Origin of the sequence: Aquimarina discodermiae, from assembly GCF_040786235.1 — a bacterium.
Lineage (GTDB): Bacteria > Bacteroidota > Bacteroidia > Flavobacteriales > Flavobacteriaceae > Aquimarina.
This window is the reverse complement of the sequence record NZ_JBFMKP010000042.1, coordinates 1-41,632: the sequence shown is the minus strand read 5'-3', so window position 1 is coordinate 41,632 and position 41,632 is coordinate 1. Positions and strand designations below refer to the sequence as shown.

General features: G+C 33.3%; 40 protein-coding genes. 21 read left to right on the top strand and 19 right to left on the bottom strand.

Annotated elements, in window-relative coordinates; all coding sequences use genetic code 11:
• Positions 1-175: 175 nt before the first annotated feature.
• The gene (tyrS, locus tag ABW636_RS20640; RefSeq protein WP_367591988.1) at positions 176-1,471 is read right to left on the bottom strand and encodes a tyrosine--tRNA ligase; all 1,296 of its coding nucleotides are present in this window, start codon (positions 1,469-1,471) and stop codon (positions 176-178) included.
• A 142-nt stretch (positions 1,472-1,613) separates the two neighbouring features.
• Positions 1,614-2,054 (bottom strand): hypothetical protein, encoded by a 441-nt coding sequence (locus ABW636_RS20635; protein ID WP_367591987.1) that lies wholly within the window; start codon positions 2,052-2,054, stop codon positions 1,614-1,616.
• 176 nt (positions 2,055-2,230) lie between these two features.
• Here ABW636_RS20635 and greA point away from each other — a divergent pair, with 176 nt between their 5' ends.
• The 3 genes from greA to ABW636_RS20620 all read left to right on the top strand — a co-directional run bounded on the left by greA (position 2,231) and on the right by ABW636_RS20620 (position 4,513).
• The gene (greA, locus tag ABW636_RS20630) at positions 2,231-2,707 is read left to right on the top strand and encodes a transcription elongation factor GreA (protein WP_367591986.1); all 477 of its coding nucleotides are present in this window, start codon (positions 2,231-2,233) and stop codon (positions 2,705-2,707) included.
• A 179-nt stretch (positions 2,708-2,886) separates the two neighbouring features.
• Positions 2,887-3,336 carry a cytochrome c oxidase assembly factor Coa1 family protein gene (locus ABW636_RS20625; RefSeq protein WP_367591985.1) on the top strand — a complete coding sequence of 150 codons (450 nt, stop codon included), beginning with the start codon at positions 2,887-2,889 and terminating at the stop codon, positions 3,334-3,336.
• Between the two features lie 280 nt (positions 3,337-3,616).
• Positions 3,617-4,513: a serine/threonine protein phosphatase gene (locus ABW636_RS20620; protein WP_367591984.1), complete on the top strand. Its 897-nt coding sequence runs from the start codon at positions 3,617-3,619 to the stop codon at positions 4,511-4,513.
• 4 nt (positions 4,514-4,517) lie between these two features.
• Here the strand turns inward: ABW636_RS20620 and ABW636_RS20615 are convergent, their stop codons facing one another.
• A complete protein-coding gene (locus tag ABW636_RS20615) occupies positions 4,518-4,757 on the bottom strand; it encodes a NifU family protein (protein WP_367591983.1) in 240 nt (79 codons plus the stop codon).
• Between the two features lie 3 nt (positions 4,758-4,760).
• Complete coding sequence (locus ABW636_RS20610; RefSeq protein WP_367591982.1) at positions 4,761-5,903, bottom strand: Mrp/NBP35 family ATP-binding protein; 1,143 nt, start codon at positions 5,901-5,903, stop codon at positions 4,761-4,763.
• A gap of 174 nt (positions 5,904-6,077) precedes the next feature.
• Here ABW636_RS20610 and ABW636_RS20605 point away from each other — a divergent pair, with 174 nt between their 5' ends.
• Positions 6,078-6,917, top strand: a complete 840-nt coding sequence (locus ABW636_RS20605) for a hypothetical protein (RefSeq protein WP_367591981.1) — start codon at positions 6,078-6,080, stop codon at positions 6,915-6,917.
• 224 nt (positions 6,918-7,141) lie between these two features.
• On the opposite strand, the gene ABW636_RS20600 is transcribed toward ABW636_RS20605, so the two are convergent.
• Genes ABW636_RS20600 through trmB form a run of 3 tightly spaced genes read right to left on the bottom strand, consistent with a single transcriptional unit; the run spans position 7,142 to position 8,785 of the window.
• Positions 7,142-7,477, bottom strand: coding sequence for an MGMT family protein (locus ABW636_RS20600; protein ID WP_367591980.1), 336 nt, complete (start codon positions 7,475-7,477; stop codon positions 7,142-7,144).
• Positions 7,468-8,097: a LysE family translocator gene (locus ABW636_RS20595; protein WP_367591979.1), complete on the bottom strand. Its 630-nt coding sequence runs from the start codon at positions 8,095-8,097 to the stop codon at positions 7,468-7,470. Before ABW636_RS20595 ends, ABW636_RS20600 begins: the two co-directional genes overlap by 10 nt.
• Positions 8,098-8,110: 13 nt before the next feature.
• Entirely contained in the window at positions 8,111-8,785 is a 675-nt protein-coding gene (gene trmB / locus ABW636_RS20590; protein ID WP_367591978.1) for a tRNA (guanosine(46)-N7)-methyltransferase TrmB, read from the bottom strand.
• A 286-nt stretch (positions 8,786-9,071) separates the two neighbouring features.
• Here trmB and ABW636_RS20585 point away from each other — a divergent pair, with 286 nt between their 5' ends.
• Positions 9,072-10,127 (top strand): glycosyltransferase, encoded by a 1,056-nt coding sequence (locus tag ABW636_RS20585; protein ID WP_367591977.1) that lies wholly within the window; start codon positions 9,072-9,074, stop codon positions 10,125-10,127.
• On the opposite strand, the gene ABW636_RS20580 is transcribed toward ABW636_RS20585, so the two are convergent.
• The 3 genes from ABW636_RS20580 to ABW636_RS20570 all read right to left on the bottom strand — a co-directional run bounded on the left by ABW636_RS20580 (position 10,065) and on the right by ABW636_RS20570 (position 14,355).
• Positions 10,065-11,144 (bottom strand): sensor histidine kinase, encoded by a 1,080-nt coding sequence (locus ABW636_RS20580; RefSeq protein WP_367591976.1) that lies wholly within the window; start codon positions 11,142-11,144, stop codon positions 10,065-10,067. The two genes, ABW636_RS20585 and ABW636_RS20580, sit on opposite strands and share 63 nt — an antisense overlap.
• Complete coding sequence (locus tag ABW636_RS20575; protein ID WP_367591975.1) at positions 11,145-11,828, bottom strand: response regulator transcription factor; 684 nt, start codon at positions 11,826-11,828, stop codon at positions 11,145-11,147.
• Between the two features lie 136 nt (positions 11,829-11,964).
• Positions 11,965-14,355 (bottom strand): inorganic phosphate transporter, encoded by a 2,391-nt coding sequence (locus ABW636_RS20570; RefSeq protein WP_367591974.1) that lies wholly within the window; start codon positions 14,353-14,355, stop codon positions 11,965-11,967.
• A 461-nt stretch (positions 14,356-14,816) separates the two neighbouring features.
• On the opposite strand from ABW636_RS20570, the gene ABW636_RS20565 reads away from it, so the two are divergent.
• The 8 genes from ABW636_RS20565 (at position 14,817) to ABW636_RS20530 (ending at position 24,466) form a co-directional block, all read left to right on the top strand.
• Entirely contained in the window at positions 14,817-15,176 is a 360-nt protein-coding gene (locus tag ABW636_RS20565; RefSeq protein WP_367591973.1) for a toxin-antitoxin system YwqK family antitoxin, read from the top strand.
• A 389-nt stretch (positions 15,177-15,565) separates the two neighbouring features.
• Positions 15,566-18,370 (top strand): TonB-dependent receptor, encoded by a 2,805-nt coding sequence (locus tag ABW636_RS20560; protein ID WP_367591972.1) that lies wholly within the window; start codon positions 15,566-15,568, stop codon positions 18,368-18,370.
• 32 nt (positions 18,371-18,402) lie between these two features.
• Entirely contained in the window at positions 18,403-19,710 is a 1,308-nt protein-coding gene (locus tag ABW636_RS20555; RefSeq protein ID WP_367591971.1) for a beta-helix domain-containing protein, read from the top strand.
• A 330-nt stretch (positions 19,711-20,040) separates the two neighbouring features.
• Complete coding sequence (locus ABW636_RS20550; protein ID WP_367591970.1) at positions 20,041-20,298, top strand: AAA family ATPase; 258 nt, start codon at positions 20,041-20,043, stop codon at positions 20,296-20,298.
• Between the two features lie 82 nt (positions 20,299-20,380).
• A complete protein-coding gene (locus ABW636_RS20545; protein ID WP_367591969.1) occupies positions 20,381-21,946 on the top strand; it encodes a DUF4301 family protein in 1,566 nt (521 codons plus the stop codon).
• Complete coding sequence (gene arfB, locus ABW636_RS20540) at positions 21,943-22,344, top strand: alternative ribosome rescue aminoacyl-tRNA hydrolase ArfB (protein ID WP_367591968.1); 402 nt, start codon at positions 21,943-21,945, stop codon at positions 22,342-22,344. The genes ABW636_RS20545 and arfB overlap by 4 nt, the downstream gene beginning before the upstream one ends.
• 196 nt (positions 22,345-22,540) lie before the next feature.
• Positions 22,541-22,879 (top strand): hypothetical protein, encoded by a 339-nt coding sequence (locus ABW636_RS20535; protein ID WP_367591967.1) that lies wholly within the window; start codon positions 22,541-22,543, stop codon positions 22,877-22,879.
• Between the two features lie 228 nt (positions 22,880-23,107).
• The gene (locus tag ABW636_RS20530; RefSeq protein WP_367591966.1) at positions 23,108-24,466 is read left to right on the top strand and encodes a sigma-54-dependent transcriptional regulator; all 1,359 of its coding nucleotides are present in this window, start codon (positions 23,108-23,110) and stop codon (positions 24,464-24,466) included.
• Here ABW636_RS20530 and ABW636_RS20525 read toward each other — a convergent pair.
• Entirely contained in the window at positions 24,463-26,889 is a 2,427-nt protein-coding gene (locus ABW636_RS20525; protein WP_367591965.1) for a hybrid sensor histidine kinase/response regulator, read from the bottom strand. The two genes, ABW636_RS20530 and ABW636_RS20525, sit on opposite strands and share 4 nt — an antisense overlap.
• A gap of 305 nt (positions 26,890-27,194) precedes the next feature.
• Between ABW636_RS20525 and ABW636_RS20520 the strand changes: the two genes are divergently transcribed.
• Entirely contained in the window at positions 27,195-28,127 is a 933-nt protein-coding gene (locus tag ABW636_RS20520) for an alpha/beta fold hydrolase (protein ID WP_367591964.1), read from the top strand.
• A 30-nt stretch (positions 28,128-28,157) separates the two neighbouring features.
• Here the strand turns inward: ABW636_RS20520 and ABW636_RS20515 are convergent, their stop codons facing one another.
• The 5 genes from ABW636_RS20515 to ABW636_RS20495 form a co-directional block, all read right to left on the bottom strand.
• Positions 28,158-29,027 (bottom strand): thiopeptide-type bacteriocin biosynthesis protein, encoded by an 870-nt coding sequence (locus tag ABW636_RS20515; protein ID WP_367591963.1) that lies wholly within the window; start codon positions 29,025-29,027, stop codon positions 28,158-28,160.
• Positions 29,028-29,081: 54 nt separating this feature from the next.
• Positions 29,082-31,367 (bottom strand): lantibiotic dehydratase family protein, encoded by a 2,286-nt coding sequence (locus tag ABW636_RS20510; protein WP_367591962.1) that lies wholly within the window; start codon positions 31,365-31,367, stop codon positions 29,082-29,084.
• 214 nt (positions 31,368-31,581) lie between these two features.
• Entirely contained in the window at positions 31,582-31,767 is a 186-nt protein-coding gene (locus ABW636_RS20505) for a hypothetical protein (protein WP_367591961.1), read from the bottom strand.
• Positions 31,768-31,868: 101 nt separating this feature from the next.
• On the bottom strand, positions 31,869-33,638 hold the full coding sequence (locus tag ABW636_RS20500) for a helix-turn-helix domain-containing protein (RefSeq protein WP_367591960.1): 1,770 nt from the start codon (positions 33,636-33,638) through the stop codon (positions 31,869-31,871).
• A gap of 384 nt (positions 33,639-34,022) precedes the next feature.
• Positions 34,023-34,154 carry a hypothetical protein gene (locus tag ABW636_RS20495; RefSeq protein ID WP_367591959.1) on the bottom strand — a complete coding sequence of 44 codons (132 nt, stop codon included), beginning with the start codon at positions 34,152-34,154 and terminating at the stop codon, positions 34,023-34,025.
• On the opposite strand from ABW636_RS20495, the gene ABW636_RS20490 reads away from it, so the two are divergent.
• The 3 genes from ABW636_RS20490 to ABW636_RS20480 all read left to right on the top strand — a co-directional run bounded on the left by ABW636_RS20490 (position 34,153) and on the right by ABW636_RS20480 (position 35,634).
• On the top strand, positions 34,153-34,467 hold the full coding sequence (locus ABW636_RS20490; protein ID WP_367591958.1) for a hypothetical protein: 315 nt from the start codon (positions 34,153-34,155) through the stop codon (positions 34,465-34,467). The two genes, ABW636_RS20495 and ABW636_RS20490, sit on opposite strands and share 2 nt — an antisense overlap.
• Positions 34,468-34,578: 111 nt before the next feature.
• Positions 34,579-34,752, top strand: a complete 174-nt coding sequence (locus ABW636_RS20485; protein WP_367591957.1) for a hypothetical protein — start codon at positions 34,579-34,581, stop codon at positions 34,750-34,752.
• 294 nt (positions 34,753-35,046) lie between these two features.
• The gene (locus ABW636_RS20480; RefSeq protein WP_367591956.1) at positions 35,047-35,634 is read left to right on the top strand and encodes a hypothetical protein; all 588 of its coding nucleotides are present in this window, start codon (positions 35,047-35,049) and stop codon (positions 35,632-35,634) included.
• A gap of 280 nt (positions 35,635-35,914) precedes the next feature.
• Here ABW636_RS20480 and ABW636_RS20475 read toward each other — a convergent pair whose 3' ends face one another.
• From ABW636_RS20475 to ABW636_RS20465, 3 genes are all read right to left on the bottom strand, one after another.
• Entirely contained in the window at positions 35,915-36,082 is a 168-nt protein-coding gene (locus ABW636_RS20475) for a hypothetical protein (protein WP_367591955.1), read from the bottom strand.
• Between the two features lie 69 nt (positions 36,083-36,151).
• A complete protein-coding gene (locus ABW636_RS20470) occupies positions 36,152-37,201 on the bottom strand; it encodes an IS4 family transposase (RefSeq protein WP_367591989.1) in 1,050 nt (349 codons plus the stop codon).
• Positions 37,202-37,469: 268 nt separating this feature from the next.
• On the bottom strand, positions 37,470-37,688 hold the full coding sequence (locus ABW636_RS20465; RefSeq protein WP_367591954.1) for a hypothetical protein: 219 nt from the start codon (positions 37,686-37,688) through the stop codon (positions 37,470-37,472).
• Between the two features lie 111 nt (positions 37,689-37,799).
• Between ABW636_RS20465 and ABW636_RS20460 the strand changes: the two genes are divergently transcribed.
• The 4 genes from ABW636_RS20460 (at position 37,800) to ABW636_RS20445 (ending at position 41,394) form a co-directional block, all read left to right on the top strand.
• Positions 37,800-38,204 carry a hypothetical protein gene (locus ABW636_RS20460; protein WP_367591953.1) on the top strand — a complete coding sequence of 135 codons (405 nt, stop codon included), beginning with the start codon at positions 37,800-37,802 and terminating at the stop codon, positions 38,202-38,204.
• Positions 38,205-38,256: 52 nt separating this feature from the next.
• Entirely contained in the window at positions 38,257-39,915 is a 1,659-nt protein-coding gene (locus ABW636_RS20455; RefSeq protein ID WP_367591952.1) for a S41 family peptidase, read from the top strand.
• A gap of 209 nt (positions 39,916-40,124) precedes the next feature.
• On the top strand, positions 40,125-40,712 hold the full coding sequence (locus ABW636_RS20450; protein ID WP_367591951.1) for a 2OG-Fe(II) oxygenase family protein: 588 nt from the start codon (positions 40,125-40,127) through the stop codon (positions 40,710-40,712).
• A 142-nt stretch (positions 40,713-40,854) separates the two neighbouring features.
• Positions 40,855-41,394: a TPM domain-containing protein gene (locus ABW636_RS20445; protein ID WP_367591950.1), complete on the top strand. Its 540-nt coding sequence runs from the start codon at positions 40,855-40,857 to the stop codon at positions 41,392-41,394.
• The last annotated feature ends 238 nt before the right edge of the window (positions 41,395-41,632 follow it).

Sequence of the window (41,632 nt, the reverse complement as noted above, 5' to 3'; positions counted from 1 at the left end):
GGATTGCGTGTGCCTTTTTAAAACACATCTTTTAATCCTAAAATTGAAAAAAATCAACAAAAACCATAATGGATGAAAAAGAAAATCGCCTAAAAATAACTTTTTAGACGACCTCTTTTATTTTTATACATATTGCAGAGCTTAATTCTCTCTGGCTTGCTCATAAATAGCTTTGCTATACTGCACGAATTACAAAATAATTCTTTTTACCACGCTGCAATAAAACAAATTGATTGTTGATTAAATCTTCTTTTGATATCGAATAACTATCTGTAACCTTTTCTTTATTTACTGCAATAGAGTTCTCTTTCAAAGCTCTTCTAGCTTCTCCATTAGATTTAAGAAAACCTGTTTGCTCTGCCAAGGCACCAATAATGTCCAACCCATTACCTATTGTCTCTTTAGAAACTTCGGCTTGTGGTACACCCTCAAAAACATCTAAAAAAGTAGCTTCGTCCAAATCCTTAAGATCAGCAGATGTTGATTTTCCAAAAAGTATTGCCGAAGCCTTAATGGCATTCTCCAGATCTTCTTTAGAATGAACAATCACCGTCACTTCGTCTGCTAGTCTTTTCTGTAAAATCCTTTGATGTGGAGCTTCTTTATGTGCTTCGACCAAACTTTTTATTTCATCCTCTGTTAGAAAAGTAAAAATCTTAATATACTTTTCTGCATCCTCATCACTAGTATTTAACCAATATTGATAAAACTTATAAGGTGATGTTCTATTAGCATCTAACCAAACATTACCTCCTTCAGATTTACCAAATTTAGAACCGTCTGATTTTGTAATCAGAGGGCAAGTAAGTGCATATCCTTTTCCACCAGCAATTCTCCTGATTAACTCTGTTCCTGTAGTAATATTACCCCATTGATCACTTCCTCCCATTTGTAAAGTACAATCATTGGCTCTATATAAGTGCAAAAAGTCATATCCCTGTACCAATTGATAAGTAAACTCTGTAAAAGACATTCCTTCTGATGATTCTGAAGAAATCCTATTCTTTACAGAATCCTTCGCCATCATATAATTTACTGTAATATGTTTTCCTACATCTCTGATAAATTCTAAGAAAGAAAACTCTTTCATCCAATCATAATTATTCACCAAAACAGCGGCATTAGCAGCATCACTTTCAAAATCAAGAAATCTGCTTAACTGTGATTTTATAGCTTCTTGATTATGACGAAGTGTATCTTCATCTAGCAAATTACGCTCTGCTGATTTACCAGAAGGATCACCAATCATACCTGTAGCTCCTCCTACTAATGCAAAAGGCTTATGACCCGCTCTTTGATAATGCGCTAATAACATAATAGGAACCAAGTTACCGATATGTAATGAGTCTGCTGTTGGATCAAACCCAACATAAGCCGATCTCATTTGTTCTAATAAGTATTCTTCGGTCCCGGGCATTGCATCATGCAACATCCCTCTCCAACGCAATTCTTCTATAAAATTTTTGGTCATGGTACTAGTATTCGATTAAGAGCGACAAAGATAAAAATATGGTCAAAAATGAACTATCATTCTAAAAGAAATCCTATAACATTAATAAAAAACACAAATTTGATATTTTTTAACATTATAAAAACAACTTTTTATAAGCTGTTTAATCTGTTATGATTAGTACATTCCCTTCTCTACGTATATTATAGAATCTTAATCCATATTGCCCTCCTCCTTTAGTAGGTTGACCTGTTAAAATATCGTATTCATTATCGCAACCGTCACAGTTACAGCTTGCGATAAACCCTTCAACAGACAATCTCGAACAAGCACTAGGAGTAAGGTTCGGATCACTCAATTCGAAAGCAATATATTGTGTATCATTTGCATTAAAAATACCTATACCTCTTATACTTCCATTATCCGATGTATCCTCTACGAAACCCGAAGGAAATTTTAAAGGATTAAACTGAGGAAGGTTAAGGTTTATTTGATAACTACCTATTGCCGAAGGTGGAAGAAAAGGATTTTGATCTCGATTGTCATCATCATTCTTACAAGAGATCATCAAGAGTGTTACCATCAAAAATACAATCTTATTCATCTATTTTATTATTTTGAAATACGTTTACTATCTGGCCTAATTATATGAATAAATAAAAGACTTAAATAGCAATGGCAAATTACGTAAAATTGCGGTCTTCCGTAATTTTTTTGTTATCTTTGAATAACGAATCCCATTCTTATGGGATTTTTTGTATTTATATAAACGATGAAGTTATGAGCAAAGTATCTTATTATTCTGCAGAGGGGCTAAAAAAGTTAAGAGACGAACTAGATCAACTTAAAGACATAGAACGTCCTAAAGCTTCTCAAGCAATAGCAGAGGCACGTGATAAAGGGGATTTAAGTGAAAATGCCGAATATGATGCCGCAAAAGAAGCACAGGGGTTGTTGGAGATGAGAATTTCTAAACTCGAAGAGACTCTTTCCAATGCACGATTGATAGATGAATCTCAATTAGATACATCTAAAGCACTTATACATTCTACTGTAAAGATCAAAAATCAAACTAATGGTGCAGAGATGACCTATAAATTGGTAGCACAAAGTGAAGCCGATCTTAAAACGGGAAAAATATCTGTAGATTCGCCCATAGGCAAAGGCCTTTTAGGAAAAAGTATCGGTGAAATAGCAGAAATACAAGTTCCTAATGGTATTATGAAATTTGATGTTGTAGATATTACCAGAGAATAGTCACTACAAAACGTATAAAAAAAAGCCTTTTTTAATTTTTAAAAAAGGCTTTTTTTATTGATGTGTTTCACCCCAAAATAAGTTGAAAGCTACCATTTTTGTAACACATAGTTTTGTATAATGTTATATTACTATAGATCATCAACCCAAATATTTTTATCACTATATTAATAGATAGTATGAGTAACAAAACATCTGAGACTAAAAGTCGGTTTAACAAAAATTGGAAATGGTTACTACTTCTATTTAGTTTTATGCTAATCGCTATAGTTTCTATTTTGCCGTCTAACTTAGGCAATCAGATAGTTCAAATCACCCAGACCTATGGAGATACCGAGCTTTATGAGCATCCTTTTGAAATGGCGCAAAATGACAAAAGGGTAATTGATGTATTAGGTCAATTAAAGCCTATTGATAAACTAGCTATTTTAGAAGGTGAGGTTCATTATTCAAATAATTATAAATCTGTTGATTTATCTTTTAGAATAAAAGGAGGAAAAAGAAACGCTAGATTAGATATTTCTGCAGATCGGATAAACGGGAAATGGAATTATAAAAAAGTAAATGTTCGAATAAAAAAACCTGTTGAAGAGAAACAAATTATTGAAATTATTGAACCATCAAAGTAGAAACCTATATAATATTTTTTTGTGTAGAAAAGGCTTTTTTTATACATTAGGTACCTTATCAACCAATATATTTATGTTTGATAAAAAGTAACCATTTACTATAGCTAAATGGATATAAAATGACATAAAAGATTTTGATGATAAAAAGCAAAGTTCAACGCAAAAATTTGAGGCATAGTAGTAGCTATGGGGATGATTTTTAAGGATGAAATTTAGTTTTTTGCACAAAAGATTCATGTTATTTTATGTTGATTTAGCTATATATACCCAAACCTAGTGTATGTCTTCACAATATAGACTTGATCGTGCTTATAAAAATGCCAAAATCATCCCGTTTGATGATCATTCTAAATTCGTGCTCTTTAGCGATTGTCATCGCGGAGATAATAGTTTTGCAGATGAATTTGCTAATAATAGAAATATTTATTTTCACGCGTTAAAACATTATTACGATCAAGGGTTTACCTATTGCGAGCTGGGAGATGGAGATGAACTTTGGGAAAATCGTAGTTTCCAGATGATTTTTAGAGCTCATAAAAATGTCTATGAATTACTTTCAAAATTTTATGTAGAAAACAGACTCGAAATGATTTGGGGAAATCATGATATGGTGTATAGAAAGCCTAAGTATGTAGAAAAACACTTAAGCACTTATTTTGATCATAAAACTGACAAGGATATTCCCCTTTTTCCTGGTATAGCCTATGAAGAAGCTATTATTTTACAACATAAAAAAACAAAACAAGAAATTTTTATGTTACACGGTCATCAGGCTGATTTTATGAATTATACTGCCTGGAAAATTAATCGTTTTTTGGTTCGTGTATTATGGAAACCCTTACAGGTCATTGGGATATCTGACCCAACAAGTCCCGCAAAAAACTATAGAGAAACTATACGTGTAGAACGAAGGATTAAAAAATGGATTGCTTCTAAAAATAACCTATTTACAATCATCGGTCATACTCATCGTCCAAGGTTTCCTGAAGCGGGAGAGTTAGCATTATTTAATGATGGAAGCTGTGTACACCCCAGATCAATTACTGGTATAGAAATCGAAAACGGGACTATTACTTTAATAAAATGGCAAATTTCTACAGCAGAAAACGGTATTCTTAAGATTATTAGGGTACCCCTAGAAGGACCCCAAAAACTTATAGAATTTATTACAAAATAATATATTAAGAAATATTAACTACCTCTTCTATCTGAGGAGCATATTTTTTGATAGTCATCTCTACTCCAGATTTAAGAGTCATTTGATTTACACTACAACCTACGCACGCTCCTTCTAACTGAACCTTTACTTTTTTATCATCTTCAATAGAAACCAAAGAAATATTTCCACCATCACTTTCTAAAAAAGGTCTAATCTCTTCTAACGCCTTTTCTACATTAATTCTTAATTCTTCAGAAGTCATTTTCTATTTTTTTACGGCAGAACATCCCGCCATTGTTGTTATTTTTATTGCTTCAGTCGGAGGTAGATCATCATTTCTACGTACTACTTCCTGCACTACATTTCTGGTCAATGCCTCGAATGCTTTTTCTATAGGAGTTGCCACCTGTAAAGCAGCAGGTCTTCCTACATCTCCCGCTTCTCGTATACTTTGTACTAAAGGAATTTCTCCCAAAAACGGAATTTCTAAATCTTCTGCCAGATGTTTAGCTCCTTCTTTACCAAAGATATAATATTTATTGTTAGGAAGTTCTTCTGGAGTAAAATAAGCCATATTTTCTATAACTCCCAAAACCGGTACATTAATACTCTCTTGCTGAAACATCGCTACCCCTTTACGTGCATCTGCCAAAGCTACATTTTGCGGCGTACTTACCACTACCGCTCCTGTAATAGGTAAGGATTGCATAATCGATAAATGAATATCTCCTGTTCCTGGTGGTAAATCAATCAACATAAAATCAAGTTCTCCCCACGCCGCATCAAAAATCATTTGGTTTAATGCCTTTGCTGCCATAGGTCCTCGCCAAACGACTGCTTGATTGGGTTGCGTAAAAAATCCTATTGATAAGATTTTAACTCCATAATTTTCTATGGGTTTCATTTTGGATTTACCTCCTTCATTAACCGAAAGTGGTCGTTCTCGCTCTACATCAAACATAATGGGTGCCGATGGGCCGTAAATATCTGCATCTAATAAACCAACCTTAAATCCCATTTTGGCCAGTGATACTGCAAGATTAGAGGTTACGGTAGACTTACCTACTCCTCCTTTACCAGAAGCTACAGCTATAATATTTTTGATCCCAGGAATTGCCTTTCCTTTAATCTCATTTTTTTGTGTTGCTGCCGGGGCAGGAGCTTCTACCTTTATATTTACTTTTATTTTTGCCTTCTCATATACTTCGTCATGTATTGCTTTCATTACATCTACTTCGGCACGTTTACGAATATGTAGTGCTGGAGTAGTTAATACCAAATCCACAACAACTTCATCTCCAAAAGTGATTACATTCTTTACCGCACCGCTCTCTACCATATTCTTTCCTTCTCCGGCAACAGTAATTGTTTCTAAAGCTTTTAGGATTGCTGACTTCTCTAATTTCATCTATTCTTTTCTTTTTCTTATAAATCCATCTATTCGAATGAATTCTAACTGCAAAGATAAGTTGAATTGTTAAGATTATAAAACCTATAAATCGAAATACTCTATAACCATATTAGCGTTGATAATAGAATGGTATGATTTGTGTTAACACTCCCATAATTTTTAACCATACTTATGAAAAATATTTTCTTACTCCTTATATTTTCACTTTTAGTTTGTAATTCGGGGATTGGTCAGAGTACACTCGAAAAAGCAGAAAAAAGTCTCTCTAAAAAGAAAGAAAAAAATAACTCAAGAGGTGATTCAAGATCATATACTTATAGTGATTCCTCTGATTCTGAAAACAACTTTATAGCAGATACTTTTGGAGCACTTTTCCTAGATATTTTTTTAGCAGTTACTTATGGGATTATTATCGAAACCCCTTTTGAACAAGAATATACTGCTAGCCAAGCTTCATTAACGAAATATCCTTATCATTCTGGCGCCAAAGGAAACTTTTCTTATGAACATGGAGACGATACCACCATATTCAAAACCACTATTGCTGATCGATATATCGTAGAAAACGGAAAAATCTACGGAAATCAACTGATGGCTGAGTTTTGGTTTGTCAAAAGAATAAGTTTAAAAGCCAATTATCTTCAGTTATGGGAAGATAATATTCATTTTGAAAACAACTCTTTAGCTATGTATCAAGGGTTGGCTAAATACCATCGTATCAGAACCGAACGCTTTAATGCTTGGTGGGGGCTTGGCGCTACCTATGTAGATGGAGAAGTAGACGAAACAGGATTTACTTACGGATTGGGAGCAGCACTATTTTTGGCAAAACCCATAAGCATTGAAGCTGATTTTATGCAAACTTTTATCAATAATGAAACTGTCAATCAGTTTAGCACACTTATGAACTATCACATAAAAAGATATAAAGTGTCTGGAGGATATGAACATCTTAAACTTGGCATTGAAGATTTTTCTATGTTTTCGATAGGTGTAGGTGTTTCTTTTTAATCCTAATTTGTCATTTTAGGATTTTTAAAACATCCATCCCAACCTTCCTTCAAAGGAAAGAGTTTCAAGTCTCCCTTTGGAAGGGCGATTTAGAAGAATGTAGTTACTAGTCTTTGGTGCAAGCACAATATTTATTTTACAATACTTATAAATTTTTCAAAAATCAGGAAATATAAATCGTATACTTTTAAAATACATCTATTATAGAGAATAGTAAAGATACCTTATAACTCGGTCATTGGATCCCAAAACAATTTATCTAAGTTTTGGATTTGATTATCAATCACTTCTATTCCTTCGCTCTCCAAAAGTTGCTGCATCAGGTTAGTACCATCAAAATGGTGCTTGCCGGTAAGTACGCCTTTTCTATTTACAACCCTATGGGCAGGCACATCATCTCTACCATTACAAGCATTCATCGCCCAGCCTACCATACGTGCACTGCGCGCAGCACCAAGAGTTTTGGCGATAGCTCCATACGAAGTAACTCTGCCATAAGGAATGAGTCGAGCTACCTCATATACGCGTTCAAAAAAGTTGTCGTTATTTTTTACTCCCATGTGTAAACAATTCTTGCCAAGGTAATCATTACCAATACCAACATTAATACTCCCATAAAATAATTAGAATATTTGGTAATCGATGCTGTTTTCTTTTCGATTTTCAAAAAGGAATAAACATACAGGTATAAGGTCACAAATGTACCTGATCCTGCAGCTACTATAAATAGTGTTATATGATAAATACCATACTCTATTTTACCGCTCACACTCATTGCAGCTCCAATTGCACAAAAATAAGGAATGGGTAATATATTAATAGCCGATATCATCATTCCCTTAAAAAAACTGCGGGTTTCTGTATGCTTGTACACTTTAATTTTGTTATTCGAATATTTTGCCTTGATAAAAAAGTAAATTGCCATTAAGAAAAAGATAACGGCTCCTGTTCGCAACAATATATTTTTGATATACGGATTAAAAAAAATATACTTTGCCAAAAGAATGGCAATCAAAGCCTGAAGCACCACAATTACAGAAGCGCCTATAGCTACCAGAACTCCATTCTTTTTACCTCTTTCGAGGCATGTTCTGGCAACGGTCATATTTACCAATCCAGGTGGGATTACACCGATCAATGATGCAAAAAATGTGACTAAAAACAGCTTGGTAGTTTCCAAAATACGGTTATAGTTACTTAATTTTAAAACGAATGTAAGTTATAGGTTTATTTTGTTCCAGATATTGTTTTTCGTAAAAAGTTTGGATGGTTGTTACAATTTCTGGAGATCCCTCATTATGATATACATTATGATTGGCATACAACACCTCATGACCTTCTCCATGTAGCAATCCCAATGTATAACCATGCATAAATTCGCTGTCGGTTTTAAGATGCACTATCCCATCTGATTTTAGTACTTTTTTATAACTCTGTAAAAAATCATGATTGGTCAATCTATGTTTGGTTCGTTTATATTTAATTTGAGGATCGGGAAAAGTAATCCATATTTCATCTATTTCCCCTTCATCAAATATATGTTCTATCAATTCGATTTGAGTTCTTATAAAGCCGACATTAGTCATTTCGCTCTCTATGGCTGTTTTTGCTCCTCGCCAAAAACGCGCTCCTTTTATATCGATCCCTATAAAGTTTTTATCTGGATATTGGGTTGCAAGGCCTATCGTATACTCACCTTTACCACAACCTAACTCCAAAACAATAGGGTTTTGATTTTTGAAAAAATTATCTTTCCATTTTCCTTTATACCCTAATGTATTGTCAAGTACCTCCTCACGCGTTGGTTCTACCACATTATGAAAGGTTTTATTCTCATTAAATCTTTTTAATTTATTCTTACTTCCCACAGATCTTTAAATTTCTTTAGTTATATACATTATTTATACCTACATAAGGGATAGCAGCTAGCCTACCCTGTAACGCATATAGCCCAGCCACATTGATTTATCGATGTGATTACGCCAATATAACATCTATTAACAATTTGTAAACCTTTGCTTTGATTAATCTTAGCAAAAGTTTCACTTTAGATAATTTTTTGGTAAAATTAAGGAAATATATGCATAAGAAAATAGGATTACTTTTATAATTATTATCAATGGTATTGACATAATTAATTAAAAACTGGAACGTTTGAGTAAAAAGGTACTTATAGCACCTCTTAATTGGGGGTTAGGTCACGCAACACGATGTATTCCTATTATAAATGCATTAATAGAAGAAGGCTTAGAGCCTGTAATTGCTTCTGATGGTGTTGCATTATCGCTTTTAAGAAAGGAGTTTCCAAAACTACAGTCTAGAGAGCTTCCTTCTTACAATATAGAATATGCAAAAAAGGGAAGTAATTTTAAGCTAAAAATGCTACTTAACAGCCCTAAAATTGCTCATGCCATTACAGCAGAAAAAAAGGCAGTCAAAAAACTAATTAAAGAAGAGGATTTCTGTGGTATTATATCTGACAACAGAATGGGAGTACGTCACAAAAGTGTTCCTTCTGTATTTATCACCCATCAACTTACAGTATTAAGTGGCAACACTACTTCTATTAGTACCAAGCTACACAATAAATACATCAAAAAGTTTCATGTATGTTGGGTACCAGACATGGCAGATGATCCTAATTTAAGCGGAGAACTAGGTCATCCAAAAAAAGCCAACATCCCTGTTACTTATTTAGGTCCTTTAAGTAGATTTGAGTACCGTGCAATTCCAAAAAAATATGATATCATGGTACTTCTTTCTGGTCCAGAACCACAAAGAACACTTCTAGAACAAAAATTATTTAAAGAATTTGAGCAAAGTGATAAAAAAATAGTTTTTGTTCGTGGTCTTATAGAAGAGACTCAGCAAACCTATGTAAAAAACAATATCACAGTACATAATTATCTTGCGGGAAAACACCTCGAAGACACTATCAATAGTGCCAATATTATCATTTCGAGATCGGGTTATACCACTGTAATGGATCTTGCCAAGCTAAAGAAAAAAGCATTTTTCATTCCAACACCCGGACAATTTGAACAAGAGTACCTGGCCGAGCGATTAACACTCAACAAATTAGTACCTAGTTGCAATCAAAATGATTTTACACTTACAAAACTAAGAGACCTTAATGGATACAAAGGGCTAAGTAGTTTTAGCACTGATATCGACTACGGGGAACTTTTTCACTTTTTCAAGAGTAAATGAAAATTCACTTCCTACCCGATAGTCACTTTCTACATAAATGCGTTCGTGATGCGCTTCTATAATATGCTTCACGATTGCTAAGCCCAAACCAGATCCCCCTTCTCTTCTAGAGCCGCTTTTATCAACTCGATAAAAGCGCTCAAAAAGGCGTGGGATATGCGCCTGCGCAATCCCCTCTCCGTTGTCGGTCACCCTGATTATGGTTTTATTACGAATCAAATCCTCTATGCTTACCTCTGTAGTACCATCTTCTTTACCATATTTTATAGAGTTTACCACAAGATTAGACAAGACCTGCTGTATACGCTCTTTATCTGCATGTACTAGTATAGGCTCGCTATAATTCATATCAAAAGTAAGAGCGATATTCTTTTTTGCAGCTTTCATTTCATATAGATCAAAAACGCTTTGTACCAGTTCTACAATATCAAAATTTGTATAATTAAGGTTAAGATCACCAACTTCTAACTTGGTAATCATATCTAGATCATTCACTATATAAATTAAACGTTCTACTCCTTTATTAGCTCTATTTAAATACTTATCAAGAATCTCTGGATTATCCATAGCTCCATCTAATAGTGTAAGAATATACCCTTGTACTGTAAACAATGGCGTTTTAAGCTCATGAGAAACATTTCCCATAAACTCTTTTCGATAGTTTTCTCGAACCTTAAGTTTTTCTATTTCTGATTTTCTTTTTTGTGCAAACTTCTCAACCTCTTTAATAAGCGTTCTCATATCTGTAGTCACCGGGTTGCCTCCCAAGGTATCCACCTCTAGCATTTCTATATCATCATAGATCTTACGCACTCTACGATAAATGAATTTTTCTACGCGATATTGTATAATAAGAAAACATACTGCATAGCAAACCAATATAAATATGATTATGAGTATGATATCAAAAATTGATTGAGAATACAAAAAAACGCTCATTACGAGCGTTAATAATACGGTAATATATAAAGACGATAGATATGCAAACCTATACGACTTTTTAAAATTTTCTGCCATTTAAACTACAAACTTATATCCCACTCCTTTGATAGTTTTAAAACTATCATCACCTATTTTTTCTCTTAGCTTTCTAATATGTACATCAATGGTACGTCCTCCTACAATCACCTCATTACCCCAAACCTTATCCAAAATATCTTCTCGTTTAAATACTTTACCTGGTCTTGAGGCTAATAAAGATAGTAATTCAAATTCTTTTCTAGGTAGAATAATCTCACTTTTGTCCTTTATGATCTTATATTCATCTCTATTGATTACCAGATTCCCTATTTTAATTTCGCTATTGGTGCTTTCTTCTTCTTTAAGCCTTCTTAATAGCGCTTTTACCTTGCTCACCAAAACTTTGGGTCGTATTGGCTTTGTGATATAATCATCGGCACCAGCATCAAAACCAGCTACCTGGGAGTAATCTTCTCCACGAGCAGTAAGAAAAGTTATGATAATATTTTGCAAGTCAGGTAATTTTCTGATTTGCTCACAAGCTTCTATCCCGTCCATTTCTGGCATCATTACATCTAATATTACAAGATGTGGTTTTTTCTTTTTTGCGACTTTTACAGCTTCTACACCATTCTCTGCAGTAATAACATTGTACCCTTCTGCGGAAAGGTTATATCCCACAATTTCCAAAATATCTGGCTCATCGTCTACTAGTAAAATTGTAATGTCTTTTGTATTCATCTTTCTAAAGTTATATCCCGAAGGGTAAATATACTATCTAAAAACGAAGTTTTCACCATCATGACAGCATGAAACAATAAACTAACATAAAAATCTCACAACCGTAACATTAGCTTAACTTAGTGGCATTTACACACTAGTTCTGGTGATCTCTGTAAACACTTAGCAAATTCATAGTTGCCGAAATCAAATCTTTTGTTTCCATCAAAAGTCCAAAATACAAGGTTGTATTTTTAGGACTACTCTCTTCTGTTCTTGTCCTGGCGACTTGCTTATTTATTTTATCATTTACAATCGTAAACAACTCTTGCTTTTCTTTGATAACTCCATTAAGACTTCCGAACTCCCTACTATCAAAAACCTTTTTTATATGACTAAAAAACTCAGTTAAATGTTCTTCTATCTCTTTAAGATCTTTTATTTGATTAAATCGAAGTTTCTTATGATTGTTATTAACATGTTTATGACTTGCTTTAGCAATATATTCTAAAGATTGCGTAATATCTTCTAAGTATCCTAAAATAGAGATATAAAAATTACTTGCTCCTACACTGGCGTCGTCCAGATTTTTAATAAAATAAAAGATACTATCTCTTAATTCTTCTACCTCTGCCTCCAGTTTAGCAATTCCTTTTCTACTTTTCTTTAAGGCTGCCAAGTCATATTTGGCCAGGCTTTCTATAGTATTTCCATAAATCTTACTTCCTCTACTAACATAAGATTTGATATTATCTGCACTTTCTTCTATTACTCCTTGTATAGAACTACTTTCAGATTTTTTAAGACGATCCTCTGCTCTCTCTGCTTTTGCCTTGTTTCGATACTTTACAGTATTTCTCACCAATAAGAATATAGCTATCAACAGCAATACACCTACCATAACGGGCGGATTGAAACTTATCAAAAATGCGATGGTTGCCGCTGCAACAAAAGCACTTATTGCTGTAAAAAACCATCCACCAATTACATTAAGCACCCCGGCAACACGATACACAGCACTTTCACTGCCCCATGCCCTATCTGCTAATGAAGTACCCATAGCTACCATAAAAGTAACATAGGTCGTTGACAAAGGTAGTTTCATCGAAGTAGCAATAGAAATAAGGATACCTGCAACCATAAGATTTACAGCAGCCCTTACCATATCGAAAGCAGGCAAATCTTCTTTTTTTGCAAAACTATTTGTATCCACCACCTGTTGATCAAATTGTTTTTCTGCAGTATCTTTAAGAGATTTTGGAGTAATTGCTGTAAGCATTTGAGAAAAGAATATCGATCCTCTAACAATTCCTCTTGATAAAAAATTAGGATTAAATCGTTCTTCTCCATCTCCTTGACGTGATAAATCTATCGATGTCTTTACTACATTCTTTGCTTTGGTAGAAAACCACAGAGTTAACACCATCACCATACCTGCTATTAATAACAAATAAGTCGGCGTTGCAACTTTAGACGCAAGAATATCCATTGTAAAAGCATCTGCCGGTACTCCAGAAACAGACCAGGCTTCGTAAGATTGCCATGCCGCAATTGGCACACCAATAAAGTTCACAAGATCATTTCCTGCAAAAGCCAAAGCCAGAGCAAACGTACCTACAATAATGATTAACTTATATATATTAACCCTAAGCATTATAAGAACATATGAAAGTAATGACCAAAAAACCAATCCAACAACAACGATTAGCAACACATTTGTTTCTAGAAAACCTCTAAGTGTCAATGCCACTGTTCCCGCTGCAGCATCTATTTTAAACAAATCCTTTTTTGCTTTTACAAGTTCTTTTATGGTTTCGTAAGAAGAATTAAAATAAACATTGGCCCAGTCTAATAATCCTTCTGCCCCTCCTTCATACAAAATACTCACAATAGATTTTGCATAATTTGTACCTTTAATTCCTTTTATAAAAATAAAATAAAGTATTGCTGTAAGCGCAACACCACCAAATAAGGCGCCTACCCACTTTGCTTTTTTCTCAAAATTAAACGACAGTAACAATCGTGATACATATTGAACGATTGCTCCTACAGAAAAAGCCACAACTACAGATAGTAAAATACCCAAAATAATTTCTCCTGCCTTTTTGGTATTAATATAATCTCCCAAATCTGTAATAGACAACGAAGCATCAGCAGAGATTTTTATCAACGCAACACACACCGCAGCTCCGAGCAATTCAAAAACAATAGAAACCGTTGTAGAGGTCGGCATCCCAAGGGTATTAAAAAAGTCCAGCAATAGAATATCTGTAATCATCACAGCCATAAAAATGATCATGATTTCATCAAAATAAAATTCTCCTGGAACAAATATCCCTTTACGGGCTACCTCCATCAAACCACTTGAGAAAATAGCTCCCGCTGCAATACCAATACTAGCAACAATCATAATAGTTCTAAAAGAAACAGCCTTAGAACCAATAGCAGAATTCAAAAAATTAACCGCATCATTACTCACTCCAACAATAAGATCCGCAACAGCCAAAGCAGCCAATGCTACGATCATAACTATGTAAATATCACTCATTACTCTATACAATACTTATAAGCCACAAAAGTGTTATTAAAATTCAATTCAAATGTTATAGAAATGTTATTTTTAAACAGAACTTTTTACTTAATACAGTATCATTTACGTCTCAATAATAAATCTAATTAAAGTGTCATTTTTTTTTGATTACTTTAAAACGACAAAAAAATTAAAATCAAAGAAATCAACAACCCTCTATTTTACGTGGATTAACAAGCAAAAAAACCTTACTACGTTACGTTTTATCTATAATCTACATCTAAGTTTAATCCTAATACGATACGTACCAAACGCATTATAAAGACGGTTATTCATCAAAATTAAAAAAACAATATTCTGATAACCAATTGATTACAGGTTTATTGTTAATTTAATGTTACGTAATTGTTGTTTAAAAGTAAAATTAATGTTACATTTGTAATATAATCATTAAGAACCCCGAATAAAAATATAAGAATATGAGAAAATTAGTAATCGCATTAGCATTGTTGTTTTCAGCAACAATTTTTGCTCAGGAAGCAAAACCTACTTTTGAAAAACAAGGAGATCTTATAAAGGGTACATTCTTTTATGAAGACGGTACAGTAAGACAGCAAGGTTTTTACAATAACAAGGGGATACTTCATGGAGAGTGGAAAGCATATGATGTTACTGGAAAGAAAATTGCTATGGGTCAGTATTATATGGGAAAAAAAATCGGAAAATGGTTTTTCTGGAATGCTGATAAGTTATCAGAAGTAAATTATGATAAAAATCAAATAGCAGAAGTTACTACTTGGTCTAATCAAGGTAACGTAGTAGTTAATTACGACAATTAATAATTGCAAAAAATATTTAAATATTAAAAAAAGGCCTCAATTTTTGAGGCTTTTTTTTTGCTTAAATTCGAGCAAAAAACACCAAACACAATCATTAAACTTGACTATTTACCTCAAATTTTTATTAATATTTTTTTTATAGTAAGTTAACACATAACATTTTGTTAACAAATGCTAAAATCATCCTAAAGGGATGATTATTACTCCTTTTTTATTTAAATACAAATCTTTAATTCTTCGCAAACACCTTTATACTGGTTAATATACAACCATCTTTAGAAACTCAAGATAACGTTTAGATAACATTAAAATCACCAATACTTAATTTCTAAATAACACGAACTTAACAAAGTCTGTTTTTCTTTGCCCGGAATTTCAGAACAAGTTAAATGAAAAAAATTGTAATACTTTTTGCGCTATTATTTGTAGGAATATCCTTCGCGCAAGAAACGGGATCAGTAACAGGTACACTCTTAGATAAAGATGCCGGAGATCAGCCCCTACCGTTTGCTAATGTATTAGTAAAAGGAACAACTAAGGGAACAACTACAGATTTTGATGGACTGTACACTATCGAAAACTTAGAGCCAGGAACCTATACTTTAGAGTTTAGTTTTGTTGGTTACGAAACCAAAGATGTAGAAAATGTAGTAGTAAAAGCAAACGAAACTACTACCGTTAACATATCTATTGGAGCTAGTGCAGCAGCACTTGACGAAGTAATAATTAAGACAACCACAAAAAAAGAATCTGAAGCTGCTATCCTATTAGAACAAAAAAATGCCGTTACCATTCAACAAAAAATTGGTGCGCAAGAACTTTCTAAAAAAGGAGTTAGTGATGTGGCTACAGGTCTAACGAAAGCTACGGGTATTTCTAAACAAAGTGACAAATTATATGTTAGAGGATTAGGTGACCGTTATAACAATGCATATTTAAACGGACTCCCTATTCCATCATTAAATCCTAAATTAAAACTTATTGACTTAGGGATATTTCCTACAAGTATTGTAGAAAATCTAGGTATCTATAAAACGTACGCTCCTAATCTATATGGAGATTTTGCAGGTGCTAGTGTTAATATAGACACCAAAGATCGTCCTGGTAAGGCATTTTTAGAAATTGGCGTATCCGCAGGAGCAAATACCAACGCTATCAGCAACGATTTCTTCTTACTTAATGGCGGAAACTATGACACTTGGGGTATTGATGATGGATCTAGAAGAGTTCCTGCATTTCTAGACATTGATAATTACAACTACGTAAGTACGCAAATCGATTATTATCCATTTGATACCTCTTTTAATCCAGAAAAAAGATTTAGCGCACCCGATGGTGGAGCTAGCATTTCTGCCGGTAAAACATTTACCATAAAAGATGAGTACAAACTAGATGTTTTGGTTACTGGTTCTTTTAGTCAAAATCACAGAACGGCATTAGATGGTACAGAAGCGTCGTTTAATACAACTGGAGGTATCATCACAAATTTTGACAATACAGACAAATATCAATACAATACTAACACAACTGTTTTAGGAAGTGTTGGATTTCGTTGGAATTCTGACAATAAGATTACCTCAACTACCTTATTTGTAAATGACACTCAGGACGAATTAAGAGAATTTATTGGTAGAGGTAGTGAAGGTCCTAACACAAGAATATACACAAGAAGAGGAACTTATGAGCAAAACAACCTGTTTACGCAACAGCTTACAGGAGAGCATAAGTTTACAGAAGGCAAATATAAACTAAGCTGGGGAACTGCATACAACAAAGCAAAAGGATTAATTCCAGATAGACGTCAATTATATTTTACCGAACTAGAAACTATAAACGGATTAGCATTAGGAAACGCAATAAGTCCAGATTTTGCTAATAACCAACGATTTTATCAGGAACTTAACGAAAATGATTATTCTGGAAAAGTAGATTTTGACATCAATTTTGGTAAAGATGAAGATGAAAATTTTGCAAACAAACTTACCGTTGGTTTAGCCGCTAGATCAAAAGACAGAGATTTTGAAGCCAATCAGCTCAATTATAATCTTAATAACTACAAAGCAACCCTAGTAGATTTTAATAATCCAGATGCTTTACTAAATGAAACTAATTTTCTGGAAGGAAATTATATAGTTTTAGAAAACTTAAACCCTACTCGTATATACGAAGCCGATCAAACTACCTTTGCTGGTTTTGCAAATTTACAATACCAACTATCTCCTAAATTAATCCTTAACGGAGGACTTAGAACTGAGTTATTTGAGCAAAATGTAATCTACAAAGGACAATTCGACGAAGAAACGGATCCTATTAAAACAACAACCTTAAAAGAAACTTTTGTTTTACCAAGTATTAGCTTAAAATATAAATTAGACGACATTTCTAATTTACGCTTTGCAGCCAGTAAAACGGTAACCTTACCAAAATTTACAGAAGTAGCACCGTTTCTGGATGAGGATGTTACAGAAACTACTTTAGGAAATCCAATTATTACCAATTCAGACAACTACAATATTGATGTAAAATGGGAACATTTTCCTGAACAGTCTGGAGAACTAATTACTGCAACCTTGTTTGCAAAATATATAGAAAACCCAATAGAGAAAGTATTCGTAGCTTCTGCAGCAAACAACAACACCTTTGTTAACTCTGATAATGCTACTGTTTTTGGAGTCGAAATAGAGTACAAAAAGAATTTAGGAAACCTGTTTAAAGTAGAAGAATCTGTTTGGAATGACCTAAACTTTGGCATCAATGCTACTATAATGTATTCTCAAGTAAAAATTGATACTGCTGTAACAACATTCAACGACTCTAATATTCTGCCTACTAATGCAAAAAGGCAATTACAAGGTGCCTCTCCTTATCTTATTAATACAGATGTATCATACTCAAAAAAGTTTAAGAAACACAAAATCACCTCTGGTATAGATTTTAACATTTTTGGGGACAGAATATACTCTGCAGGTGGTAACGAAGTAGGAGATATTTTTGAAAAAGGTTTTGGCGTATTGAACTTCAATTTTAAAGATCAAATAGGAGAAAAATTAACCCTAAGCTTTAAAGCAAAAAACCTATTAAACCCATCTATCATAAGATATCAAGATCAGGAAGATATAGGCGAAGAGTATACTACTTACAAATTTGACAGAGGTATCAACTTTAGCTTTGGACTTACCTACAAACTACAATAAAAATTAGAATTAAAAATTAATCATTATATAAAATGAAAACTAGAAATATTTTTGCAGTAATCGTTATCATAACTGCGTTCATCTTTAATGCTTGTACTGTCAAGGAAGACAGCATAGGTGACATCGTAATTAACCTTGACAGTTGTGGTGATGCTGCAGATACTGTTATATTGAAAGGAGAAATAACAACAGACCGTACACTTGTTGCTAACGAATTATATGAATTAAGAGGAGGAGTATCTGTTGTTGACGGAGTTACTTTAACTATAGAGCCAGGCACCAAAATTGTTGCCGGTAGCGAAGGAGGAGTATTCGCATACCTAGCAATTAAACAGGGAGCCAAAATTATAGCAGAAGGTACTGCTACCCAACCTATCATTTTTACTTCTAAAGAATGTACTCCTAATGCAGGAGACTGGGGAGGATTATTATTAGCAGGTAAGGCACCTATTAACAGAGGAACTGTAGCTACTACAGAAGTAGCTAACCTTACTTATGGAGGTACTGATCCAGCAGATAATTCTGGTATCTTAAAATATGTGCGTTTAGAGTATACAGGAGGAAAAATAAATGCTGATGCAGAATATAATGGTCTTTCTCTTTACGGTGTTGGTAACGGAACTACTTTAGAATACATCCAGACTTTTAACGGTAATGATGATGGTATCGAATTTTTTGGAGGAACGGTTAACCTGAAATATGCAGTGGTAACAGGAGCAGGAGATGATTCTTTTGACTGGACCGATGGATGGTCTGGAAACGGACAATTCTGGATTGCACAACAAACTACAACTGCAGGAGATAGAGGTATTGAAGCAGATAACTTAAAATCTAATAATGCAGCAGCACCTTTCTCTAATCCAACATTATCTAATATCACGCTAATAGGAGCAGAAGATGGTGATGGAAAAAACAAAGGAATCCTGTTTAGAAGAGGGACAAAAGCAAAGATCTACAATCTAATCATCAAAGGGTTCCCATCAAAAGGAATTGAGTTTAATGACGATCAAACATTCACTAACCTTAATGACGGAAGCCTGGTTGTTCGTAACTCTATTATAGATAACGAAACTTCTTTCGATTATAGTGATGGTACTGCAACAGTAGATCTTGCAGATTTTGCAACATTTAATAATTACTCTCAAGATCCATTAGATAACAAACTAAACCTAGACGGTTTTGAGATCAGTGGTTTTAGAGGAACTTATCAGTACACAACAGCAGCTGATGGGATTGACAACTTTGATCCTTCTACATTAGGAGCATTTTTTGATGCTGCAAATTATGCAGGAGCGTTGGCAATCGACGGAACCTGGGCCTCTGACTGGACCAGACTATAAGCAACAAGCGTAAACAATACATACAAAGAAGGTATCTGTCGTAACAGATACCTTCTTTTTTTATCCTATAACCAGTTCTGATTTCAATTTATCCAACAGAAATTACAAATACAGGAGAGGTGGGGCATGTTTATTTATAATTACAATGATCATCCATAAATCGTATTACTTTATCATGAGCCTACATGACCGTTATATTTGAACTCGAAAGATGGATAACAAGCACAACACACTTATCATAAGAGCTCACCATCAAGAAAAAGAGACAAGAACCCAAATCTTTATAATTACTTTACTTTTTGTTTATATAGCCTATATTACTTTTGGTAAATGAAATTAGAAAATCAACTTGCAAAAGAAGTTAAAAATCTATTATTTTGTGACACTAATCTTTTAGAATTAAAAGTATACTCTGAAACCCATTATAACGGTTCGGTTCCCCAAATACTTGACAAAACATCTCTGGAGAATAAGTATGACTTATATCTCTTGAATTATTTTGACCTCAGAGGGTGTCAAAATATACCTTATGAAAGAGACAGATGTTTAATAGATTTAAAAAGTGTTTATAAAAACAAACTCCTATAAATTATTACTAGATTGCTAGGAGATAAGAAACAAGATTACAAGAAACAATACGTACTATATACCAACTAATACAAGGAAAACGGTGAATATATCAGACAAGGACATTAAATTAATAAAGTCTAAAAGATTATCGGTAGATAAAATACTTATACAAATAGAAACGTTTAAAAACCAGATTCCTTTTGTAGCATTAAGGAGTCCAGCCACTTTGGATAATGGTATTTTAAAATTCTCTGAACACTATCAAACCGAATTATCAAAATTATATGAAGCCAGACTATCAGGTTTAGAGACCATTAAGTTCGTACCAGCATCTGGGGCAGCTACTCGAATGTTCAAGGAATTATTTCGTTTTCTAGAGAACTACAATTATGAAAAAGAAAGTCTCAACTCATACACCAATCATGAGAAAGCCAATGCGATACGCCTTTTCCTTATTGGTTTAGAAAAATTTCCTTTCTATAGTACCGTAATGGGTAAGGTAAAAAAAGCATACCCCAAATTTCAGTCCTTATCAGAAGGTAAGCAGCTGTACATATTTGTCGAAATGATGCTAAAAGAAAAAGGGCTTAACTATGGAGTTTTTCCAAAGGGATTGCTTCCGTTTCATAAATATGAAGATAGTATATCGACTTCTTTTGAAGAACATTTGTATGAAGCCGCCGGATATAACACTACAGATAAAGGAGCTTCTAAATTACATTTCACTATTTCTAAAGAACATCTCGATGGCTTTAAAGAAGAATTCGAAAGGATTAGAAAAAAAGTAGAAGAAAAAACAAATACTCAATTCGACATCACCTATTCGTTTCAAAAACCAGAAACAGATACCATTGCGGTTACAGAAGATAATGAGCCCTTTAGAACCGAAGATGGTTCTTTACTATTTAGACCCGGTGGGCATGGAGCATTGATAGAAAACTTAAACGATCTTGAAGCCGATATTATCTATATAAAAAACATCGATAATGTTGTAGTACGTAAATATCAGGACGAGGTATCTTCTTATAAAAAAGTGCTTGCAGGAAAATTGATCGAAATCCAGGATGAAGTATTTAGAATACTACAGGCTATCGACGAAAAAAACCCTACAGAGGCAGAACTTAAGGATATTAAAAAGTTTCTGGTACAACAACTTAATGTTCGGTTACCATTAGATTTTGATAAATTTTCTGAAAAATATAAGTTACAATTTCTACGAGAAGCTCTAGATCGTCCTATTCGTGTTTGTGGAATGGTTATTAACGAAGGAGAACCAGGTGGAGGCCCATTTTGGATCAAGCATGAAAGTGGAAGATTAATTTTACAGATTATAGAAGGACCACAGATCAATAAAGAAGATCACAGACAACAAGAAATCTTAAGTAGTTCTACACATTTTAACCCGGTAGATTTGGTATGTGGAGTTAAAGATTACAAAGGAAAGAAATTTAATTTGTTAGATTTTATTGATCCAGAAGCTGGTTTTATCACTACCAAAACTATGAACGGAAAAGTACTTAAAGCATTAGAGCTTCCTGGATTATGGAATGGCGCCATGGCCAACTGGATAAGCGTATTTGTAGAAGTACCTCTTACTACTTTTAACCCTGTTAAAACAGTAAATGATCTTCTTAAATCGGCACATCAAACAACTCTTTTTTCTTGAACACTTCGATCCTTATAAAAGAATTAAAATTTAAAGCTATTCGAAGTTCTGGAAGTGGTGGCCAACATGTTAATAAAGTTTCTTCAAAAATAGAACTTACGTTTAATGTGATGGCCTCTGCTGGGTTAACGCAGGATCAAAAGACACGCATCACACAAAAACTATCATCACGTCTTACCAAGACCGGCGTATTAATTTTACATTGTGATGATAGTCGAAGTCAACACAGAAATAAAGAATTAGTAATTAAACGGTTTGTTAGCCTCTTAAAAACAAACCTTCATGTTGCCAAAAAAAGGAAAAACACAAAACCCTCTAAAGCAGCTGTAAAAAAAAGACTTGAGAACAAAAAAAGACAGTCATTAAAAAAAGTACACCGTAAAAAGCCAGATATGTAAAATCATACCTCGAAAAAACGTGTAATATTTCTACACTTTTATGGGTATTCTACATTTTTCAACATATTACTATGCGGCTCACACAAAACATACATTCCTAATTATCAGGTATTTAAAATATAATTATTCCTTTCCTCTCTTTTGGAATGGTTATTACTTATACTATATCGTAAAATAATTTTTATTATAACCCAAAATGAAAAAGTTACCAATGATAGTAGCAATTGTAGTAAGTATTTTTTCGGCACAGGGTGTTGTAGGCCAAGATGAATTAGCCATTCTTAATGATGATGAAGTCGCGTTTAAAGAATACGAGTATGAGCATCAAGAATATGCCGAAATTGATAGCCATGAATTGTCTTTTCAACTTCAGCAAATGATTGCCAGAGATTTTAGCAAATTACATATTACAAGAACATATATGTCAAAAGATAATACCTACAAGATCATCTTGCAGGATAACAATAATAATACAATAGTTGTATTTGCAAGCGCTAATGGCAAATTAATAAAGCCAAACGACAATAAATCTTAAATCTAGGGGTAGAAAAGGATATCGTTTTGCAACCAAGGACGATATAAAGTTGTTTAGTGCTAAAAAAGAGACTCAATCCCAAGAGTCTCTTTTTTCTTATAATGTAATCAAATTCTTTTTTTAAATCTACAAGTTTAAAATCATATATTTTAAAACTTGTTAAATCTAATTGTATTATCGCAGTTAAATCGTAATTTTATATATTAGTTTTTTCTTAAATTTTAAAACATGCCTAAGATACTTATTGTTGAAGATGATGTGGCTTTTTGTACCATGCTTAAAACGTTCCTTCAAAAAAAGGAATATGAAGTTTCTACGGCTTTTTTAGGTAACGAAGCAATACAAAAGGTAAAACAAGAGGTTTTTGATGTTGTTTTGGCAGATGTACGACTCCCAGACTGCGATGGGATTACCGTTTTAGATGAAATACTACAACATAATTCTGACACCCAGGTAATTATTATGACTGGTTATGCAGAAATTAACATGGCGGTTAATGCAATTAAACAAGGTGCATTTGATTATATTTCTAAGCCTTTTAATCCTGATACTATATTACAAACCATAGAAAAAGCATTGCGGGTAACGACACCCGAAAGCACAAACACTACTAAGAAAAAAAAGACAACTACACCATCAAAAACATCACAAACGCTTAGTGCTTCATTTGTAAGAGGTGTTAGCGATGCTTCTAAAAAGCTAAACGAATATGTAGCATTGGTTGCCCCAACCCGTATGTCTGTTTTGGTAGTAGGAGATAGCGGAACCGGTAAAGAATATGTAGCTAGTAGTATTCACAAAGCAAGCAAACGAGCAGATAAATCTTTTATCGCGGTAGACTGCGGTGCAATTCCTAAAGAAATAGCTTCTAGTGAATTTTTTGGGCATATTAAAGGATCCTTTACGGGAGCTGTTAATGATAAAGTGGGGCATTTCGAAGCCGCTAATGGAGGTACGCTATTTCTTGATGAAATCGGAAATTTAAGTTACGAATTACAGGTACAGTTACTGAGAGCACTTCAGGAACGCAAAATAAAACCAGTAGGAAGCAACAAAGAAATCGAAGTAGATATTAGAGTAATTGTGGCTACCAACGAAGATCTAAGTCACGCAGTAAAAGAAGGAGATTTTAGAGAAGATTTATATCACAGGCTTAATGAATTTACTATTAAAGTTCCTCCTTTGCGAGACAGAATAGAAGATCTTATGCTCTTTGCGAACCATTTTCTTGAAGAATCAAATACAGAATTAGAAAAACATGTCGTTGGTTTTACAGATGAAGTACTGGATACTTTTAAAAAATATAACTGGCCAGGTAATCTAAGAGAGCTTAAAAATGTAGTAAAACGCTCTGTGCTCCTTTCTCAAGGTGATATGATTACACAGAATATTTTACCTAATGATATCTTATATGCGCCTAATAACACAAAACAAACCTATGGGTTATTTAAAAATCAAAATGAGCAAGAACTAATTCTCGACGCGCTCGAAAAAGCCAACGGAAACAAAGCCAAAGCTGCCAGAATGCTTTCTATTGACCGTAAAACGCTGTACAACAAATTAAAACAGTACGATATTAGTCTTTAGTTTTCTACCTTCAGTTTACTAAGTAACTCTTCTATATGATCTACTCCTTCTTTGGTTAGGTTTAAAATGGCTTGCGTATCTAGCTCATATTGATCTGGATGTTCTAATTTTTCTAAAATCGGAACTACTTCTTTTGCTTTTATTTGCTTAAACATTGGCAACATCCTATGTGCTACTTTCTTGATATCCAAAATATCCTTCTCTACCATTAATTTTTTTAATGCTTTTACATTTTCTATGGTACTGTCATAAAAAGTATCAAGGATTGCATATAGAGATTCAGAATCACCATGCGCAAAAAGCTTTAAATCTTTTAACGAATAAAGATCTTCTGAAGAATCTTCATAAGTAAGACTTTCGAAATTAGACGAATCCCCATGAAATAGAGTAGCAATTAAATCTATTAACTCTTTAGGTGCATATGGTTTTCTTAAACTAGCCGCAAACCCTTTCTTTCTATATACTTCTATAGAAGTATCTGTTCTACCTGATAGCGCAATAACAGGAAGCTCTGATAAATGTGAGTTACTCTTTATATGATCCATAAGAGCAAAACCATCCATTTTTGGCATTTGTATATCGGTAAGTACCAGATCATATGTAGTTGACTCTAAAGATGCTATAGCCTCAAGACCATTTTTACATATATCATAGGTCAAACCAGCCAAAGAAACCACCTCACTGGTCAAAGACAATTGACTGGGATCATCATCTACAATGAGCACTTTTTTATCATTAAAATTTTGAATATCAGACAACTGAGCATCTTCTTCTGTAACCAAAGAAGTTGCAATTTTTATAGGGATGTAAATCGTAAATTCACTTCCCTTATCAATCTCACTGTCTAAGGTAATTTTACCATTTAAAAGTTTAATTATTTTTTTGGTGATCGCTAGTCCCAAACCAAAACCCCCATACTTTTTTTCGGTATCATCGTCTCCTTGCGAAAATTCTTCAAAAATATATTGCTGTTGTTGCTTTGTGATCCCTATACCGGTATCTTTAACTACAATAACCAATTGTTTTTCGCATAATCCGTTTTCGATAATTTTACTCGTAACCGTAATCGCCCCTTGGTTTGTAAATTTATAGGCATTACTCAATAAGTTAGTTAGTATTTGTTTGATTCTAAATGGGTCTCCCAAATACTGTTTTTTTAACAAATCATCTGTACTAATACTAATCTCCAGATTTTTTTTATCATGTAAAGGAATAACACTAGAAATCGTATTTTCTATTAATTTATCTGGAGAAAACGGTAACTCTTCGATGATCATTCTTCCAGCTTCGAGCTTTGATAAATCCAACAGATCATTTACCAGATGTAATATATAATCTGATGATTTTTTGAGATGATCTAGGTAATGCGTTTGCTTGGTGGTTAATCCCGTTCTTTCTAATAAATCAGAATATCCAATAACGGTATTAAGTGGTGATCTTAGGTCATGAGTAACCGTATTAATAATCGACTCTCTGGTTTTTAATAATGATTCTGTATAGGTTTTCTCTCTTTCGAGCTCATTACGATATTTTTGACTTTTAGAAACATCTTTGGTTATCAGGAAAAGAAATATCATTGCGACAAAGAGACCTATTGCTGCAATAATAAAGATGATATCAGAAGTGTTGTTCAATACCTTACTAGAAGCTTCTAATCGGGCATAATATTGTTTTCTCTCATTACGATCAATAGACGCCAGCAAGCCACGAAGTTTCCTGGTAATAATCTGATCATTTTTAAGAAGATCATTCTCTTTTAAAGAAATTTCTCTTTTATATTTTTTATCCTTTTGAGCCAAATCTGCCAATACTCTTCTTACAGATGCTGCCAGCGAATCCACTGTTTGATTGGTCAACCTCTTGGCATTATCTTTTCGCGTATATTCTAAAATATCGATGAGGGCTCTTCTTGTTCTGGGATCGTATTTCTTAAATCGAATGTCATAATCGGTATAACCGTCAAAGCTTTTGTTTACTTTTTTTAACTCTTCGATAGCGGTTTCATAAAGTCCTTTTTGTTTTCGTTGCTCGTAAATAGTAATCAACTCTTCAAGGTTTTCATTTTTACGATCAATCAGGTATTTTATACTATCTATCTTTTTGGTTTGTAAGGTATCCTCAGATATTTCAGAAACTTTATTAATGGTTTGAAGAATCGTATCTATTTTGACTTTATATCGATTAAATTTCTCTACATCAGATGTCTGAATAATATTTCTAGTCAAACTTTCTGCTTCATACAATCCTGTTATCGCATCTCCTACCAGAAAAAGTTTCTCATTATTCTCGCTTTTAATCTTGGTGATCTGTGTATAATTATTCAGCTGCTGATAAATCACCCAAAATGCAGTAACCGCCATAATCCCGATAAGCAGGTAGGCTGCAATAATTTTATAGGTAACCGATCTTTTTGTATTCTTCATAATCTTTCTACTACTGGTCTATTACTAACGAAATTATCTGCAAAAGAATATACAGGGTACTTTCTACTTACTAAATAATAAAACATAAACCCATATAACGAGCATTAACAAAGATATAATAGAATTAAGGAAATCCCTTAACTATTAAGTAGAAAACACATATTAATCAGGCAAATAGGAAGTAATTCTTCTTCTAAGTCTTCAAAACATCACTTTTTATCTTTTTTGCGATCAAATTCGTTTATCATCTAGCATACCAAAATGATTTTAAGTAAATTGCAGGCCTAGTTAAATTACCGTTACCCATGAAAAATCTTTTTGTATTTGCCCTTATAGGGGTATTGCTTTTTTCTTGTAAACCTTATCAAGCCACCAAGATTAGAAAAAACCAAATAACCTATGAAAATTTTAGAGCCGATCAAAGATTATATCCTTCAGACGATGGTTTAATTAAGTACATCGATGAGGGTAGCGGCCCGGTAATTGTTCTTTTACATGGGGTTCCTACTTCTGGCTGGTTATATCGCAAAATGATACAACCGTTAACTAGTGCGGGGTATCGTGTCATCATACCCGATATGTTAGGCTATGGATCCAGCGATTCTCCAGAAGGTTTTGAAATATACAATGCAGAAAACCATGCAAAACGTCTCTTAGAACTTATGAATGCTCTGGGGATAGAATCATGGACTCATGTGATGCACGATGCAGGAGGGTTATGGACTTGGGAGCTGATGAGACAAGATCCCGATAAAATTGAAAAGCTAGTGGTGCTTAATACGATTATTTATGAAGAAGGGTTTTATCCCCCGGTAAGAATGAAACCTGGCGGTGTTGCTAAAACAGCCATGTGGGCCTATCGTAACGGGGTAACCACCAATACACTTCTTAAAAGCTTATTTAAACAAGGGCTAAAAGAAAATACGCTTAATTCACTTGATGTAGAAGGGTACAAAACTCCTTTGCTAGAGGGTAAAACCCATGCTATGTATTATTTTTATAGCCAAACCTGTAATGTACTACCCGATTACTCTGATGTGTTCGAAAACATTAAAATTCCGGTAAGTGTGATATGGGGGATACACGATACCATGTTACAATGGCCACCTCAGCAAACCAGAGCTTCGAACGCCTTAAAAGTAAATAGCCAAGACATCCATTTTGTTGACGAAAAACACTTTGTACAAGAAACCAAAGCCACAGAGATCGCTTATAAAATCATTGATTTTTTAAGATAATTCTTTACTCAGACAACTATATACATTGCACTAAGATACAGTGTAGCTCATTTTGGTTTTTTGGTACCTTACTAAAAAGTCATAACATACCAGCTCATAAAAACGCTGTTTAGATCTAAACGCTCTATTTACCAGCATGTGTATATAGCTACTCATGATATCATCTAATTGCATTTCTAACTGGCCAGCTGTATGAATCTGTAATATCTGTTGTGTGAGTTGCAATGATTTTTCCGTTTTCTGAGCTATGATTTGATCCAAAACCGTATAGGCTTCATCAGTATGAGATGATTCGAGAAAAGAAGTTAGTTTTTCTCGTATTCCTCTGTATTTTTTATCAAGTTGCTTATTCAGTCGTTTATCTGCATGAAACTCGTTCTTAAATGCCTGAGCATTGGCAGTAAGCAGACGCATCTTACGTTCTTCGTTATATCCAAAACTGTCTAAAAGCTTTTGGATCGCTTTTACCACAAACAAAAAATACAATTCTTCGTCTTCGATCAACGAAATCCCATGTAACAACATCGTACTGTCATGAAAAAACAATTCTTCAGAAACTTCTATAGTATTGGCACCATAGCGTTCTAATTCTCTTAGATAAGTATCTGCTTGTATTTTATGGATAATATGTTGTGCTACATATTCTTGTAATACCTGATTTAATTGGGTAATGACAGTTCCTATTTTACTGATATCTACCAAATGAAAACGTATCCTGATATGAGAATCAGGATCTCCATAACGAATAAAAAACCAGGAGTCAATCAACCCCTTATCTAATAAATCTTCTGTAAGGGGTTTTATAGTTTCTGTAAGTATTACATCAGAACTTCTGGCACCACAATATAACTTATAATACAACCATTCATCTCCTAATATATACGTTCTTTTGGTACTCATGCAATATATTTTAACTTTGAACTCATCTTGATTTTTTACAGCGTGATACTCAAATCAGGCTTCGGCCGTTTTTAATGTATTTTTTATTTTTTTTACCTGATTTAATTTTTCCTGATTAAATAATGAAATTACAAATTGATTAGTATAACCCATTACTCCTTGCCTTACAACTCCTTTTGGTTGCTGATCATTTCCTTCGTCTGCAAACAAGAATTCTTCGAGAATGCATGTATTTGTATTTTTTACTGCATCTAACCACATATCGATTGAGTTGTCATTCTCTAGGTTGATGAGCAATGTATTATCCCCACTTACCAATTGCACATATTGCGGAATTTTCAAAGCCGACCTCCATTGTAGTAGGGTCTCACTTCTTTCTTTTCCTGTGGTTGTCTTTAACGATGAAATATCATCCTTATTAATTTTCCAACGGGCACTTGATAAAATAAACTCTTTATACATCACTCTTGGTAAAAAGCTATGCTTCTCTAGCGACTCTCCCCAATAAAAACCAATTCCCGAGCGTTTGCCCTGGTGTTGTATATCACATAAAAAATGATATACAGGCAATGCATTGGCACTGTAATTATGGGCATTAGTTAATCGAGGTGAAACCTCTTTGTCAAGTGTTTTGGATCGCAATACTACACGACCGTATTTTATTGATATCATCAAATCATCGATGGGCAACTGCTTGGCAGTTGCAACGTTCGATTTGCCTAAGTAAGGTATTTCATAATCTCTAATAGTGGCGCGCCGAATCACATTACCAGTTCTGGATTCTGGTAAATGTACTATTTCTGCCAGCACCTTGCGAGGATTCATTTCTTGCTCTATTGCTGCAATTTTTCTTACATGTTTTAAGATGTCCTCGTTTCCGGTAGAAAATCGCCCCAAAAGATTGGCTGCAGAAGATCCCCCCATAGAAGAAAACATCATTTTTTCTTCTCCTCCTATAGTTACAATTTGTGCAATGGTCGACATGGTATCGGGTAAGTCATTCCAATCCACCTCAAAATTATCAAAATCTTTATCTTCGAGTGTTAAAATCGTTGCTCCCTCTTTATGTACTGTTTGCAATTTTTTATGTAAAAGCTCCTGAACCGAATTCCATCTTATTTCTTGCGGGCCTCCCGGTCTTCCTGGAATGTACAAATCGTCTAAAAAAGAGGTAGAATCGCTCGCATCCTGGTGTTGTAAGTACCCTATCCCAACTTCTGTATCTAATGCAACAGATAACGGAATCTCTTGTGTCTCGTAGCGCTTTGTAAAAGCGTCTTTAAACCTTGATAGATAAGTTTCCTTTTGCGCAAAACTTATCTTGTTCAACAAGGTTAAAGCTCTGGTTAGTTTGTACCCCCAGCGTATATCGAGTTGATTCGAAGCTGCTTTGGTATACATATCGGTTTGAAAAAGGTATTTTAACTCAAACGGTGTTTCTAATTGCTTTAATCGCTCACTAAGTTGTAAATACTCCTGGGATGTATTATCAAGTTTTTTGTCTATTTGATCCAAAAACGACTTATAATGAGCAATTTCTTTTAGTACCTCCTGGGTACCTTCTAAGTTTTGTAAACTCTTTTCGATTTGCTCTAGAAAATCTTCTCCAGTAACGGTAGGTTCTATCTGGCTTACCAATATTTGATTTTCGATAAGCTCATCAATAAACGCTGCAGCATCTTCATAGCTTACCTCATCATCTACCAGTAAGGTGGCTAGTTCCTTAATTTTTTTACCCGCTCTTGCCTCTTCTATAATCTGTTCTAGATATTCTGCATAGGCTACCGCTTCTATAGAGTGCTCTCTTCTGTTGTATTGATTGTATCGATACTCTATATATCTATATTGATCTCCGATTTTATACAAACTGTCATTGGTATACCAACGCAATTGGTTTTTGATATTTTCTTCTTTGGATAGTTTTTGTGAAAACGCCACCAAAAAATTCATATCAAAACGTGTTTGTCGGTTATTGGTAGCAGGATGATCTAGTTCTATGATATTTCCTTTACCAAAAGTACCCATGCTACAGCCCGCAAACAGGCCAAAAGGGGTACAGCGAGAGCTCATCCTGGATAAATACTTTAGTAAAGAAGAGGCCAATCGACTATTTTTTTTGGCATCAGTAAGTTGTCCTGACAGCCATTTCTCTATTTCAGAAAATAGCTCTGGAGAGGCTAGAAAAATAGCTTCTTTGATCATAGGATCTTTCCAGACCTCTTTGAACTGATCAAGAGTAATTTGCTTTTGCTGAGTAAGGTGATGATAAAATGTTAAGGGTAAAAGTGGAGTTCTAAGGCAAAATTGCTCGAAGAAAGTATATGGATTCTTTTGTTTCAAGAGATAGGTGTGATTTTCTATAATTATTACTAAGCCATAAATATACTACTTTATGTGGTATCCTTAGGATATCCAGGTGTTACTTATACTTATTTAGAAAATACTCTTTTTATAAAAAAATTGCTTTGACCAAATAGTATAAAAAGACAAAGGTTTCATAAAAACCTTGAAACAAGTTTTATGAAACCTTCGTTGCTTATATTTTTTTTTTAGATTAACACTCTCCTAATAAAGTACTTAAATCATCTGTTTCATATTTTGCATTTGTGGTACCGCATCCTTCTCGATCAAGATTAGCTTTACTATCGTTCCCTCTTGGACCTCCCCCATTTAGAGTACTTGATTGATCTTTTGATAATTTAGTGATTTGCATTTTTAACAACCTTAAGTCTTTTTTCATTCTTTACAAATTTTTAATGTTTATCATCCAAATATAAGGTAAAAACATATTTTAAATAAGGTATTAACATCTAGATTCCGTGAATTTCGACAAACGCTCACCTACCTATCCAACTGTTTATCAATCTGTTTTACAAAATAAGAGGGGTAGATCCCAGTATTCTTAAAAAAAGTCTTCGAAAACACCTCTGCAGAGTTAAATCCTGATTCTGTAGCCAATGCCTCTATAGTATAATTCCTATATTTTGAGTCATCTTTCAATTTTTCTATAATATACCCTATCCTAAGACCATTAACATATTGGGTAAAGTTTTTCTCTTTGTAAAAATTGATAATCTTTGACAAATATTTGGTATTGGTTTTAAGTTTTCGTGCCAAAATATCTATAGTAAGATTAGTTGCCAAAAAATCGTTGCTTTTTTCAAACTCATCAATTTCTTTCAATACTTTTTCTACAATATCCTGACTCAATCCAATACTTTTCTTTTCTGGTACTTTGGTTTCACTTGTATTTTGTTGTTCTATAGTTACGACCACAGATTCATTCTTAATTAATTGCTGAAACCGTTTTTTGTACAATCGTTGTTTTCTATAATTTAAGACAGCTACTATACTTATTATTAACAACAAGCCAACTGATATCAAAAACCTACTATACGATTTTTGATTTGTTTCTTCTAATGCTCTGATCAGTACTTCTTTTTGTGCAACCAACCTTGGGCTATCGTATTCTTTTTTTATTTTTTTTCTTAAGTAATTGTAGTTATCATTTATAATACTGTCTGATCGTAATAACTTATCTATATATACAAGTTGTTGATCCTTATCATCAAGATCTTTATAATAGTTTTTTAATGCCAAATAGGCTTTTATCGTTTCTGGCATGACATAATTGGTCGTCTCTGCTATAGAATCTATTTTTTTATAATATTCAAAAGCAATTTCTTTTTTAGATAACTGATGATACGATTTACCTAAATGCAAATAAGCATCAATAATTTGGTAAGGGTCAAAAACTAAAGCACTTTTTGGGTTAAGAAGTATGGGTAATGAATTATTTATATCTTCAATCGCCCCTAAGTAGTTCTTTTTATAACAGGACAACACACCTCTATTTAGTATGAAATAAGATGCATGCCCTTTTTGTTTTGATTCCCTTATTCCCTTTTCATTTAATACAAACGCAGAGTCTATTTGGTTATTAAGACGGTATACATTGATTAATTCTGTTAGTGAATGATGATATTTATGAAGTGAAATTTTCTTTTTTTTATATTGTTCTAAATTATATGCTACTACATTTTTAAAAAGTAATTTTGATTCTTCATAATGCCCAAATTTTCTTTTAATTACCGCCACATTATGATTTATTACATTCTCCAAGCCAACATTTCCTCTTTTTTTTGCGATATCTAATCCTACTAAATAATTGCTCAAACTTTCCTTAAAATTAGCCATCTCATCTAGTATATTGGCTTTATGTATGTATAAAATTGTAGGATATTTTTTTCCTTTCAAATTAGCTCCTATAGTAATTGCACTGTCTAGATATTTAATGCCTTTTTTATAATCTGTTCCATTTGTAGTCTCCATAAAACGATACCCTCGTACTTGTTCTAAAGTATCTTTATCATCTTTTGCTTTTTGCAGGTATATTTTTGCATACCTCTTTGCTATAGTAGGATTACTATTAAGCGTATCATAAATCATATTATATAGCTGTTTATAATCCATTTGATATATCGAATCAGAGACGAACTGCTTCTCTTTTACTTGGGCATGCACAGGTCCCAAACACAAAAAACCATGGGCTATCACCAACACATATACTACTACCCTTTTTATATAACAACTTTTTAAAATAACCTTCATTTATCGCTTAGCTTTTATAATGTAAACCCGTTCTATAGTATCTAATAAAATTAACGTACGTTTTTATAACCATTCTCTGTTCGAAACGTCGTTGAGTTTCAAAAAACAAAAATGATTCCATAATTACGTACTCAAACAATATAGTTTCCCGTTTATGAATTTCAATTAATCCACTTTAACAACAAAACACACAATACACTACAAATCAATTATTTACATTTTATTCTTCCATCTAAATTCCCGGAATACCGACCCAAGATTCCCTGAATCCCGGTGTATTCCTGTTGCAAAAACGCTAATCTCTCAATTACATTTGACTCAACAAAAAAAAGTAATCAATTATTAATCGGGATATCATTCTTTTAGCAGCATAAATGATATGTATCATCCCATTTTAGTAACATCGGTATGATGGAGTTGCACTATAGCAACGATCATCTCTTTCTGAGTTAAGCCTCTAATCATATCTGGATTAAAAGGACAACGCATTACATCATATAAAAAAAACAAAGCCATGAATCTTATCATTAAACAACTCGAACTTATACAAAGAATTGATCAACTTATTAGAATGCATGCCACAGGAACTCCCGTTAACCTAGCCTCTAGGCTTGGTATTTCGAGAGCGCAAACCTATAGAATTATTGATATTATGAAAGCTCTAAACGCTCCTATAGAATATGATTTTACTATACAAAGTTTTGTATATGCAAAAGGAGTTGATTTTAAATTTGGATTTTATGCCAAGGATTTATCATCCAACAATGTTAGTGAGATAAACGCAGATAAAAAGTCTAAACGAATACATCCTCTCCTAAAAATTTCATGAAACTAAAAAACAGAAAATTATAACCGCAAATACTTAGATCATAAAATAGACATAATACCTGAATGTCTCTAAATGATCAGGATAAATACATTAATTTAAATTTCAATAATTATGTTACAAAGCATTTTAGAATTAAAAGAGGTAAAAACATTAGAAAAACAACAGCAAAGAAATATTGCTGGAGGTACAGAAATGGAACAGGGTAGGTGCAAGGCGACTATTTTGGTATATACTCCACAAGGATATCAGTATAAAACAGTATCGTATTGTGATGACCAAGCCTAAACGAGTATTTCAAGATTTTAATTTATAAATCAGTAAAATTCTTAATCAATACTCCCCAGAATTAGATTTATTCTGGGGAGTATTGGTCTAGATATCTTTTAAAAACCTTGAATCCTAATTTTCTTATAAATACAATATAGATTCAGGCTCATGTTATTTCCTATCAATACACAACATTATAAAATATAGTCTTTTACCTAAGAAATTATGAAAACTAAAAAACCCATCTTATATTGATCCATCAAACCAATTATTTAATCAAAAAAACTAACGTTCATAGTTACCCATAAAGTTATGACAAACACCCTTAAAGACACTTATGATTTTTCTATTCGTCTTGCAAAGTCTCAGGAAGTCGCAATGCTTGTAGACTTTTTAAGTAAAGAAAACTGGAAAAATCATTTGGCTACTAAAAGTCCTGAAACACCTGATAGCTCCGAGGAAGAAATCGATAGTTATATGAAAAAAGAAAAAAAAGTTATTGCCAAACTTATTAAAAACAAAGTAATGTTACAGGAATATAAAAATTTTAACGTTTCTATTTTTATATACAATTATATTCAGGAACGTGAAGAAAATACCATACAATCTATGACTTTTAGAGTCTTAAAAACGGGAAAAGGAATGGAAAAACTCGAAAGTAGCGATACTATCTTTGATATGGAAAGGCTTAAAGAACATACTTATCGTCAAAACCGGCTAGCATCAGGAAGACGTTTGGGGCCGAAAGAAACTTCTATCCAAAAAGCGTTAGAAATAAAGCACTATATAAAAACCAATCCTTCTACTTATGAAACTATGGACGACGTTTGTAGAATTTTTGGTTTTTCTAAAACGACCTATTATAGGGTAGAGAAATGGTTAGCTACTAAGAATTATTAATCTATTAACACACATTATATACGTAACAATATTACTTTTCTAGTATCTACTCTAATTTTAAATTTGCTATTATAGCAAATAAACCATGTGGTTTACCAAAGGCTTTGGGCCGATTAAATACTATAATGAACGTAGCTGCAATTGCATAACAAGGTTTGTTTAGCTATTTAAATGGTAAAAAACGTGAGTTGGATATCACTTACACTCTAATAATAACCTAGTCAACGAACAATAATACTATTGTGTTTCCTCTCTCTCTAGGCTACCGTGTGTACATATTTCAGTTTAGCAACATCCATCCTTGAAACATTATATTGAATTTATCTAATCCGTTTTTAAGTGTAATTGGTCCTGGAGGTCTTTGAGAGGCATATCCAGACCAACCTGCTAAACGCGCAATGACCCAAGTAGCCCAACTTAATCCCTCTCTGGGATATGGGTTTTTCATTTTATTGGTATTTCCTTCCAGTTTTTGGTTGAGTTGGTTTAAGCATTTAATTTGTTGTCTACTAAATACTTATGTAACAGGCTGACTTTCTTCTTTTCCATAAGCGATCATCATCTGGCATATTTTTAAAACAGCTTGTAATACCATAATTGTTAATTTTCGGATGGCCCACCCAGACTCCAATTCACTATCTTCTACAGCAAAGCCTTTCTTTTTGATTAACCTAAAGATTTGCTCAATGAACCATCTTTGACTATACCATTCAACTATTGTTTTAGCTTGTTGGACTGTTTCTATGGTATGGGTTGTGAATATCCTCCAGCATATCGCTGATTCTCCTTTGGGAACAGTTTTATTAGATTCTTTAGCTTCTACTACATATAACTTAAGTGTTTTTGGGATGTCTTTAGGTGCTTTAGCAGGACGTTTGATTTCTACCTGTTTATATTTCAACTCCATTATGGCTTTTCTTGCTTTTCTATTGTTTTTTTGTGAATTTTCAATATTCAAAAGATACTGTCCTGCCACAGGTTGTTCTTGTAAATGATCAAAAAGCTTCTCTGGTATATTAGACAATCTCCTATTGATCCGTATTCTAATCAAAAGATGGGTGCGCTGATCTGGAACACCTGCAAACTGCTCATAAATATCACCTTCCCTGTCTTGGATAATTGTTATTGATGCTGCAGATGCTAAATTTTTCTTTGAAACCTTACTATTATGTATCCACTTATAAGATTCTTTCTCTTCTATGGGAAGGTTGTTATATCCCCTACTATATTTATCGCCTTTATCCCATTTTCTATGATAAATCCCAATACTTGAAAAACCTAAAGGGGTCAGGGTATGTGAATCCAAAACCAAACTAGGGTGCAAAAAGAAACCAACATCTTTGTTGTTTCCTACAGGACCAACACCACTATGAGGATCTAATCGACCAGAATGACTTTGCAAGTTGATCTCTGTAGTATCTTGAATAACTAAAAGATGCTTCGAATCACAGAGCTTACCCGCTCTGGATGTACATTCTGATATAAGTAATGATTCTTCCACTCTTGAGTTGTTTAAAAAACGATAATTAGCTCTTTGCTCAGCATAATCTTTAGATAATTGGCGAATTACACAATTCTTACTATCAATGATAGCATTTAAAAGTAAAGCCCCCTTTTTACCAAACGACTATCTGGTAAATATCCCGAAAAATCTATTTTATCTCTTAATATTGCTTTTTCCATAAAGTCTTTTTTATACAATTGAAAAATAATAAATATTTGTGTACACACGGTAGCTCTCTAGGAGAGGAAACTAATAAGATTTTAAAAAGATAATGATCAATACGTTTCAAATCATGTCAAAAAAGAACTAAAAAAATATTTCGATTTCCTTATTATTTGGCTACTTTTCTTTTTTCTTCTACTGATTCCTGTACATTGTTATTTCTATCGAAACCTTCTATTGATTGGTAAAAGTCCTTTTTATATACATCCTTGGTTTTACAATCAATAGTATCGTTATGTAGAACTTCTTTTATATGTAGAGTCAAGTCTGTTTTGGTATATCTAAGCATATATACTTTTGTCGTGCCTTTTCGGTGAGTAAATGTCATTTTTTTGTGGAATTAGAGTTTTTGAAAAAAAACACAAAAACACCTCAATGTCAAAAAATGATACTATGATGTAGTATTCTTGCAATACAAAAAACACAAATAACCATATTTATGAAAAAATCACTTTTAATTACACTGTTTATCAGCGTTGTAATCTCTTTTGCTTTTACAAAGCTTAACGCATCTGATCTTGTTGCCATAAAAGAAATTTCTGTGGTGGTAATCACACTAAGTTCTCAATCCACAAAAAACTGCGAAAAAATACAATTGAATTTAGAGTCTATAACAGATTTTAAGAATCTCGACACTACCCAGTTTGATACTATTTTTGCTGGACAACCCTATACTTGCGAGGCAGAAATTTCGGTCATTGTACAACATACCACCATAGCAAAAACAGCAGAACATCGAGATATCACTACGACCAAATCGGTATCTAGAAATGCCAAAACATCATGCAAAGAGATTGCTACCGTGCTTACCAAACTAAAAGAAGAAATACTGACAGCTTTGTAATATACCTTTAAAAAACAGAAAAAAACCATACCTCAACAATTTATTTATAGCAATGAAAAAAACACTACTCTTACTACTACTTCTAACTGCACTAACCAACTGTAAACAACAACCTTTAACCCAGGTAGAAAAATTGGCTGCCACCGCAAAAATATGGGGGTTTTTAAAATATTATCATCCAGAAGTGGGCAAAGGAACCTATAATTGGGATAAGCAATTGTTTAAAGTTTTACCTAAGATAGAAAAAGCAACTACCAAAGAAGAATTATCCCAGGTATATCTGGATTGGATAGCATCTTTGGAAAAAGTAGAAAGCTGTAGTTCTTGCTATGAAAAAAGTAGCAGTAATTATTTTGGAAAAAATTTTGATCTCAGCTGGACACAAGATGAATTGTTGTTTACAAAAGAACTAAGCCGTCAACTACAATTTATAGAAAACAATCGATTTCAAGGAAATCATCATTATGTTTCTCACCATAATCTTATAGGAAATATAGAGATCAGAAACGAACCCGACTATAAAGATTTTGATTGGAAAGATAAAAAGTTGAGAATGCTGGCTCTTTTTAAATATTGGAATATTATCGAATACTTTTTTCCGTATAAATATCAAACCGATGACGATTGGGATTTGGTATTACAACAATTTATCCCAAAGTTTTTATCACCAGCAACAGAACAGGAATACCACTTGACCATGCTCGAATTGGTCGTAAAAATTAATGACACCCATGCTGGGTTAGTTACCCCACTTACCAGTGATTATTTTGGTATAAAACGAATTCCTTCAAAATTTAAAATTATAGCTAACAAAGCTATTCTTACCCGTTTTTATAATGATTCATTGGCACAAAAAGATGATTTGCAAATCGGAGATGTTATCACAAAAGTAAACGGAAAACCAATTGCTGAAATCCTAGAAGAAAAAAAGCCCTATATCAATGCTTCTAATGCTTCTGTACGATTACGAAATTACTCTCATGCGATATTTAATGGATCTACAGACTCTGTACATATCGATTTTGATCGAAACGGGAAATCATATCATAAATTCATTAAGAGATATACATTTAATGAATTTAATTATAAAAAACCTTCTCCTAAAAAATGGAAAATACTCGATGATCATATTGGATATGTTAATATGGGTGTTTTGGAAAAAAAAGATGTCCCTGCTATGATGGATAGCCTATTCACCACCAAAGCTATTATATTTGATATTAGAAATTATCCCAGGAAAACCATGCATTCGATTGCCGAATATTTAAATAAAGTACCTAAAGAGTTTGTAATGATCACCATACCCGACTTAAGATATCCCGGTAAATTTGTCTGGACAACTCCCCACAGCTGTGGTAAAAACAACGGAAAAGAATATACTGGAAAAGTTGTGCTATTGGTAAACGAACAAACACAAAGCCATGCAGAATTTACAACCATGTGCTTACAAACGTCTATTAATGCTACCGTAATAGGAAGTCAAACCTCTGGAGCCGATGGCAATATAAGCACTATAGAATTTGTAGGTGGGTTTAAGACAGTGATGACAGGTATTGGGATATTTTATCCTAGTGGTAAAGAAACACAAAGAATCGGAATTGTTCCTGATATAGAGATTACCCCAACCATAGAGGGGATTAGAAAAGGAAAAGACGAAGTATTAGATAAAGCTATAGCGTTTATAAATACAACCAAATCTAACATTGATTAAGTATTTGATATAGAAGTATAGTAGTAATTTTATAATGTTTATTAAATAACCCGCTAAGAATGTAAAAATTAAAAAACGTAACATTTCGTCGAGTTATGACATTCATTAAAGTAGAAGTTATACGCCCCAATTTTGCATTAAAGAGTTATACCTAGATATCGAAATAAATACATTATTAGAAAAAAAGAATTATATAAATTATACCAAATATGAGTTCATCAACAAAAACACAGCCAACAGTAAACCTTAGCAGATGGCATTATGATCCAAATGCTTTTTCTTCCGAAGAAATCGATAAGATACATGCGCTGGCAGATACAATTCCATTTAAAAAAGCAACGCTTAACTCGGGTTCTAATGACCGAGATAGTTATAGAAAAAGTGAGGTAAAATGGTTAACTCCTGAAATTGAAGGAATTGAATGGCTGTATAAAAAATTAATAGCACTCTATAAGAAAGCAAATGATGATTTTTGGCAATTTGATGTAGATGATGATTTGGGAAAACTACAATATGGAGTTTACTACAGCGATGGTGGGCATTATGACTGGCATATGGATGTAGGTACAGGAATAGCAGCCCGACGAAAGATCAGCATTGTCATACAACTTTCTGATGCAGAAGAATATGAAGGCGGATTGTTCGAACTATTTGTAGATAGAGATGTTATAGAATTTCCTAAAAAAAAGGGATCGATTACTCTATTTCCGACATATTGCATGCACCGTGTGACCCCTGTAACAGCAGGCGAACGTAGATCTTTGGTGTTATGGGTGACTGGAGCTCCTTTTAAATAAAAATGAGTGAGTAAACAAATGTATTCTCTGCCTATTTTAAAAACTTATGCTATGAAACTAAGTATATATATGTGTGCTTTCTTTATAGTACTATTTTTTTGTAAACAAATAGCTATTAGACTCTATCATTAAATTGGCTATCATGAAAAAAACACAACAACTAACTGTATTATTTCTACTATTTGTAAGTTTAATTTCGTGCAAATGGGGTTCTAAGCAAGAAACTACCAAAAAATCGGTATCTACAGTTACGCTTTCAGAAATAGAAAAAAATGCATTTCCTAAACCTATCGGAATCATAAATGATTATAGTCAGGTATTTACAAATGCTCAGAAAAGTGAGCTATCAAAAACCTTATACGACTATGATCAGGCTACAACACGACAGATTGTAGTGGTTACTGTCGATAGTATTGCTTCATATCCCAATATCCAAAAATATGCTACAGTACTTGGACAAAAATGGGGTGTAGGCACCACAGAAAAAAATAATGGTCTTATCATGGTTCTTTGTAAACCCAAAAGAAAAATTGGTATTGCAACGGGTTATGGAACAGAGCTAGTATTAACAGACGTAATTTGTAAAAAAGTAATTGATAGCACTATGATTCCAGAATTTAAAAATGGTAACTTTTACAAAGGCATTAAAAAAGGAATAGAAGATTTAATCACAAAGTGGTAATAAATACAGGGCAATTTCATTTAAAAAATGACCTGAGGCGTTATTTTTTTTATCTTTGACTTGTTGTCAAGTGCCTGACCATATACTGTCAGGGATATAAAAAAATGACAAATTCACCCAATTCTAAATTTAACACGTGTTTTCTTACTACTCATTTTTCTGATCTTCAAGACCCACGTCGTACTAATAAAGGAAATTTGAAACATAATTTTACTGACATTCTTCTTCTAGTGCTGGT

Bases quoted from the DNA above. Each gene is read 5' to 3' on its own strand.
- tyrS (WP_367591988.1), bottom strand. From the start codon at position 1,471: ATGACCAAAAATTTTATAGAAGAATTGCGTTGGAGAGGGATGTTGCAT.
- ABW636_RS20635 (WP_367591987.1), bottom strand. From the start codon at position 2,054: ATGAATAAGATTGTATTTTTGATGGTAACACTCTTGATGATCTCTTGT.
- greA (WP_367591986.1), top strand. From the start codon at position 2,231: ATGAGCAAAGTATCTTATTATTCTGCAGAGGGGCTAAAAAAGTTAAGA.
- ABW636_RS20625 (WP_367591985.1), top strand. From the start codon at position 2,887: ATGAGTAACAAAACATCTGAGACTAAAAGTCGGTTTAACAAAAATTGG.
- ABW636_RS20620 (WP_367591984.1), top strand. From the start codon at position 3,617: ATGTCTTCACAATATAGACTTGATCGTGCTTATAAAAATGCCAAAATC.
- ABW636_RS20615 (WP_367591983.1), bottom strand. From the start codon at position 4,757: ATGACTTCTGAAGAATTAAGAATTAATGTAGAAAAGGCGTTAGAAGAG.
- ABW636_RS20610 (WP_367591982.1), bottom strand. From the start codon at position 5,903: ATGAAATTAGAGAAGTCAGCAATCCTAAAAGCTTTAGAAACAATTACT.
- ABW636_RS20605 (WP_367591981.1), top strand. From the start codon at position 6,078: ATGAAAAATATTTTCTTACTCCTTATATTTTCACTTTTAGTTTGTAAT.
- ABW636_RS20600 (WP_367591980.1), bottom strand. From the start codon at position 7,477: ATGGGAGTAAAAAATAACGACAACTTTTTTGAACGCGTATATGAGGTA.
- ABW636_RS20580 (WP_367591976.1), bottom strand. From the start codon at position 11,144: ATGGCAGAAAATTTTAAAAAGTCGTATAGGTTTGCATATCTATCGTCT.
- ABW636_RS20575 (WP_367591975.1), bottom strand. From the start codon at position 11,828: ATGAATACAAAAGACATTACAATTTTACTAGTAGACGATGAGCCAGAT.
- ABW636_RS20570 (WP_367591974.1), bottom strand. From the start codon at position 14,355: ATGAGTGATATTTACATAGTTATGATCGTAGCATTGGCTGCTTTGGCT.
- ABW636_RS20565 (WP_367591973.1), top strand. From the start codon at position 14,817: ATGAGAAAATTAGTAATCGCATTAGCATTGTTGTTTTCAGCAACAATT.
- ABW636_RS20560 (WP_367591972.1), top strand. From the start codon at position 15,566: ATGAAAAAAATTGTAATACTTTTTGCGCTATTATTTGTAGGAATATCC.
- ABW636_RS20555 (WP_367591971.1), top strand. From the start codon at position 18,403: ATGAAAACTAGAAATATTTTTGCAGTAATCGTTATCATAACTGCGTTC.
- ABW636_RS20550 (WP_367591970.1), top strand. From the start codon at position 20,041: ATGAAATTAGAAAATCAACTTGCAAAAGAAGTTAAAAATCTATTATTT.
- ABW636_RS20535 (WP_367591967.1), top strand. From the start codon at position 22,541: ATGAAAAAGTTACCAATGATAGTAGCAATTGTAGTAAGTATTTTTTCG.
- ABW636_RS20530 (WP_367591966.1), top strand. From the start codon at position 23,108: ATGCCTAAGATACTTATTGTTGAAGATGATGTGGCTTTTTGTACCATG.
- ABW636_RS20525 (WP_367591965.1), bottom strand. From the start codon at position 26,889: ATGAAGAATACAAAAAGATCGGTTACCTATAAAATTATTGCAGCCTAC.
- ABW636_RS20520 (WP_367591964.1), top strand. From the start codon at position 27,195: ATGAAAAATCTTTTTGTATTTGCCCTTATAGGGGTATTGCTTTTTTCT.
- ABW636_RS20515 (WP_367591963.1), bottom strand. From the start codon at position 29,027: ATGAGTACCAAAAGAACGTATATATTAGGAGATGAATGGTTGTATTAT.
- ABW636_RS20505 (WP_367591961.1), bottom strand. From the start codon at position 31,767: ATGAAAAAAGACTTAAGGTTGTTAAAAATGCAAATCACTAAATTATCA.
- ABW636_RS20500 (WP_367591960.1), bottom strand. From the start codon at position 33,638: ATGAAGGTTATTTTAAAAAGTTGTTATATAAAAAGGGTAGTAGTATAT.
- ABW636_RS20490 (WP_367591958.1), top strand. From the start codon at position 34,153: ATGAATCTTATCATTAAACAACTCGAACTTATACAAAGAATTGATCAA.
- ABW636_RS20495 (WP_367591959.1), bottom strand. From the start codon at position 34,154: ATGGCTTTGTTTTTTTTATATGATGTAATGCGTTGTCCTTTTAATCCA.
- ABW636_RS20485 (WP_367591957.1), top strand. From the start codon at position 34,579: ATGTTACAAAGCATTTTAGAATTAAAAGAGGTAAAAACATTAGAAAAA.
- ABW636_RS20480 (WP_367591956.1), top strand. From the start codon at position 35,047: ATGACAAACACCCTTAAAGACACTTATGATTTTTCTATTCGTCTTGCA.
- ABW636_RS20475 (WP_367591955.1), bottom strand. From the start codon at position 36,082: ATGAAAAACCCATATCCCAGAGAGGGATTAAGTTGGGCTACTTGGGTC.
- ABW636_RS20465 (WP_367591954.1), bottom strand. From the start codon at position 37,688: ATGACATTTACTCACCGAAAAGGCACGACAAAAGTATATATGCTTAGA.
- ABW636_RS20460 (WP_367591953.1), top strand. From the start codon at position 37,800: ATGAAAAAATCACTTTTAATTACACTGTTTATCAGCGTTGTAATCTCT.
- ABW636_RS20455 (WP_367591952.1), top strand. From the start codon at position 38,257: ATGAAAAAAACACTACTCTTACTACTACTTCTAACTGCACTAACCAAC.
- ABW636_RS20450 (WP_367591951.1), top strand. From the start codon at position 40,125: ATGAGTTCATCAACAAAAACACAGCCAACAGTAAACCTTAGCAGATGG.
- ABW636_RS20445 (WP_367591950.1), top strand. From the start codon at position 40,855: ATGAAAAAAACACAACAACTAACTGTATTATTTCTACTATTTGTAAGT.